The organism is Stenotrophomonas sp. ESTM1D_MKCIP4_1, assembly GCF_003086895.1.
Taxonomy (GTDB): Bacteria; Pseudomonadota; Gammaproteobacteria; order Xanthomonadales; family Xanthomonadaceae; genus Stenotrophomonas.
The window spans coordinates 396572-453972 of record NZ_CP026004.1 but is presented as its reverse complement, the minus strand read 5'-3'; the positions used below and the strand labels follow the sequence as shown (position 1 = coordinate 453972).

The window sequence follows — 57401 nt, the reverse complement described above, 5'->3', positions numbered from 1 at the left end:
GCTTCGCACCTGATCGAGTTCCTGCAGCACGAGGTGAAGAAGGGCCGCCTGCCGCCGAACCTGCTGCCGCTGCAGTCGGGCGTGGGCAACATTCCCAATGCGGTGCTGGCCGGCCTGGCCAAGAGCGGTTTCCGCGATCTGGCCGCGTTCACCGAGGTGATCCAGGACGGCATGCTGGACCTGCTGCGTGACGGCGTGCTGAGCTATGCCTCGTGCACCGGCTTCGCGCTGAGCCCGCAGGCCAACGAGACGTTCAAGGAACGCATCGATTTCTACCGCGAGCGCATCATCATGCGCACGCAGGAAATCTCCAACCACCCGGAACTGGTGCGCCGCCTGGGCTGCATCGGCATGAACGGCATGATCGAAGTGGACCTCTACGGCAACGTCAATTCGACGCACGTGATGGGCACCCGCATCATGAACGGCATCGGCGGTTCGGGTGACTTCGCCCGCAACGGTTTCCTGTCGGCGTTCCTGAGCCCGTCCACGGCAAAGAACGGCACCATTTCGGCGATCGTGCCGATGGCCAGCCACGTCGATCACACCGAACACGACGTGTCGGTGATCGTGACCGAACAGGGCCTGGCCGATCTGCGCGGACTGACCCCGCGCAAGCGCGCGCAGGTGCTGATCGACAACTGCGCGCACCCGGATTTCCGCCCGCAGCTGCAGGATTACTTCGACCGCGCCAGCCGCGAGAGCTACGGCAAGCATACCCCGCACCTGCTGCCGGAAGCGTTGTCGTGGCACCAGCGTTGGCTGGATACCGGCACGATGAAGGCGTGATGGCGTTCGGGGTCAGAGCCCTTTTCTGCCGAAAAGGGATCTGACCCCGGATACGGAAAGGGATCTGACCCCAGGTAGAGCCGGCCGCTGGCCGGCTGTCGGAAAAGCCGGCCAGCGGCCGGCGCTACCTTCAAACCGTGCGCAGCGCTGCCAGCGATTCAGCCTGCAGCAGCTCGTAGATCTCGAACTCATCGTTCACCGCCACGCCCATCGCCTGCTCGAACGCTTCGCGGTTGGCGTGCGCGGCATACGCGCGCTGTTCTTCGCCGCCCAGGTTGGACTGGAAAATACCGGCCGCGCTGACCGGCAGGAAATCTTCGTAGACGATGGGATCGGCCGTGGCCAGACCCGTGGCCACCAGCACTTCGGCCGGCAGATCGGCCACGCGTTCCGGTGCGGCGCGGCCGGCGTCGGTCAGCTGGTAGCGGTAATAGCCCAGCCCTTCCTGACGCAGCGTGTCGTGGTCATCGGGGAAGCTGGCGAACACCGCCTGCAGGCGCTGGCCGTAATCCCCACCGGTGCTGCCGGCGCCACCGGCGTCGCGTGCCTGCGCCAGCAGCTGGTCGTACAGCGCGCGGCCCTTCGGGGTGAGGGCCAGGCCACGCTGCTCGATTTCGCCAAAGCGCGCGGTGTGCGTACCGGCAGCGCCACCTTCGCCACCCGGGAAATGCACCGCCTCTTCCAGCGCCTTGAAGCTGGTCTGCCGCAGCAGGATCGGGCAGGCGCGGCGCGGCGGGCCTTCGATGACCGCCTTTGCCGCCATGCCGTGTTCGATCATGGCCGCCTGTGCGGCGTCGATATCCAGCGTGCGCGGGGTGAGGTGGTTGATGTGCGGGCCGCGGAAGCTGACCACGTCGGCCACCAGCCGGTGCGCATCGTGCAGCGCGTGGTAGGTGGGCAGGTCAACAGTGGCATCGCCGTGCCAGCGGAAGGTTTCCAGCGCTTCGGCAACGAAGCGCTCGGCATCGGCCTGCGACAGGCCACCATCACGCTCGGCCTGGTCGATGAGTGCCAGTGCGCCCTCGGTGAAGATGCGGCGGCGCTCGAGGATGCGTGCGGACTCGGCACGCAGGGTCTCGTCTTCGATCAGCTCCAGGCGCAGCAGCGAGGTGAACACGCGGAACGGGTTCTGCGCCAGGGCCGCGCCGGTAAGCGGACGGAATGCCGTGGAGTGCACCGGCACGCCGGCCACCGACAGATCGTAGTAGGCCACCGGGAACATGCCCATCACCGCGAACAGGCGGCGCAGCGTGGCCAGTTCCTGCGCGGTGCCCACGCGGATCGCGCCGTGCCGCTCTTCGTCCAGGCGCGCGCGTTCGTCGTTGCGCTGCAGCTGCGCGGCCAGCGCCGGGTCCTGGTCCAGCACCTGCGCGTTGATCCGCTCCACCAGTTCCACCAGGGTGCCGTACAGCGGCACTTCGGTGCGGTACATGCGGGACATGGCCTGGGCGAACAGGCGGCGGATCACATCAGGCGAAACGAAAGAGGCGCTCATCAGTCACTCGAATGCGGGAACGGGGAACGGCGAGAACCCTATTGTCGCCGGAGTGCGCGATGGCGGCGATACGCACAGCAACATGCCGCTAGTGCCGGCCGCTGGCCGGCAACGCAGCGGGAGCCGGCCAGCGGCCGGCACTACCGGTTGAGCTGGCGCTTCAGGGTGGCATCCAGGGTGATCGGCCGGTCCCAGTGCTCGAAGCTGGCCACGACGGCGTGGCGCACGGCGCGGAGGTGCAGATTGTCCGGCTTCACCGGCATGCGCGTGACCACCGCCTCCCAACCCCCGTCGGGGTTCTGGCTGAAGGCGCGCACGCTGTCACGGCAGGTCTGGCCGCTGGCCTTGGCCCAGAAGCAGGCGAAGTAGATATCGCCGGCCTGCCAGCCATGGGTGGTGAACAGCGCGCTGATGTACGCGCGCGGCACGTCGGCATAGCGCGATACCTCATCGAGGAAGGCATCGGGGTAGCGTTCGGCGTAGTGGTTGATGTCCTGCAGCTGGGCATCCAGCCAACGGTCACCGGTTTCCACGGTATAGGCCGCCGAACGCTCGGCAGTCTGCTGGGCCAGCACGGTGGCGGGCGACAGCAGCAGGAGCGACAGCAGCAGGGTCGGGACACGGTTCATGCCCCGATTCTGCCGCAGCCGCCCGGCCCTGTCAGGCCGTGGCAGCCGCCTTGGCCTCGATGGCAGCCAGCGCGGCCGGCCAATCCCAGGCGGTATCGGCGGTGACCATGCGCGGCTCGTCGTCGGCCACGCCATGCTGGGTTTCATGCGCCCAGGTCACGGCGTACGGGGTATGCACGCCCCAACCGCCCAGCGTCACCACCGGTTCGATGTCCGAACGCAGCGAGTTGCCCACCATCACGAACTGCTGCATCGGCAGGTCGAACTCGGCCAGCACGCGGGCGTAGGTCTCCGGGTCCTTTTCCGAGACGATCTCGATGCGTGGGAACAATTCGCGCAGGTTGGCCACATTGATCTTGGCTTCCTGGTGGAACAGATCGCCCTTGGTGATCAGTACCACCGGGTAGTGCTCGGCGATGGCGGCCACCGATTCGCGCACGCCGTCGATCAGGTCGACCGGGTGGCGCAGGGTGTCATGGCCGATGTCCAGCATGCGCTGGATGTCCTTGGCGTCGATGCGCTGGCCGGTGATGTCGATGGCGGCTTCGATCATCGACAGGACCATGCCCTTCACGCCGTAGCCGAACACGGCCAGGTTGCGCTGCTGCACTTCCAGCAGGTGGCGGGCGGTCTGGGTGTCGTGCACATCGACATAGCGCGACAGCAGGTCCAGGTAATCCTGCTCGGCCTTGCGGTAGTAGTCCTCGCTCTTCCACAGCGTGTCGTCACCGTCAAAACCGACCAGGCCGATGGCGCGCGAGCGCGCAGGCGTGGAGGCGTTCATGCGACAAGGATACAGGGGCGACGCGGGCAACAAAAACCCGGGCGGCCACAGCCGCCCGGGTCCCCATGCACCGGTTTTTCCCGAATCAGGCGGCGATCAGTTGCCGCCGGCCGTGCCCGCGCCCGCCCCCGCCTGCTGGGCGGCCACGAAGGCCTTGTACTCGTCGGCGGTCAGTTCGCCGTCCTTGTTGGTGTCGGCCTGGTCGAACACCTGGGCCAGGCCCGCGTTCACCTGCGCCTCGGACTTGCTGATGGTGCCGTTGCCATCGGTATCGATGCTGGCCCAGGTCTGGCCGCCGCCACTGGCCTGCGCCGATGCAGCCGCCGCCGCATTGGAGGCCTGGTCAGCCGCCTGGCCCGCCTGGGCCGCCGACTGCTGTGCCTGCGCCGCCTGATTCTGTGCCTGGGCTGCCTGCTGCTGGGCGGTCTGGGCCATGGCCGGGACGGCCAGCACACTACCGGCGGCAACGATCAGGGCGAGCAGGGGCTTGCGGTTGCGAATAGTCATCAGGTGGATCTCCTTTGGGTGGTGTAGCGCGGCGTGTTGTCTCCGCACGGCACCTACCCTGCCACCGCGTTTCTGAATCGATTTTGCCCCGCGACCGGGGTGCACACGCCCCATTAACCACTGCCTGCCATGCATGCGTTAGCACGGTGGTTAGGGCCAGGTGAGCGACTCATAAGACGAGCATTCAGCGCAGCGGGATTTAACCTGCACGCAACGAAAAACCTGCGTCAATCGACGTTCTGTGCGGATGACCGCGCACTGAACAAGACCCATCCCAAGGCAACACCGGCAAGCGCACCGGCAATTTCCAGGACCACGCGGCTGCCCAGTTCGTTGGGGTCGTGGATGGTGGAGAGGAAGATGCGCGCATACAACGGCGACTCCAGCCGCACGATGCCCATGTAGAACAGCTTCCACATGTCGATGCCGGCGGAGATCGCCACCGAGAACACACAGGCCCAGCCGATGGCATGGCCCATGGACCAGCGCAGCGCGCGGCACAGGTGATGCCAGAGGAAGTACACCAGCAGCCCGACCAGCAGGGCGATGGCACCGGCTTCGAGCGAGCCGAGCAGGCCGAAGTGCAGGGGAAGGTTCATGCGGGTGGGCAGTTGGGAGGCGGTAGTGAGTGTAAGGGTATCGGCAGGGCTTGCAGCCCTGCACCTGCGGTAGTGCCGGCCGCTGGCCGGCAACGGCAACGGCAACGGCAACGGCAACGTCAAAAGCCTGCGTTCCGTGGGATGGCGGGGCACTGTGGGTTTGCGGGGACGCCGTAAATACGTCCGTGTAGGCTTGGTCGCCGCATCCATGCGGCTCACACCCCGCAAACCCACAGCGCCCCGCCTTCGACAGTTTCCCGGCGGCCAGTAGATCCACGCCATGCGTGGATGAAATCTGTCAGATATCGAATGAATTCATCCGTGCCGACCAACGGTCGGCACCCACCAGAGCAGAACGCCGTTCCGACAGATCGCGGAAAACTGACGAAGGCGGGGTGGGCAGGACGCCCAACCCCGGTCTTGCCGTGTGCGCAGGACAGCGCACACGAGCAAGCCGCGACCAAGCCTACATGGACGTATTTACGGCGTCCCCCTCAACCGGACCCACCTCGCCATCGCTCGGATAGCTAGCTTTTGAAGTTGACGTTGCATTGAGCAGGTGCAGGGCTGCAAGCCCTGCAGAAAGCATCACCTCACGGGGAAATCGTAGGCGGTGCCCGCATCCGGTTCGGGCTGCAGGGTGTAATGCCACCACTCCTGTGGGTAGTTGGCAAAGCCGCGCCGTGCCATCGCCTGCAGCAACCGCTGCCGGTTTCCGCGCTGTTCCGCGGTCAGCCCCGCCGCGTCGGTATGCGCACGCACGCCGAAGAAATCGAAATCGGTGCCCATGTCCAGCACCACGCACGCGCCTGCGCGGCAGTCCAGCAGCCCCAGGTCCACCGTCGCGCCACGGCTGTGGCCCGAGCGTTCGGCGATATAGCCATCAGCCAGCAGTTGCGGCTTGTGCAGATGCGGATACTGCAGCGCCTTGCGCGACTGCTCGTGCGGATCCTGCACCCAGGCCATGAACGCCTGCACCGAACGCACCGGCCGGTAGCAATCGAAGATCCGCAGTGCATATCCGGCAGCGCGCAGGTCGTGTTCCACCTGGGCCAGCGCGGTCGCGGCCGGCGCCAGCAGATAGCACGACGGCGCGTCGTACCCCGGCACACGGGCGCCGGTGAAGTTGTTGCGGCCGGCGTAGCGGATGTCCAGTTCGATGTGCGGGGCCAGCGTGCGGATCTCCACCAGGCCGGCACTGGCCGCATCGGTGGCCGGCGAGATGCGCGGGGGTTCAGCGGACTGCGCGCTGCCCGCCAGGGCAATCGCCAGTACGAGTGAACTGCAGGTCCTGGAAGTCATAGCTGAAGTCGATGTCCGGATCGATGGCGCGCAGCTGCAGCGTGGGCGGTGCGCCATCACTGGGCTGCAGCCATGCCTGCGCGGATGTTTCCAGCGTATCCCAGTGCAGACGCCAACGCTGCCCCTGCTGCATCACCGTCGCTGCCAGTTTCGGCGAGCGGAGCACCTCGAACCGCAGCGTACCTGCAACCGGGCACAGCGTGGCCTCTCCCAGCCAGGGATCGCGGTAGCGCCCCTGTTGCGGCTTCAGTGCGCTGGCACCTGCGGGCTCGATCGGATCCAGATACTCGTCAACATGCCCGATCACATCGGTGCGGCGTCGCTCTTCGGCCAGTGCCTGCAGATAGCCGACGGCGGTCTGGCCCTCGGCCGCGGCAGTGATGCGCTTCAACGTCGATTGCATCAGCACCGTGCGTGCATCCTCGCCCTCGCCGTTCATCAGCATCACCACGCCCACCTTGCGGTCGGGCAGCAGGGCCAGCGAGGAGTACATGCCCGACAGCGTGCCGGTGTGTGCCACTTTCCATTGCCCATCCATGTCCGACACACGCCAGCCGAGGCCATAGCCGTAGAAATGCGCGTTGTCCCAGCGCTGCTGGCGCCCACCCAGCGGCATCGGCATGTGCAGGGTCCACAACGTGTGTCGCTGGTCGCTGCCCAGCCAGCCCGGCACCAACGCTGGATCCAGGAGCACCTGCATCCAGCGGGTCATGTCGCGCAGCGAACAGCGGATGCCGCCCGCAGCCATCGAGGTCAGATCGGGGCTGGTCGCACCATCGGCGTTGACCACCACGTTGCGACCCTCGCGCCAGGCATGCGGCTGGGCCACGTTGCCCACGCGCTTCACCGACCACGCGCCCACCTGGCAGCGATTCATGCCCAGCGGCACGAACACCTGTTCGCGCATCAACTGGTCGTAGGGCTTGCCACCGGCTGCGGCCGCGACTTCGCCGGCCACTACGTACATCAGGTTGTCGTAGGCATAGCCGCTGCGGAAGCTGGTGACCGGCTTCAGGTGGGCCAGCCCGGCAATGATGTCGGCGCGGGTGAAGGCGTTGGGCTCGGGCCACAGCATCAGATCGCCGGCCCCCAGGCCGAGGCCGCTGTTGTGGATGAGCAGATCACGCACCTGCATGTGCTCGCCCACCCACGGGTCGTACATGGTGAAGCCGGGCAGGTGCTTCCGCACCGGGTCATCCCAACGCAGCCGGCCCTGCTCCACCAGACGTGACAGCAGTGCGGCGGTCATGGCCTTGCTGTTGGAAGCGATCTTGAACAGCGTGTCCTCGTCGATGCGGCCGCCATCACCGCGTGTGCCGCCGGCGTGCTGGTAGACCACCTTCCCGTGTTCGACCACGGCCATGGCCAGCCCGGGCAGGTGCTCGTGCTGGATCACGGCGGCGACATCGGCATCGATGGCGGCGGTGGCGTCTGATGCCGCAGCCACGGAGGGGAGGACCAGCAATGCCGCGATGCACACGTAATGTCGGCAACGCCGGACGGCGCCATGCCCGTAGAGTCGAGCTTGCTCGACTGAGCGAGGTTCAACAACCCGCGAAATGCAGTCGAGCAAGCTCGGCTCTACGGGGCGACGGGCGCCCCGCGAAAGGCAGTCGAGCAAGCTCGACTCTACCGGGCTGCCGGTCAGAAGTTCCACGTCACGACCAGCTGCGTGTAACGCGGTGCCTGCCAGCGCGTACCGGTGGCGAAGGTAGCTTCGCGGTACTGGCCCGGCTGTGCTTCATAGCGCTGGTGCACGTTGATGGTCTTCTGGTTGTTGGTCAGGTTGTACACCGACAGCCGCGCACTCAGATCAATGCCGTCCACCGGCAGGCGCCAGGTCACGTTGGCGCCCATCGTCCAGGTCCACGGCAGGCGACCAAACGCACCGCGCGGGCTGTACTCGAACTGGCGCTGATCGTACGGCCCGGAGCAGTTGGCCACGCACAGCCAGCCGGTGCCACCGCCACTGCCTTCGCTGGAGGTGCTGCCGCCGGCAATGGTGTCGTTGGGCCACATCACGCCATAGGCGGTGATCGGGCCGCCGGACTGTACCTGCAGGGTGGTGCCGAACGACCACTGCTTGTTCAGCGCATAGGCCGCGCGCAGCTTGAACTGGTGGCGGAAGTCATTGAACAGCACGCCGTAGCGTTCGTTGGTGGCCGGATGATCCCAGTACTGCACCATGCCGGTGTCACCGTAGTTGGTATCGGAATTCACCGGGCCCTCGAAGTTGCCATCACTCCGGGACCACAGGTAGGAGGCGTTGAACAGCCACTTCTCGTCCCACGCGCGGTCGACCTGCAGTTCCAGGCCCTTGTAGGTGCGCTTGGGCTTGGAATAGCCGATCACCTCGCCACTGCCCCCCTTGCGGTAGCCGCTGTTGGCGGTATCGATGGTGATCCAGCCTTCCTGCGCGCAGCCGATGCTGGAATCGCCCCAGATGGTCAGCGACTCGCCCGGGTTGCCGATCGGCCACAGCGTGCTCGGCGTCGGGCCACACGGGGTGTAGTTGATGCGGATGTCATCCAGCGCGCGGGTCATGCGCCGGTAGGTGGCATTGACACCCCACGACCAGGCGGCATTGATCATGCTCTGGAAGCCGAGGATGTATTCGTCCTGGTAGACCGCCTTGAGATCGCGGTCCACGCTCTGGCGCAGGTCGGCGCCACCGGTATTCATGCGGGCGTCGGTCGGCCCGATCTGAGCACCGATGATCGGTGCCATGTAGGCCGCACCGGTCGGCGAGGCCTTCTGCTCCCAGCCTTCCAGCACGTAGTAGCTGTATTCGTCGGTGAGGCCACCGGCAAAGTTGACGTTGATGTTGTTGGTGACCGGCAGGTAGTAGCGGCCGGCATTGCCGAACAGCTTGGTGCTGCCATCGCCGCGCATGTCCCACGAGAAGCCGACGCGCGGGGCGAACAGATCGTCCATCTTGATGAAGGCGTCGCCCTGCGCGGTGCGGTTCTCGAAGCGGTCCCAGCGGATGCCGAGGTTGAGCATCAGGTTGGGGGTGATGTTCCAGATGTCTTCCAGATAGAAGGCGTTGGCCTCGGTCTCGAACGTGCCGCCGGACTGGCGGTTGCGTGCGCGCAGCATCTCGGTGACGCCAGCCGGCACGTAGGCATTGGCGCCGTCCCACACTTCATCGCCGGGCCGCGCCACGTAGGCGGTGTAGCTCAGCGCGGTCGGCCCGGGGTAGCGGGTCGACTGGTCGGTGGTCATCAGTTCGCGGTCCAGGCCGAAGCGCAGCAGGTGGTCACCCAGCTGCCACTCGAAATCCAGGCGCGCCACATCGCGGGTGTCGTCACGCTCGGCCACGGCGGTGCCGGTGGGGTGGCAGCCGGCACGCAGGCCCTGCAGCTTGTACAGGCGGGTGCCGTAGGTGCTGTCGGTGAACACCGGGCTGCAGGCCTGGTCGAGCGAGGAATTGGTGAACGCACGCTGGTTGTTCTGGCCGACCATGGCACGGGCGGTGAAGTTCTGGCCGAAGTGGCCGGTGTACGTGGCCGACCAGTTCCTGCCGCCGGTCTCGGTGACCGAGTCGCCGCCCCAGGCGCCGATCTGGTCTTCGTCCCAGTCATACCCGTAGGACGCATTGGTGACATCGCCCTCATCGGAGAATGCCAGCAGGGCCAGGCTGTGGTTGTCGTTGATGTTCCAATCCAGCTTGGTGCCCCAGAAGCCGTTGCCGGAATCATTCTTGAACCAGGTACTGCCGTCGGACGAGGTGTTGTGGCCCTTGTCGCTGCGGTCCTCGTACATGGCAAACAGGAACAGTTTGTCCTTGATGATCGGGCCGGAGCCCCAGACGTTGGTCTTGAGGAAGGAGTTGTTGTCGCGGCTGCCGTAGGAGTGCGCGGTGCCATCGCGATGGAAGTGGTCACGCCCGCTGGCGCGCCAGGCGCTGGGTTCGGCGGTCACTTCAACGCCGCCCTGGAATTCATTGCTGCCCGAGCGGGTCACCGCGTTGATGACGCCGCCAGTGGAGCGGCCGAATTCCACCGAATAGCCACCGGTCTTGACCTGGAATTCGTTGAAGAAGGCGAACGGTGCGGTGCTGAAGCCGCGCCGGGTGTACATGTCCGTGACGTTGAGGCCATTGATGAACACCGCGTTCTCGGCCACCGACGAACCGGCGAAGGACAGGCCGCCGAAGGACGAATTGCCACCCACCACGCCCGGCGCCATCAGCGCCACGGCGGAAAGATCCTGCGCCACCGGCAACCGCGAGATTTCCTGCCGGTTGATGTTGAACGACGTCTCGGTGGAATAGACATCCACGCGATTGATGACGCGGGTGCCGGTCACCTGCAGCGCATCCAGGTTGGTCACGCCGCCGGCGCTGGCCAGGTTGACCGTGGTGGTGCCGCCCACCGCCACACTGACGGCGACCTGTTCACCCAGTTTCTGCCCCTCGCGGCTGAGCTGCAGCTGGTAGTCACCCACCGGCAGCTGGCCGAGGCGGTAGCTGCCATCGGCGGCAACGGTGACGGTACGGGTCAGCCCGGTGCTGCTGCTGACCACGGTGACCTGGTCACCGGCAGTTGCCCGGCCGGCCACCGCGCCGCTCACGTTCTGGCCCATCGCGGTGCTGGGCAGCATCACGCCCAGACACGCCCCGAGGGCGACGCACAACGCCGCCCGCTTGATGCTGTATGCCTTCATCCCCTGCTCTCTCCTGCAAGAATTGAATGGTGTGGATATGGATGGATCGCGCTAGCGTTGCCCGGCCGGCAGTACCTGCCACTGGAAGTCGTAGTTCCATTGGTCGAAGTACAGGTTGCCGCCCGCCCACTCGGCCTCGCCGCGCTGCGAGTCGACCGTTTCCGAGCGGTAATGCTGTTTGGCTGGCACGAAGGGCTGGCCGAAATCATCGTTGAAGGCGATGCGGTAGCCATCGAGGCCACCCAGGTAGAAGTCGCGCAGCGCGGGGGCATCGCTGGCCAGCGCGCCAGTGGTCACATCCATCGGCAGCCAGCCATACGGCGCCAGATAGACCGCACCCCAATCGTGCAGGTTGTTGTAGCCGCTGCCATCGTCGGAAAACACCATGCCCGACTGCCAGCGCGCGGGAATGCCGTTCATGCGCAGCAGGGCGATCAGCAGCAGGGTCTGCTGCCCGCAGTCGGCGTGGCCGGCGCGCAGCGCGTAATCGCTGATGTTGCTGAGGGTGGAGTATTCGCGGGCGCCCGCCCATGGAATGCTATCGACCGCGGCGTACAGCCGGCGCAGCACTTCATGCGGGCGCGTCTCGCCCTGCAGCACCTGGTCGGAAAACAGCTTCAGCGCCGGCGTGAAGCGCACATGCGGCAGCTGCTCGGCGAGGAACGGCTGCAGCGCCGGGTCGGTCGGTGTCGGTTGCACCTTGGCCGGATCGATCGGCGTATGCCGCGCGAAGATCGTGGCGGCGTAGCGGATCTCGAAGCGGGTGGGCTGCCCGGCCACGGCCGTGGCTTCCATATAGGCGGTGCGCTGCAGGGTGCTGGCCGGGGCGACCCGCGCGGGGCCCGGCGCGCTGCCCAACCACTGCACGCGCTCCTGCTGGCCGGGAATCTCGCGTGGGTACGGAATCCACACGCGGAGGGTTTCGCCGGCAGGTACCGCGTCGGCTTTCACCGTGAGCGACTGGGTGAAGGCAAAGCGCTGCGGCAGCACCGAGGTGTGGCCCTCTGCTTCGGCAGCAGCGACCACGCGCGCATGGTGCGCGTTCAGCACTTCGTTCGGGCCCGGCGCAGGCATCGGTGCATCGGCGCGACGGCGGGCGCGCGCTTCTTCGCTGAGCAGGAACAGGTTGGACGGCGCACGCTTGAAGTACCAGCGCGTGCCGTCGATATCGAGGTGCTCGATCAGGCCGAGCTGGTCCCAGCGTGCAAACTCTGCATCGGTCAGATCGGGGATCCAGCGGCGGACGGCGGTTTTCGCTGCGGTCTCGTCCAGATTGAAATCCAGGCGGATGCGGCGCATGCGTTCGCGCTGGTAGTCCGCGGTGACGGGCAGGTCGCCGCGCTTCAGCAGGTCGTCCGCCTCCGCGAAGTGGCCACTGTCGACCAGATCGATCAATCGTGTCTCGCCGGCACCCTGCCCCCGCACGTCCTGCGCCGCCGCCGCCGACGCCCACAGCAGCAGCACGGCACACAGGCCGGCAGCGGCAGGCAGACGCGGTTTGCGAACGACGGGATCCACAGCGACACTTCCCCAGCGCGGGTGGTAATGGCTGTGTAACACGGGCCGTGAAGACGGTCAATAATTTATTCTTGCTTTCGCAGCCGAAAGGAATAAGTATTCCCAGAGGCATTCGAGGAGGGTGTGCAGCGCATGATCCAGGCTTCCCGCGAACCGCGCCGGCACTGGCCGCGCCGGTTGACCCTGGCGCTGTGCCTGCTGGCGGCGCCGGCCTTCGCACAGGTGGCACCAGCGCCCGATCCGGGTGCCCCCCTGCCCTATGTGATCGGCCTGCACGAGGCCTACCTGACCCCGCAGTACTGGGCCGCGCGGCTGGACAACGCCGATACCCCGATCCTCGACCGCACGCAGATCAACGCGCAGAACGCGCGCATGCGTGCACAGGACGCGCATATCCAGGACATCGCCGCCCTTCCCGCGCAGCTGACCGCTACGCAGGTGCGCGCCAGCATCAGCGCGCTGTCGACCTGGCCGGCACGGGTCCTGTACGACGACCAGGGCCAGCCCATCGCGGCGGCGCTGCGTGCTTCGATCGAGGCCAACCTGGGCATGCAGGCGGTGGCCGCACAGGTGGCGCCGCAGTATGGCCTGGTGGTCAAGCGTGCGGCACTGCGCACCTTCCCCACCCGCCATCGCGTTTTCAGCAGCACCGGCGATACCGATATCGACCGCTTCCAGGAATCGGCGCTGTTCCCCGGTGACAAGGTGGCCGTGGTCCATCGCAGCGCGGACGGCCGTTGGCTGTTCGTGCACAGCGAGCGCTACAGCGCGTGGATCGAGGCCGGGTCCGTGGCGACCGGTGACAAGGCCACGGTGCTCGGTTATGGCGCGCAGGGCCCCTACCGCGTCGTGACCGGCGCGGTGGCGCATACCGCGTTCACCCCGGAAGAACCCCGCGTGTCGCGCCTGCAGCTGGACATGGGGGTGCGCCTGCCGGTGCTGGCCGACTGGCCCGCTGCCACGCCGGTCAATGGCCAGCAGGGCCATGCCGCCTGGGTGGTGCAGCTGCCGGTGCGCGAGGCCGATGGCCGGTTGAAGCTGGTGCCGGCGCTGCTGCCGCGTTCGCAGGACACCGCAGGCGACTACCTGCCGTTGACCCCGCGCCTGCTGCTGCAGCAGGCTTTCAAGTTCCTCGGCGAGCGCTACGGCTGGGGCCACGACTACGACACCCGCGACTGCAGCGGTTTCGTCTCCGAGATCTACCGCAGCTTCGGCGTACTGCTGCCGCGCAATACCAGTGCGCAGGCGGTCAGCCCGGCGCTGGACCGGTTGCCGTTCACCGACAAGGCGGGCAAGGCCGCGCGCGACCGTGCCGTGACCGCGCTGCAGGTGGGCGACCTCGTCTACATTCCCGGCCACGTGATGATGGCCATCGGCCACGTCGACGGCCGCACCTGGGTCATCCACGATACGGCGGGTGGCAGCTGGTTCGGCGCCGACGGTACGCGCGTGCAGGCCCACCTCAATGGTGTCTCGGTCACCCCGCTGGAGCCGATGATGGCCAGCGATACTGTCCGCTACATCGACCGCATCACCAACATCCAGCGCCTGCGGGCCAAGACTGCCGAATGAAGATCACTGCCATCGAACTGGGCATGCTGCGCGTGCCGCTGAAGACGCCGTTCAAGACCGCCCTGCGCACGGTGGAAACCGTGGAGGACGTGGTTGTGCTGATCCGCACCGACACCGGCAATACCGGCTACGGTGAAGCGCCGGCCACGGCGGTCATCACCGGCGATACGCACGGCTCGATCATCGAAGCGGTGCGCCACTTCATCGCCCCGCGCCTGATCGGCCAGGAGGTGGTCAATCTCAACCACCTGTGCACGCTGGTGCAGACCGCTATGGAGCGCAACACCAGTGCCAAGGCGGCGGTGGAGATCGCGCTGTACGACCTGTGGGCGCAGCTGCACGGCGCGCCGCTGTACCAGATGCTGGGCGGTGGCGATCCGGTCATCACCACCGACATCACCATCAGCGTGGACTACATCGACAAGATGGTGGCCGATTCACTGTCGGCCATCGAGCGTGGCTTCGAGTCGCTGAAGATCAAGGTGGGCAAGGACATCGGCCTGGACATCGAACGGGTGAAGGCGATCCACGCCGCCGTGCAGGGCCGTGCCCTGCTGCGCCTGGACGCCAACCAGGGCTGGACCGCCAAGCAGGCGGTGCATGCCATGCGCACACTGGAAGATGCCGGCGTGGTGCTGGAACTGCTGGAGCAGCCGGTGAAGGCGGCCGATATCACCGGCCTGAAGTACGTCACCGACCGGGTCAACACGCCGGTGATGGCCGACGAAAGCGTGTTCAGTCCCAGCCAGGTGATGGACCTGATCCAGCAGCGCGCGGCCGACATCATCAACATCAAGCTGATGAAGACCGGCGGCCTGTCCAATGCCATCCGCATCGCCGACATCGCCGGCATCTATGGCGTGCCGTGCATGATCGGCTGCATGATCGAATCGAGCATCAGCGTGGCCGCCGCGGTGCACCTTGCCGTGGCCAAGAGTGATGTGATCACCAAGGTCGATCTGGACGGCCCCTCGCTGGGCCAGTTCGATCCGGTCAGCGGCGGCGTGCATTTCAACGAATCGGAGATCAGCATCAGCGACGTACCGGGGCTGGGCATCACCGAAGTGCGCGGGCTGGAGATGCTGGGTTGATTTGCGCCTTGCGGCTGGCTTGGTCCTCAACTGATCCTGGGTCGCGCGTTACTTTTCTTTGCGCGCAAAGAAAAGTAACCAGAAGAAACGCTCCGCCATCCGCAAGCCGACGTGCTGCGCACGCCGGTACCCTGCACTCCTCGGCCCGCTACAAGTCGGACTCTACGTCAACAGCACCCGCCATCCCCAGTAGATCCACGCCATGCGTGGATGCACCTGCTCTTGCTTCTGCCCCACCCCGTAACCCCTTCGCGGCTGGCACGCGCGCGATCTGTCCGGGGTCGGGCGGGTGGGGCTTGCGGGGGTGTCCGCCGCATGGGCCCGAGGCATGCCTCGGGCGGGTTGGGCAGGACGCCCAACCCCGGTCTTGCCGTTTGCGCAGGACAGCGCAAACGAGCAAGCGCGGCCAAGCCTACACGGACGTACTTGCGGCGTCCCCCGCAATCCCCACCCGCCCGACCCACCCCATAATTCGCTTTACGCGGCCAACCGCAACGCCTTTGCAGACCCTCGGACGCCCCGCATGCCGCCCCTGCTGAAAATCCGAACCGAGCGCGGGCAGATGTCGGCCATCGAACGTCGCATCGCCGATTTCATCCTCGACAACGCCCACCTGCTGCGCGATTACTCTTCGCAGCAGCTGGCCAGCGCGTTGGGCATCAGCCAATCCAGCGTGGTGAAGTTCAGCCAGAAGCTGGGCTTCAAGGGCTACCCGGACCTGAAGTACTCCATCGGCCAGGATGTGGCGCGTGCCGGTGCCGACCCGCAGCAGGCGCCCACCGAACCGGACAACGGCGATCACTACCTGCGCCTGGGCGAGGCCCTGCGCCGCAGCAAGGCCCAGGCCGAGGAAGAAACCCGCCAGGCCAACCCGCGCGAAACCATCGAACGGATCGTGCAGCTGCTGGACCGCGCACCGAAGCTGTTCGTGTATGGCCTGGGCGATGACGGCCTGTTCGCACGCGAGTTCGCCATGCGGCTGTCCCTGCTCGGCCTGCTGGTGGTACCGCACACCGACCCCGTGCTGCTGCTGGCCAACCTCTCAGCCGCGCGCCCGCGCGATGCACTGCTGGTGTTCTCCGAATTCGGCAATCTGCCGCAGCTCTCGCAGCTGTCGCGGCAGTTCCAGAACATGGGCGGCAAGGTGGTGTCGATCACCCGCCACACCGCCAACCCGCTGCGCGCGCATGCCGATGCATCGCTGGCGGTATGCGCTTACGACCGCACGCCACAGGTGGCGCAGCTGCTGTACCGTAGTGCCATGCATTCCCTGCTCGACTTCCTGTTCGTGCTGCTCTGCCACGCCAACCCGGATCGCCAGCGGCAGCTTGCGGTGAACCTGGAACGCATTGACCACCTGCTCGATTCCTGACCGGAGCGCCTGCTGATGAAGCCGCTGTCCCGCCTTGTCACCGCCGCGCTGCTGCTTGCCGCATCGCTGTCCCTGCATGCGGCGCCGCTGGATGGCGCGCGGCAATTGATCGTGGTTACCAGCGCAGGCTGGGACAGCCCGCAGGGCCAGCTGCAGGCCTTCGTGCGCGATGGCAAGGGCTGGCGCGCACAGGGCACGCCGTTCCCGGTGGCGCTTGGCCGCAGCGGCAGTGCCTGGGGGCTGGGCCTGCACCCGGCGCAGGGCGATGGCCCGCAGAAGCACGAAGGCGATGGCCGCAGTCCGGCCGGTGTGTTCGCCCTGGGCAGTGCGTTCGGCTATGCCGGCACGCGCCCCGGTACCGCGATGGCCTACCAGCCCATGCTCGACAGCAGTTACTGCATGGACGTGCCCGCGTCGCCGTACTACAACCGTATCGCCGATGCGGCCAGGGTAGGCCGCGATGCCGTGCAGGGTTCCACCGAGCCGATGCGGCTGGACCTGCACAACGCAGGCGACGTGCGTTACCAGGAAGGCTTCGTGATCGCGCACAACCCACAGAACCAGCCCGGCAAGGGCAGCTGCATCTTCGCCCACCTGTGGCGCCAGCCGGGTGAGGCTACGGCCGGCTGCACGGCGATGCCGCTTGCACGCATGCAGGCGCTGCTCGACTGGCTGCGCCCGCAGGACACGCCGCGCTTCGTACTGCTGCCGCGCGCCGAATACGCGCGCCTGCAGGCGCAGTGGCAGCTGCCCGCACTGAGCGGGGACGCCCCGTGAGCGCACAGGACGAGCCGCAGCTGCAGCGCGCGGTCAGCCGCTGGCAGATCGTCGGCCTCTCGATCAATGACGTGATCGGCAGCGGCATCTACCTGTTGCCCGCCGCCACCGTCGCCCTGCTCGGCCCCTTCAGCCTGTGGGGCGTGGTCGCCGCCGGCATCGTCGTGGCCCTGCTGGTGCTGTGTTACGCGCAGGCCGCCAGCTACTTCGATGAACCTGGCGGCAGCTATCTTTACGCGCGTGAGGCCTTCGGCCGCTTCGCCGGTTTCGAGATCGGCTGGATGATCTGGCTGACCCGCATCAGCTCGGCCGCCGCGCTCAGCAATGCGCTGGCCGATGCCGTCGCGCGCTTCTGGCCCTGGGCCGGCGCCGGCATGGGCCGCATCGCGGTGATCGTGGTGTCGCTGGGCTTCCTGACCGGGGTCAACATGATCGGTGTGCGCTCTGCGGCGCGCACCGGCATCGTGCTGGTCATCGGCAAGATGCTGCCGCTGCTGCTGTTCGTGGCCATCGGCGCGTTCTACATCGACCCGCAGCTGGCCTTCTCCGGCCAACGCCCGGACCCGCACGACCTGCAGCGCATGGGCGAAGCCGCGCTGCTGCTGCTGTACGCCTACGCCGGTTTCGAGAACATCCCGGCCGCCGCTGGCGAGTACCGCAACCCGCGCCGTGACATTCCGTTCGCGCTGATCACCATGATCATCACCGTCACCGTCATCTACGGCGCGGTGCAGCTGGTGGCGCAGGGCACGCTGGCCGGGCTGGCAAGCTCGGCCACGCCGCTGGCCGACGCCGCCGCCGGGTTCGGTGGCGAAGCGCTGGCCCTGATCCTCACCGTGGGCGCGACCATCTCCATCCTCGGCACCAACAGCAACACGATGATGATGGGCCCTCGCTTCCTGTTCGCCCTGGCGCGTGATGGCTACGGGCCGAAGGTGCTGGCCCAGGTGCACCCGCGCTTTCGCACCCCGGCCGCCGCGATCCTCTGCCAGGGGTTGATCGCGCTGGGGCTGGCGTTGTCCGGTTCGTTCGTGCAGTTGGCCCTGCTGTCGATGACCACGCGCCTGTTCGCTTACATCGGCACGGCGGCGGCGGTACTGGTGCTGGCCAAGCGCTTCGCTGACCGCCCGGGCGCATTGAAGCTGCCCGGCGGCCCGCTCATTCCGGTGCTGGCGCTGCTGCTGTGCGTGGCGCTGTTTGCCAGTGCCAGCTGGCAGAACATCGCCGCCGCACTGGTCGCCTTGGCCATCGGTGCGGTGATCTACAAGCTTCCGCGCAAGGGCGACGCGACCTGATCTTCACGCAACCGGCCCGGGCGGTTAACCGCTGCACGGGCACGATCAGGCTTCGTCCACCACGGAGCCTGATCGATGAGCCCTGATTACCAGATTCCCGGCCGCGTGCCGGATGACAGCACCCCGCGCGAGACGATTTCGGACTACTGGCGTGACCGCTACAGCGCCGAACCGTACTACGACGCCAGCCTGTTGTTTGATGACTACGAACCCGCCTACCAGGTCGGGCACGCGGCACGCTTCCACGAAACCCGCGCCGACCAGGTGATCCGCGCCTACGAGGAAGTGGAGCGTGAACTGGAATCGCGCTGGGCCAGCGATCGTGGCCGCAGCCGGCTGGAGTGGGAACAGGCCCGCGCGGCGGTGCGCCGTGGATGGGATGAAGCGAACACGGTGGACCCGCGCCTGGGTCGCCTGGGCTGAACCGTCCCGCCGCTGTAGAGCCGAGCCCACGCTCGGCTGCTCAGGCGGTCGTAGCGTCGAGCTTGCTCGACGGATCGTGGCAGCATCCACGCATGGCGTGGATCTACACGGGGCAAAGCCGCTGTCAGTCCTGTTCCGGCAGCGGCGGCATCGCCGGCTTGCGCGCAGGCTGCCCGCCGTTGGCGGCGATCAGGTCGCGGGTGTTCTTCTGTACCGCCACCGCACCAAACAGCGACAGCGCGAAGGCCATGCCATAGAAGCCTTTTTCGCTCAGCGCCAGCGTTGCGTTCCACAGCCCGACCAGCAGCAACAGCAGCGCGGACAGCAGGGCGAACCAGCACAGCGCGTAGTAGAGCCCGCTGACCGGGATGTCTTCCACGCGGTCACGTACGCTTTTCTGCAGCGATACGGCCGCGAACAGGCCAAACAGCAGCAGCGTCAGGTAGTAGCCCTTCTCGTTCAGGGCCATTTCGGCATTGAACAGGCCGATCAGGTAGGCCACCGCGCCCAGCAGCAGAGCCACCCAGGAGGCGGCGATGAACGCGGGCGAGGGCTTGGAAATGTGGGTCGGTTGCATTGCAGATCCTTGCAGGCAACGGGCACGCATTGCCCGGGGTGGTCACACCCTAGACCATCGGCCACGCGCCGCACAGGGGGTGGCAGGACCTTTGGACCACGCCCCGTGCAACCGCCGTGGTGTACAACGGGGTTTGGCCATCCGCATCCCCACCCTGGAGATACCCATGACCCGCCTTGCACACCGTACGCCCCTGCTGCTCGCCATGGGTCTGCTGCCCATCCTCGCCGCCACCGCCTGCAGCGCCGCCGGGCCGGATACGACAGCGGCTGCGCAGGCCGCGCCTGCGGCCGCCAGCGCTGACCAGCGCCCGTTCACCGCCACCGAGGTCAGCCGCTTCGACCAGCCGTGGGCGATGACCTTCCTGCCCGACGGCAGCCTGCTGGTCACCGAAAAGCGCGGCAAGCTGCAGCACCTGGACCTGGCCAGCGGCCAGAAGCACGAGATCACCGGCGTGCCGAAGGTTGCCTATGGCGGCCAGGGCGGCTTCGGTGACGTCATCCTGCACCCCGACTTCGCCCGCAACAACGTGGTCTATGTCAGCTACGCCGAAGAAGGCACGCTCGACACCCGCGGTGCCGCCGTGGCGCGCGCGACGCTCGCCCTGAACGCCGACGGCAGCGGTGCGCTGAACGACCTGAAGGTGATCTGGCGGCAGACGCCCAAGGTCAGCGGCCAGGGCCATTACGGCCACCGTCTGGCGTTCGGCCCCGATGGCAAGCTGTGGATCAGCTCCAGCGAACGGCAGAAATTCGACCCGGCCCAGGACATGAGCGGCAACCTCGGCAAGATCATCCGTCTCAATGACGATGGCAGCGTGCCGGCGGACAATCCGTTCGCCTCGCAGGGCGGTGTCGCGGCGCAGGTCTGGTCGCTGGGCCACCGCAACGTGCTGGGCATCGCCTTTGATGCCAACGGCAAGCTGTGGGCGCAGGAAATGGGCCCGGCCGGTGGCGACGAGCTGAACCTGATCCAGCGCGGCGCCAACTACGGCTACCCGATCGTTTCCAACGGCGATCATTACGACGGCCGCCCCATTCCCGACCATGACACCCGTCCGGAATTCGCCGCACCGAAGGTGACCTGGAACCCGGTGATCTCGCCGGCCGGCCTGATGTTCTACAGCGGCGCCCTGTTCCCGCAGTGGAAGGGCAGCGCCTTCATCGGCGGCCTGTCATCCACCTCGCTGGTGCGGGTGGCCTTCGACGGCGAGAACGCCCGCGAAGCCGAGCGCTTCAACATGGGCGAGCGCATCCGCGAAGTGGAACAGGGCCCCGACGGCGCACTGTGGCTGCTGGAAGACGGCAGCAAGGCCCGCCTGCTGAAGCTGACGCCGAAAGCCTGATGTCGTGGTAGCGCCGGCCGCTGGTCGGCATCGTCCCTGCCCAACGGCCCCGCATCACGCGGGGCCGTTCGCGTTTACTGGATGGTGCCGACCTTCACTTCGGTGCGGGCGCAGGCCTTGTCCAGGCATTCGCCGGTCAGCCACACCTGGCCATCGCCGATCATCACACCCTGCTGGTTGACGAACACCTTGTCGAATTCCTGTTCGGACATCGCCTTGACCACGGCCGGGGTGATGATCTTCTCGTAGTTGCGCTGGAACTCGCCCGGCCCGGTGATCTTCTTTCCCCCGGCAACGTTCAGCGGGAAGCGCACTTCCTCCACCACGGCAGCGCGGTCACCGCCGACCACCGCCGTCTTGAAGGCGTTGAACACGTTTTCGTACTGCGCGGCATCGCCCAGCACGCTGTCGATGCGTGCACGCGCATCGCCTTCATCGGCGACGGCGGGTGCAGGGGTCTCGCTGGCGTGTTCGGCAGCCGCCTGCGGTGCTGCGGTGGGGTAAGGTGTGGTGCTTGCTGCGGCTTCGGCCGGCGTGGCGCCGGTCATCGGCGGCGGCGCATCCGCTGCAGGTTCGGCCGGCGGTGCCGGCTGCGAACAGGCCGCCAGCAGCAGGGCCGGAATCAGGAAAGCAATCGTGCGCATGCGCGGACTCCATCGAATGAATGCCTCGATGGTAGCGCCGGGCCATGCCCGGCGTGTTTGCCATGGGTGAGGACGCCGGGCATGGGCCGGCGCCTCACTGCCAGTTGATCCACGCCATGCGTGGATGCTCCACCGTTGGTTCCGGCCAGTGCGGTCAGGCCTTCAGCAGCTCGAACTGCGCCGCTTCACCGGCCGCCGACGAAGCACACACCCACACGTCGAACTGGCCCGGCTCGGCACGCAGCACGCCGTCGCGGCCAGTGAAGGCCAGCTGTTCGCGGCGCAGGGTGAAGCTCACTTCGGTCGATTCGCCCGGCTGCAGGGCAACCTTGCGGAAGTCCTTCAGCTCGCGCACCGGCCGCACGCGGCTGGCCACACGATCGTGGATGTACAGCTGCACCACTTCCTCACCAGCCACGGCGCTGGTGTTGGTCAGCGTGGTGGTGAGGGTGAGGGTGTCGTCCCAGCCCAACTGGGCCGTGCTCAACTGCGGCACACCGTAGGCGAAGGTGGCGTAGCCGATGCCGTGGCCGAACGGGTACAGCGGCTCATTCGGAATCTCGCGCCAGCGTGCCTTGAACTCCGACATGGTCGGCAGTTCCGGGCGGCCGGTGCGCGGGTGGTTGTAGAAGTACGGCTGCTGGCCGGACACCTGCGGGAAGCTGACCGGCAGGCGGCCGGACGGGCTGTAGTCGCCAAACAGCACATCGGCCACGGCATGGCCGGTCTGCGTCCCCAGGTACCAGGTGACCGCCACGGCATGTGCGTTGCGCACGGCCCCCTGCAGGGCCAGCGCGCGGCCATTGCGCAGCAGCACCACCAGCGGCTTGCCGGTCATCGCCACGGCCTCGGCCAGCGCCTGCTGTGCCGGCGGCAGGGTGATCTCCACGCGCGACTGTGCTTCGCCGCTGTAACGCTGCGGCTCGCCCAGCGCCAGCACCACCACGTCGGCGCGCAACGCTGCCGCCACGGCCGCTTCGGTACCGCCGGCAATGGCGGTTTCCAGCTCGCAGCCGGGCACGATCTCCAGCAGCGCTTCATCGCCGATGGCCGCGCGCACGCCGGTTTCCAGGTCCACATAACGCTGCTTGTCGCCGAACAGGGTCCAGCAGCCTTCGATGTTCTCGCGGTCCTGCACGAACGGGCCGATCAGGGCGATCTTCTGCCCGGTCTTCTGCAGCGGCAGCACGTTGTCGCGGTTGTTCAGCAGCACGATGGAACGGCGCGCAGCGTCGCGCGAGAGTTCGTCATGGGCGGCGATATGCGAGGTATCCGCTTCACGCGCCGGGTCCAGCGAACGGTAGGGGTCATCGAACAGGCCGATGGTTTCCTTCAGCCACAGGATGCGGCGCACGCCTTCATCCAGCACCGCCATCGGCACCTCGCCGCTCTCCACCAGGCCCGGCAGGTGCTCGGCGTAGAAGCCGCTCTGCATGCTCAGGTCCAGGCCGGCGGTGAACGCCTTGGCGGTGGCATCACGATCGTCGGCGGCATAGCCGTGGGCGACCAGTTCCATGTCGGCGGTGTAATCGGAAATGACCACGCCCGGGAACTTCCATTCGCCGCGCAGGATGTCGGTCAGCAGCTCGGCGTTGGCACTGGCCGGCACGCCGTTGATGTCGTTGAAGGAGGACATCACGGTGATCGCGCCCGCGTCGAAGGCGGCCTTGAACGGCGGCAGGTGCACGTCGCGCAGGGTCTGCGGCGAGATGTCCACCATGTTGTATTCCATGCCGGCCATCACCGCGCCATAGGCGGCGAAGTGCTTGGGCGTGGCCAGCAGCGAGTCGGCCGCGCGCAGGTCGCCGCCCTGGAAACCCCGCACGCGGGCGGCGGCGAAGGCACAGCCCAGCACCACGTCCTCACCGGCACCTTCGGCGCCACGGCCCCAGCGCTGGTCGCGGGCGATGTCCACGGCCGGCGCGTAGGTCCAGTGCAGGCCGGCAGCCGTCGCCTCGACGGCGGTGGCACGCGCGGTGCGCTCGGCCAGGTCAGGCTCGAAGCTGGCCGCCTCGCCCAACGGAATCGGGAACACGGTGCGCATGCCGTGGATGACGTCGGCCGCCAGGATCACCGGGATGCCCAAGCGGCTCTCTTCGGTGGCGACCTGCTGGATGCGACGGCCCAGCTCTGCGCCCACACCGTTGAACAGCGAGCCGACCTTGCCCTCGCGCACCTGCTGCAGCACCTGGTCGGCGTTGCGCACGTTGGCTTCCGGATTCACGTCCGGCGCGAACGGGCGGACCATGTCCGCGAAGACACCCAGCTGGCCGACCTTTTCCTCGACGGTCATCTGGGCAATGAGGGATTCGATGCGATCGGAGGCCACCAGCGGTCCTTATGAAAACGTTTACAAGCCCGGCATTCTAGCGTTCCCGAGCCATTTGGCGAGAGGTTTCGTCATTCAGTTTCGTGCGCCCGCCCACAGTCCGGGCGGTCCATACGGGGGCGGACGCGAGGATGGAGCTTACTCCGAGCTGGCCAGCGAGCGCTGCCCCGCCATCAACATCGCGTCGCTGGACGCCTGGAATACCCGCAGGCCAAAGACCGGCAGGATCGCCAGCAGATGGTCGAAGATGTCCGACTGCACCCCTTCATAGACCGCCCAGGCCGTGCTGCGGGTGAAGCAGTAGATCTCCAGCGGCAGGCCCTCGGTGGTGGGCTGCATCTGCCGTACCAGCAGGGTCATGTCGGTATGGATGCCCGGATGGTTGCGGAGGTAGCGCTCCACATAGGCCCGGAAGGTGCCCAGGTTGGTCACCCGGCGGCTGTTCACGTCAGACACGCCCTGCTCGCGCAGGCGGCCGTTCCACTGGTCCAGTTCCTGCGTCTTCTCGCGCAGGTAGTCACCCAGCACGGCGAACTGGCCCAGGCGCTGCAAGGCGTCGGCGTCCAGGAAGCCCACGCTGTGCTGGTCCAGGTACAGCGCGCGCTTGATGCGGCGGCCACCGGCCTCCTGCATGCCCCGCCAGTTCTTGAACGACTCGGTCACCAGCTTCTTGGTGGGAATGGTGGTGATGGTCTTGTCGAAGTTCTGCACGGTGACGGTGTGCAGAGCGATATCGATGACATCGCCATCGGCGTTCTGGCTGGGCATTTCGATCCAGTCGCCGATGCGCACGCGGCCATCGCCGCTGATCTGCACGCTGGCCACCAGCGACAGGATGGTGTCCTGGAAGATCAGCATCAGCACCGCCGTGGCCGCGCCGAGGCCGGTCACCAGCGGGCCGATCTTCACTCCCAGCAAGGTGGCGACGATGGACAGGCCGGCGGCCACGAACACCACGATCTTGACCACCTGCAGGTAGCCCTTGATCGGCTTGTTGCGCGCATCGGGCTTGCGCTCGTACAGGCTGTTGGCCGCGTCCAGCGCATGCGAGAACGCCAGCGACACGGTCAGCACCGCCCACACGATGCACAGCCTGGTGATGACGTGGACCAGGCTGGGCGGCAGGTCGGGAATCAAGGTGATGCCCGAGGCGATCACCTGGCTGGGTACCACGTTGGACAGGCGGGCGATCACCCGCATCAGGTGGCTGCCGCGCCCGGATTCGGCGCCCGGCAGGCGCTGCAGCAGGCGCCGCAGGCCGCGCACCAGGATGCGCTTGGTGACCCAGTTGGCCAGGCCGGCGGCGATCAGCAGCGCCGCGATCATCAACGCCAGGTAGGCGCCGGGATAGGGTTCCAGTGTCATCTGCAGCTGTTCCAGCCACTGTACCGCCACCACCGCATCCACCATCCTTTCGCTCCTTCTTCAGTCGTGTTGGGTTGCCGGCCAGCGGCCGGCACTACCGTGTTTGCCGGCCGACGGCCGGGGTGTCAGTCGCGCGAGCGTTCGATGATCACGCCCACTGCGCGCGCGCCGCGCACGGCGCCGGGCTTGCTCAGCTTCAGGCGCAGCCACTTCACGTCGAACTCGTCCAGCACGATCTGCGCGCAGCGCTCGGCCAGGGTCTCGACCAGACCGAACTCCGATTCGCGCACGAACTGTTCCAGGCGCTTGCTCACCGCCTTGTAGTTCAGGGTGTGGGAAATGTCGTCGGATGCTGCAGGGCGACGGTTGTCGAAGCCCATTTCCAGGTCGAACACCAGGTCCTGCCGGATCCGCCGTTCCCAGTCGTAGATGCCGATCAGGGCGTCGATCGTCAGCCCTTCGATGAAAACCTTGTCCATTGCGGTTACCAGCCTGAAATCAGGCGACCATGGTAACGGCACGGCAGTGAGCCTGCCCGGAACGGGCAATGGCATGGGCGCGGCGCGCGGGTGGGGCGGAAAAACAAAGGGCCCTGCTAGCGGGGCCCTTTGGTACCTCTCAACGTCCTCGGGGGGAGCTGGAAACCAGCCGCGAGTCCCGAAGCACACGTTGCAAATGATGAAGAACCGACTTCGCGTAGTCCAGAGGCATTCGCGACAGATCAGGAGAACTCCGAATGCCCGTGAGAATTGCGCTGTCCCACCGTATGGATTTACCTGATATCACCGGCTCAGCGCGCGGCGCAAGCTGTTGATCCACCATGCGGTTCTTCCTCAAATGAAAGAGCAACGGATTCTGCAGGCAGCACTCTCCCGGCTCCGCTGGGCGACCTACAAACGTATTGCACACCGGCATTCTCTGGATGCCGCTGCGCTCTACGTCTGGAACATGCAGATGTGCGGCGCGCTGCTTTCGCCGCTACACGTCTGCGAGATCGTGATCCGAAACGCGGTCGCCGCTGCCTTGGCACATGCCTACGGTCCCCGCTGGCCTTGGCACCCAGCACTGCTGCAGCGGATGCCTGCCGATGGCGCGCTGTCGGGGCTGCAGGATCTACTTGATCGATCAAGCCAGCCCATGAACACTCCGGAGATCATCGCCAGTCTCAGGTTTGCGTTCTGGCAGCAATTGTTTACACGGCGCTTTGAGGGGCCCATCTGGGCGAGGGGGCTGAAGATAGCTCTGCCCAACGCTCCAAAGAACACGGTCGGCATCATCCGTACCACCATCCAATGCCGACCTCGACCGTATCCGCCACCTGCGCAACCGCATTGCGCACCACGAACCCCTCCTGGAACGCGATCTTGGTGCCGATCTGGCCGCGATCGGGCGGCTGATCCATGCGCGCTGCCCGCACACCCTGGGGTGGCTGCAGCGCCATGAGCGGGCGACGACCGTACTGGCGGCGTCGCCATTGGCAGGGCGTCCGTAACTCGTCCGTCGGGCATGGCCCGGCTCTACCAAAACGCGGAGAGCAGCCGAGCATGGCTCGGCTCTACAACCAGGCGTTCAGACCGCCGGCAACGTCGCCATGTCCCAGCGCGGGGTCACTTCCACCTTCGGCGGATTGTGCTGGCCGGCCTGGAGGCGCAGCGCGCCGGCAAAGGCGATCATCGCGCCGTTGTCGGTACACAGCGACGGACGCGGGAAGCAGGCCCGGCCGCCCAGGCGTTCGGCCATCTGCTGCAGACGGGCGCGCAGGCGCGTGTTCGCACCCACGCCTCCCGCCACCACGATCACATTGGTGCCCGCCGCTTCCAGCGCGCGCTCACACTTGATGGACAAGGTTTCCACCACCGCATCTTCAAAGCCGCGGGCGATGTCGGCGCGGGTCTGCTCGCTCTGGTCGCTGTCGCGCCAGGCCATCAGGACCTGGGTCTTCAGGCCGGAGAAGCTGAAATCCAGCCCCGGCCGGTCGGTCATCGGCCGCGCGAAGCGGTAGGCGCCCGGCGTGCCCTGTTCGGCCAGCTTGGCCAGCTGCGGGCCACCCGGGTACGGCAGGCCCATCAGCTTGGCGGTCTTGTCGAAGGCCTCGCCGGCCGCATCATCCAGGGTCTCGCCCAGCAGGCGGTACTGGCCGATGGCGTCCACCGCCACCAGCTGGGTATGGCCGCCGGACACCAGCAGGGCCACGAACGGGGCCTCCGGCGGGTCGTCTTCCATCAACGGCGCCAGCAGGTGGCCTTCCATATGGTGTACACCCACCGCCGGCACCTCCAGCGCCCAGGCCAGCGACCGGGCCACGCCCGCGCCCACCAGCAGGGCGCCGACCAGGCCGGGGCCGGCCGTATAGGCCACCCCGTCGATGTCACCGACGCCCAGGCCCGCCTCGGCCAGGGTCTGGCGCACCAGCGGCAGCAGCTTGCGGACGTGGTCGCGGCTGGCCAGCTCAGGCACTACACCGCCGTACTCGGCGTGCAGGGCGATCTGGCTGTAGACCGCATGGGCGCGCAGGGCCGCGCTGCCGGCCAGGTCGGTGTCATACACCGCCACGCCGGTCTCATCACAGGAAGATTCGATGCCAAGGACTCGCATGCCTGCTATTATGACGCCCCTGCCGCCCCCTCGGGGGACGTGCAGATCTCTCTGCTTTCGATCCCCGGCCCGCATTCAGGGTTGGACGCTTGCAGTTTGTTGATTCGCCGCTATAATGTGCGGCTCGCCGGGCGTGACCCGGTTCTACTGTGTCCCGGAGATTCCATGCCCAGCGTCAAAGTCCGCGAGAACGAGCCCTTCGAGTTTGCTCTTCGCCGCTTCAAGCGCACTTGCGAAAAGGCCGGTGTGCTGGCCGAAACCCGCAAGCGCGAGTTCTACGAAAAGCCGACCCAGGAGCGCAAGCGCAAGGCCGCCGCTGCTGTGAAGCGTCAGCTGCGCCGCTCGTCGCGCGACGTCACCAAGCGTCAGCGCCTGTACTGATCGGACGCATCTTCATTGCGACGGGCTTGCCTGTCGCAGTGGAGCCGAAGCCGGCACGCGCAAGCGTCGCCGGCTTTTTGCGTTTCCGGGTTCGGGCATCCGCCCCTGCCCCACCACCACCCCGAGGTTCCTCATGAGCATGAAGCAGCAGCTCACCGACGACATGAAGGCCGCCATGAAGGCGGGCGAGAAGCACAAGCTGGGCGTGATCCGCCTGATCAATGCCGCCATCAAGCAGAAGGAAGTGGACGAGCGTGTCGAGCTGGATGACACCGCCGTCATCGCCGTGCTGGACAAGATGGTCAAGCAGCGCAAGGACTCGGTCAGCCAGTACGAAGCGGCCAACCGTGAAGACCTGGCCGAGATCGAGCGCGCCGAGATCGTGGTGATCGAAGCCTACCTGCCGGCGAAGATGGGCGAGGCCGAGATCGTGGCCGCCATCCAGGCCGCCATCGCCGAGACCGGCGCCACCGGCCCGGCCGACATGGGCAAGCTGATGGGCGCCCTGAAGCCCAAGCTGGCCGGCCAGGCCGACATGGGCCTGGTGTCCAAGCTGGTCAAGCAGCAGCTGTCGTAAGCCAGCACGCGGGGTCGGATCCCTTTCGCCACGCGAAAGGGATCCGACCCCATCGTTTCACCACGCCTTCGACCCTCGGCTGCTACAACAGGCCCATGGTTGAACCCGCGTCCCCTGTCCCCGTGAATCTACGCAAATACGTCCAGCGCCTGCAGGACAGCTTCCCGATGGCCGTCGGCAAGCGCTTCGTCGAGATCGACGTGCTTACCCAGGCCGCCTCGGTCTCCTTCTACGCCCTGCTCTCGATGGCACCGCTGCTGGTGCTGCTGCTGTGGCTGACCGCCTCGCTGTATCCCCCCGCACAGCAGGCCCTGGTCGAACAGATCAGCGCCGCCGCTGGCAGCAGTGCGGCCACGGTGGCCGAAACCGTGCTGAAGAATGCCGACAACCAGCCCGACGTCGGTTCGCTGGCCGGGCTGTGGAGCACCCTGCTGCTGTTCATCGGTGCCACCGCAGTGTTCGCCCAGCTGCAGAACGCCCTGAACCTCATCTTCCGCACCAGTGGCGAGCGCCTGGACGGCATCAAAGCCTGGCTGCGCAAGCGCGTGTTCTCCTTCGGCGTGGTGCTGGCACTGGGTTTCCTGCTCATCCTGTCGATGACCGCCACCACCATGCTGCAGGTGGCCTTCGCCCAGCTGCCGTCCATCCTGCCGGCCATCGGCTATCTCACCAGCCTGCTGCTGTACGCGGTCGGCTTCGCTTTCATGTACCACTACCTGCCGGACCGCCGCGTGGCGTGGCGCCAGGCCTTCATCGGCGGCGTCATTACCTCGGCGCTGTTCGCACTGGGCCGCTATGGCATCGGCGTCTACATCGCCACCGTTGCCCCCGGCAGCGCATACGGCTCGATGGGCGCGCTGGTCATCTCGCTGGTGTGGATCTACTACGCCACCGTGGTGTTCTTCGTCGGTGCGCTGATGACCGCCGTGATCGACGAGCGCCTGCGTGCACGCACCCATCTGGCCGCAGCAGGCATCGACCCGGCAGAGGCCGGTCCGGTCCCCGCCAGGGAGTAAACTAAGCGGACTGATCGTTCCGCCTCGCGTGGCCACTGGCCGCGCCCCTGCCCTGTTGCCCATGGCCCGTATCCCCGACGCTTTCATCGACGACCTGCTGGCCCGCTCCGACATCGTCGAGGTGGTGGGCAGCCGCGTGCCGCTGAAGCGACAGGGCAAGGAATATGCCGCGCGTTGCCCGTTCCATGACGAGCGCTCGGCCTCGTTCACGGTCTCGCCCACCAAGCAGTTCTATCACTGCTTCGGCTGCGGCGCGCACGGCACCGCCATCAGCTTCCTGATGAACTACGACCGCCTCGAATTCCTCGATGCGGTGGATGAACTGGCCAAGCGCGCCGGCATGGAAGTGCCGCGCAGCGAGAACCCGCGCAACGCCCAGCAGCAGGACGACAGCCGCGAGCTGTACTCGGCGCTGGATGCAGCAACGAAGTTCTTCCAGAAGAATCTGGAAGGCAGCGAGAAGGCCCGCACCTACCTGGACGGCCGCGGCGTGGACGAGGAAAACCGCGCGCGCTTCCAGATCGGTTACGCGCCCGATGGCTACAGCGGCCTGCGCGATGCGCTGGGCAAGGACGAGCGGCGCATGAAGCTGCTCGACCGCGCCGGCCTGTTCTCCAAGAACGACCGCGGCCACGTCTACGACAAGTTCCGCGACCGGGTGATGTTCCCGATCTTCGACCGTCGTGGCCGTGTCATCGCCTTCGGCGGCCGCGTGTTCGAGAAGGACGACGGCCCCAAGTACCTCAATTCGCCGGAAACCGCGCTCTTCCACAAGGGCCGCGAACTGTACGGCCTGTGGCAGGTGCGCCAGGCCAACCAGAAGATCGAGCGCCTCATCGTGGTCGAGGGCTACATGGACGTGGTCTCGCTGTTCCAGTTCGGGGTCACCCAAGCGGTGGCCACGCTGGGGACGGCCACCACGCCGGACCATGCCGAGCTGCTGTTCCGCAATGCGCCGGACGTGTTCTTCTGCTTCGACGGCGACGCCGCCGGCCGCCGTGCCGGCTGGAAGGCGCTGGAATCGGTGCTGCCGCGCATGAAGGACGGCCGCCAGGCCTTCTTCCTGTTCCTGCCCGATGGCGAAGACCCGGACACCATCGTGCGCAAGGAAGGCGCGGAGGTCTTCAACGACCGCCTGAAGCAGGCCACGCCGCTGTCGCAGTTCTTCTTCGATGAACTGACCCGCGAGATCAACCTCGGCACGCTGGACGGCAAGGCGCGCCTGGCCGAGCGGGCCAAGCCGATGCTGGCGCAGATTCCCGATGGCGCCTTCGGCGACCTGATGAAGCAGCAGCTGGCGCAGCTGACCGGCCTCGGTGGTGGCAATGCCGCAGCCGCACGCGCACCGATGCCGCAGCGCGCACCGGCCCGGCAGATCCAGCCCATCGCCAAGCGCAGCCTGGTGCGCGGCGCTATTGCCGTGCTGCTGCAGCAGCCCTCGCTGGCGATGAGCCTGGGTGGCAAGCACCACTTCCAGGGCCTGCGCCTGCCCGGCGTGGAACTGCTGCTGGAGCTGCTGGGCCTGGTCGAACAGCGCCCGGACATCAGCACCGGCGCCCTGCTGGAACATTTCGACGGCCGCGAAGAGCAGGCCTCGCTGCATACGCTGGCCGCGCAGACCCTGCCCGGCGACGAGGCGATGTGGACCCAGGAGCTGCATGACGCGGTGGCCCAGCTGGAGAAACAACTGCTGGTGCAACGTCTGGACGAGCTGTTGGCAAAGCAGCGCCAGCAGGGCCTGGACGATACTGACAAGTACGAACTGCGCGAACTGCTGAAGGCCCGCGCCACCCTGCGGTTGTAGGGTGCACTGACGGCATGGACGCGCGGCCCCCTTCATTCACTGATCCCCTGCACCAAGGAGCCTGCCCACCATGACCCGCTGGTGGTCGCGCCTGCGACCGGACAACTTCACCCTCGCCCTGCTGTGCACCGTCGGCCTGGCCTCGCTGCTGCCGATGAAGGGCGCCGCCGCCATCGTGCTGGACGATGTCACCACCGTGGCCATCGCCGCGCTGTTCTTCCTGCATGGCGCGCGGCTGCCGCGCGAGTCGATCATCGGCGGCATGCTGCACTGGCGGCTGCACCTGACCATCCTTGCCTGCACCTTCATCCTGTTCCCGCTGCTCGGCCTGCTGTTCAAGCCGCTGTCGGGCTGGCTGCTGACGCCGGAGCTGTACCTGGGCGTGCTGTTCCTGTGCACCCTGCCCTCCACCGTGCAGTCGTCCATCGCCTTCACGTCGATGGCGCGTGGCAATGTGCCAGCCGCGGTGTGCAGTGCCTCGCTGTCGAGCATCCTCGGCGTGTTCCTCACCCCTCTGCTGCTGACCGCGCTGGCCGGCACCTCCGGCGGCGTGCACGACCCGCTGCATGCCATCGGCGGCATCATGCTGCAGCTGCTGGTGCCGTTCGTTGCCGGCCACCTGCTGCGGCCGTGGATTGCCGGCTGGGTCGAAAGGCAGCGTGCGCTGCTGCGCTACACCGACCAGGCCACCATCCTGCTGGTGGTGTATTCGGCGTTCGGTGAAGCCGTGACCGAAGGGCTGTGGAGCAAGACACCGCTGCTGTCCCTGTTCGCTGTGGCCGTGGTGGCCGCTGTGCTGCTGGGTATTGCCATGCCACTCATCACCTTCCTCGCCCGCCGCCTGCACTTCAACCGCGAAGACGAGATCGCCATCGTGTTCTGCGGCTCGAAGAAGAGCCTGGCCACGGGCGTGCCGATCGCCAAGGTGTTGTTCGCCGGGGGCAGCCTGGGCGCCATCGTGCTGCCGGTGATGATCTACCACCAGATCCAGCTCATCGTCTGCGGTGTGATCGCGCAGCGGTATGCGAAACGCGCGCCCTGAGTGGGCGCGCGGGTTGTTGCAGGGAACGCCCATCCACGCATGGCGTGGATCTACTGTAGAGCCGAGCCCATGCTCGGCTGATCGCCGCCGCTAATCCTTTATGGCCGCTGCGATGTCGTGCAACGTCCGGGCATTACGCTCCACGTCGCTTCCCGGCTCCCCCGTGGCAATCAGACTGTAGGTCTTGCTGACTCCCGTCCAGGCAAGCTCCACGCGGGTACGGCCGGCACTGTCCACCGCCCGCCCCAGGTGAGCGGGCTTGCCGTTCACCAAGGTGTTCTGCGCTTCCGCGATGACCTCGATCTGCGTGCCTGCGGCGACGAAGTTGTTCTCACTGAACTCCACGGTGCCGACGCCTTGTAGCCGGTAATAGCGGCTCAGGCCCGAGGACTTTCCACCATCCAACGCGCCGCTGGGCTCCATACCGATCAGCTGGGCGGGGCCCAAGAGGCTGCCTTCCAGCCTGCTGGGGGGCTGCGGCAGGCGCTGGCGCAGTTCCGGCGCCGAACGATGACGGCGCGGCAACGCTGCCAGCATTTCGTCCTGGGTTGGGATGCTCCCTTCCGCAACCTGCACGACACCCTTGGATCGCTCGATATCAGCGCGAAGCTGCTGCTTCACTTCGTCGGGGGCATCCAGGTCTGCCAATCGCACGACGCGGAAACTGCCCGCTGGCGGCCTGCCGCCCTGCGTAGCGACCTGCATGCCGCGCTGCTGCAGCCACTGCCCGACCGAGTCGGGGTCTTCCTTACGTGCAGATGCTTGTGCATTCACCGCGATCACCACGAAGGCACCGCACAGCAGAAGGAAAGGCATCGCGACCACCTTGCTCCACAGAAATGCGAGTCATCTCGCCAGTCCTCTGTATGCGCTTTGGATCGCCCCACCGGGCGGGCCAGTGCGAATATGTGACCCATCGCTCGCGGCAAGTCGGCTGCACGGCAAATCCCTACAGCGTGGCAGCTTGATTGCCTGGCGCAGTGTCGCCCCCAGCGAGTAGAACCCGACGTTGAACACACCGGGTTCGGCGGGAACGCCATCCAAGCATGGCGTGGATCTACTGCCCTTCCAACGTGCCGACGCTCAGCTCCGGCATCCACACCCACAGGTCGTATTGCCGTTTGGCATGGGTGTCGACCCGTGGGCCGCGCGCCACCTGTTCGGGAATTGACCATGCCCTGCAGGAGCCCGCGCATCCCCATGCTTCGCCACGCAACGCTTCCAATCGCACGCTGTAGATATCCAGATCACGCAGCCCCGACGCCATCGGCCGCATCTGCATCTCCGGTGGCATGCCCTCCGGCCGCTGCAGCATGGCGTGCACGTTACCCGTCAGCACGACCATGCGTGCGCCCTCGGGCAGGCGCCGGTACAGCCGGCGCAGCTCGGCCGCCACGCGGTCGTCGCGGGCCTGATTGCCGCCGTCATTGTGGTTGACGTCATAGCCGACAATCGTGATGTCACGCCCCTGCGCCTTCAGCGCGCGCAGGGCTTCGATCATCGCGAGCATGTCGCGGCTGCGGCGGCCATCGTGCTGATCGTCCCGCACGGTCCAGTAGGCGCGGTCCTGCAGGTGCCTGCGTGCCACCGCTCCGCCATCGGAATCCAGATAGTCGCGCAGCGTGGGGTTTTCAGCACGCGGCAGTTCCAGCGCCAGAATCAGCGGCGTGCCATCCCGGCTGTAGTCGTCCACCAGCTGGCGCACCAGCAGCGGCGTCTCGCGGGTGCCGTGGAACTCGCCCAGCACCAGCATGCGATGGTCAGCCGCGTGCTGGCGGATCTGCGCAGCGGTGTCGTCGGCATGCGCCGTGAGGGTCATGCCCAGCGCCATGATCAGCGCGGTGGTCCAGCGAAAGATCGAATGCATCCCTGCTCCTTCCTATCCTTGGGGTCAGGAACAGCAATGGCGACACCTCAACCGCCGTTCAAGGCGATTCGCGTCATGCGGGGATGCCCTCGCGGGCGGATGGGGGTCAGAGCCCCTTCGGGGATCCGACCCCGACGCCTTACATCCAGGGCAGGATCCAGTGGTCCACCAGCAGGAACGCGAACAGCGCCATCAGGTACACGATGGAGTAGTGGAACATCTTCATCGAGAACAGTTCATCCGGCGGGTTCAGCATGCGCCAGGCGTACCACAGGAAAACGGCGTTCAGCACGATTGCGCCGCCCAGGTAGAACGGCCCGCTCATGCCCACCAGGTAGGGCACCACGCACACCAGCGCCAGCACCACCGAATACACCATGATCTGCTTGCGCGTGTGCACCACGCCATGGGTCACCGGCAGCATCGGGATCTTCGCCTTGGCGTAGTCCTCGCGGCGGAAGATCGCCAGCGCCCAGAAGTGCGGCGGGGTCCAGATGAAGATGATCAGCACCAGCAGCGACGAATACGCCCAGTCCGACGGGCCCTGCATGCCGGTGATCGCCGCCCAGCCCAGCATCGGCGGCATCGCGCCGGCCAGGCCACCGATGACGATGTTCTGCGAGGTCGCGCGCTTCAGGTACACGGTGTAGATCACCGCATAGCCGATCAGCGAGGCGAAGGTCAGCACCGCAGTGATCCAGTTCACCCACAGCAGCAGGATCGCCATCGACAGCACGATCAGCACGCCGGCAAACACCAGCACCTGCCACGGCTTCACCTTGCCCACCACCAGCGGGCGCCACGAGGTACGCGCCATCTGCGCGTCGATGTGCGCATCCAGCAACTGGTTGATGGCAGCGGCAGCCGAAGCGGCCAGCCAGATGCCGAGGAAGCCGAGGGCACCGGCACGCACCTGCTCCCAGCTGGGCACGCCCGGAATGGCCAGGACCATGCCGACCAGGGCGGTGAAAACGATCAGGGCCACGACCTTGGGCTTGGTCAGGTCCCAGTACTGGCGGTAGTTGGAAAACATGGGATCAGTCCGGGGCACGCAGGCGGGCCAGCAGGCTGACCAGTACGAACAACAGGGCAACGGCCACGCCGTTGTGGGCCACGGCCACTTCCAGCGGCAGGGCCAGCTTCACGTTCAGGATGCCCAGGGTGACCTGCAGCACCAGCAGCGCCAGCAGCGCGCTGGCCCAGCCACGCATGCTGGGCAGCCGGAACAGGCGCAGGCCCAGCCACAGCAGGTAGGCCGCCACCACGATGGCGAACAGGCGGTGCGCCATCTGGATGGCGATGCGCGATGCGCCGTCCAGCACGCCCCCTTCGTAATCCACCCCGATGCCGCGCCACAGGGTGAAGCCCTCGGCGAAGTTGTGCTGCGGCCACCACTGGTTGGCGCAGCGCGGGAAGTTGTCCAGCGAAGCACTGCCGCCGCCACAGGCCAGCGCGGCGTAGTTGGCGCTGACCCAGCCGCCCAGGGCAATCTGGGTGACCAGCACGGCCACGCCGATGCGCAGCAGCCATTTCAGCTTGGGCGCTTCGGCCAGCGTGATCGGCAGGTGGGTCGCACGCCAGGCCATCCACACCAGCAGCGCGAACATCAGCATGCCGCCCAGCAGATGGCCCATCACCACGATGGGCTTGAGCAGCAGCGTCACCGTCCACATGCCCAGCAGTGCCTGGAAGATCACCACCGCCAGGGTCAGCAACGCCGCGCGTGCCAGATCGATGTTGCTCCAGCGCAGTGCGGCAATCAGCAGGATCGCCTCGCCGATGAGGGCCAGGGCACTGGCCGTGCCATGCCAGCCCATCATGTACAGCGGTATGCCGGCGGCCACCAGGACGCAGGCGGTCACCACCGCCGTGCTTCCGAAGCGTCGCCTGCGCGTGGCCAGCAGGGCCAGGGTGAGGATCTCGATGCCCAGCGCGCCCGCCAGGAAGCGATGCACCTGTTCGCGCCAGGCCTTGTGGGTTTCCAGCGGACGGATCTCGGCGGCCGGGTGGCCGATGGTCTCTTCCACGTGCTGCGGCCAGGTCGCCTGGCCATAGCAGGTCGGCCAGTCCGGGCAGCTCAGGCCGGCATCGGACAGGCGGACGAAGGCGCCGAACATGATCGTACTGGCGGTCATGATCATGGCGAACCACGCCAGGCGGTGGAAGTTGCGATGCAGCGCCGGACGCGCGGAAAGGCTCATCAAACAGGACTCACTTCAGTTTCAGCAACGTGGCCATGTCCTTGCGCAGGCCCCCCAGGTCGGAACCGGGGGCATGGCGCATGATCACGAAGCCGTTCGGATCGATCACGTAGACCGGCAGTCCCGCCGGATCATCGACGCCCGGCAGAGCCGCGCGCAGGGCTGGCGACGGGGCCAGCGGCCGCAGCGCGGGCAGCGAGGCGATCGACGCCGGTGGCGTACCCAGCCACAGAATCTCGACATTATCCGCGTTATGGCCGAACAGCTGCCACACCTTGCCCAGTCCCTGCGACAAAGTGACGCACGATGCGTCGCAGACACCGGCCGGGGCCACGAGCAGTCGCCAGGTCCGCGCCTCGGGGTTCCACGGGTAGGCCTGGCCGTTCGCCAGGGTGGGCGCCTGCTGGCGCAGATCGACCGGCGGCTGCAGCAACTGCCCCGCATTGCGGTGCCCGGTGGGCTGCCAGCCGGTGAAGCGCAGCACGGCGGCCAGCGCCATCGCCCCGAAGAACACGGCGAACAGCAGCACCAGGGTCCGGCGGCCGGAACCGCGCGCCTGCGGGGACGTAGCAGTGTTCATGGGAGCATTTTCTCATGGTTGGGTAAGGGATGCCGGTAGTGCCGGCCGCTGGCCGGCCTCCAGGAAACTGGGGAATGCCGGCCAGCGCCCGGCACTACCGGGCATGGGCGCGCCGCCGACGCCATTCCAGCACCAGCGCCACCACCAGCACGGTCAGCGCCAGGCCGAACCACTGCACGGCGTAGCCCAGGTGGCGCTGCGGTGGCAGCGTGTTGGGCAGCAGGTCCAGGTCACGCTCGTCGCCGAACGGCAGGGCGGGGTCCAGGCGCAGCACGCGGTCGGGCAGCGTCGGCAGGCCCAGCGCGCGTGCCAGGCCCTCGGCCGGCAGGCGGCTGGCCAGCCAGCGCCCGGACTGGCCGGTGCTGGAAAACGCCTGCCCCAGCGCCAGGCCTGCGGCAGGCGGCGGCGCCAGCAGGCCACGTACCGCCACAGGAGACGGTGGCGCGGGGATCTCCGGCAACGTGCGATCCGGCGGCAGCGCGCGCCAGCCGAGGTCCACCAGCAGCACGCTGCCGGCATCACTCTGGAAGGGGCGATAGATCTTCACCCCGGCGCGGCCCTGCCGGGTCTGGTTGTCCAGCAACACCACGCCGGGCAGGAAGCGGCCATGGTCGGCCACCCCATGCAGCGCTCCAGGTGCCGCCAGCGCCTGCGCCAGCGGCAGGGCCTGCGCCAACGCCGGCCCCTGCGCGTCGAGCATCGCCTGCTTGGCGTGCATGCGCTGCAACTGCCAGAACCCCAGGGCGGTAAACGCTGCCATCGCCAGCACCGCCATCAGCCAGCCGACCACGCGTGTGTGCTGGCGCATCATGACAAGTCCGCGCAAACGCGGTCAGATAGGCGCATCCACCCCGTCCTCGAGCCGCGCATGAGTGATTCGCTGAAGACCCTGCTGGTAATCGCGTTTCTGATCGTCATCGTCTGGAATCTGGGCGCCGGCCTGTATTACCTGCTGGTCGACCGCGGCCAGACCAAGCGCACGGTCAACGCACTGACGCGCCGCATCGCGGTGTCGGTGGCCCTGATCGTACTGGTGATCGTGAGCATCTACATGGGCTGGATAAAACCGCACGGCATCGGCGGCTGACGCCGTCGCCGGCAGCGTCAAAGCACGTAGACGAACATGAAGAGCATCAGCCACACCACGTCGACGAAGTGCCAGTACCACGCGGCGGCTTCAAAGGCGAAATGGTTGTCGCGGGTGAAGTGGCCCTTGGCCGAGCGCAGCCACATCACGATCAGCATGATCGTGCCCAGCAGCACGTGCGCGCCGTGGAAGCCGGTCAGCATGAAGAACGTCGAACCGTAAATGCCCGAACCCAGGGTCAGGTTCAGCTCCTTGTAGGCGTGGATGTATTCCTCCGCCTGCAGGGTGAGGAAGCCCAGGCCGAGCAGCACGGTCACGCCCAGCCAGACCAGCAGCTGGCGGCGCTTGCCGGCCTTCAACGCATGGTGGGCGATGGTCAGGGTCACGCCGGAGGTCAACAGGATCAGCGTATTGATCAGCGGCAGGCCCCAGGCCGGGATGGTCTGGAACGCACCGCCGATGGCCGCCGGCCCGTTGGTCGGCCAGCCCGCCGAATAGCCCTGCCACAACAGTTCATTGGTCATCACCCCGCGGCCTTCGCCGCTGAGCCAGGACAGGCCGAGGTTGCGGGTATAGAACAGCGCGCCGAAGAAGGCACCGAAGAACATCACTTCGGAGAAGATGAACCACACCATGCCCATCCGGAACGAGCCGTCGACCTGGCGGTTGTAGTGGCCGGCCTGCGATTCGCGTACCACGTCGCTGAACCACCAGAACAGGGTCAGCACCAGCATCGCGATGCCGATGTAGAAGGTCCAGCGCCCCCAGCCTGCATCGTTGAGCCAGCTGGCCACGCCGACCATGGTCACCATCATCGCGATGGACCCCACGAACGGCCACCGGCTCTGGGCCGGGACGAAGTACACGTTGGCGTCGGTCGGTGTCTGGGCCATGTCGGTATCCGGGTCAGGGAGCGGCGTGCGCGCCTTCCGACGTGGCGGCAGGTGCCAGCCGATCGGACAGCGCATCGTTGCGGTAGAAGGTGTAGGACAGGGTGATCGTCTTGATCTCCGGCGGCAGGTCGGGATCGACGATGAAGCGCACCGGCATGTCGCGCTTTTCGCCGGCCTGCAGCGTCTGCGCGGTGAAACAGAAGCATTCGGTCTTGCTGAAGAAACCCGATGCACGCGCGGGCGCCACCGAAGGCACGGCGCTGCCGACCACGGCGTTGGTGCTGTCGTTGCGTGCGAAGTACAAGGCCTCGTTGAGCTCGCCGGGCACGACGTCCATGGTCAGCTGTTCGGGGTGGAAGGACCACGGCAGCCGCGAATTGACGCCGCCATCGAACTCCACGCGCACCGTACGCTTGCCAGCCGCGGCGCCGGTACTGGCCTCGCTGCCGGGGCCGCGCTCCAGGCGCACACCGAAGACCTTTTCGCAGGCGATGCGGTACAGCGGCACCAGCGAGAACGTCAGCAGGAACACCGCCACCGCCACGCCGATCAGGCGCGGCAGCCCGGCACTGCGTGACGGAGCGGTGGCCGGCGCTTCGCTCATCGGCCGATCACCCCGCTGAGGATGAAGCCGACGTAGACCAGTACGGCGATGGCGCCGACCCACATGGCGGTGCGCTTTGCGCGCTGGCGCTGCTCCTGGTAGAGCCGACCGTTGGTCGGCTGCGCTTCGCCAGTCGACCAACGGTCGACTCTACCCATGGCGTCAGCCGAGCATGGCTCGGCTCTACATGGGGCAAGCGGGCTCTCGTTATGCATGGCCCGCCTCAATGGGTGATGTCGTCATGGGCCAGATCCCCCGGGCGGATGGTCGGCGGCGTGGTGAACGTATGTGCCGGTGCCGGCGACGGCAGCGTCCATTCCAGGCCACGCGCGCCTTCCCAGCTGCGGGCTTCGGCCTTCTCACCGTTGCGCAGCGAGGACAGCAGGATCGCGGCCATCATGAAGGGCGTGGCGAACATGCCGAACGCACCGATCGAGCTGATCAGGTTCCAGTCGGCGAAGGCCACGCTGTAATCGGGGATGCGCCTCGGCATGCCGGCCAGGCCGAGGAAGTGCTGCGGGAAGAACAGCAGGTTCACGAACACGATGGACCACCAGAAGTGCACCTTGGCCCACTTCTCGCTGTACATGCGCCCGGTCCACTTCGGCCACCAGTAGTACACCGCCGCGATCAGCGCGAACACCGCACCGGTCACCAGCACATAGTGGAAATGGGCCACCACGAAGTAGGTGTCGTGGTACTGGAAGTCGGCCGCCACGATGGCCAGCATCAGGCCGGAGAAACCACCGATGGTAAACAGGATGACGAAGGCCACCGACCACAGCATCGGCGCCTCGAAGGTGAGCGAGCCGCGCCACATGGTGCTGACCCAGTTGAACACCTTCACGCCGGTCGGGATCGAGATCAGCATGGTGGCGAACATGAAGTAGATCTCGCCGCCCAGCGGCATGCCCACGGTGAACATGTGGTGGGCCCAGACGATGAACGACAGGAAGGCGATGGCTGCGGTGGCGTACACCATCGCCTGGTACCCGAACAGCGGCTTGCGGCTGAAGGTCGGGATGATCTCGCTGACCACGCCGAAGGCGGGCAGGATCATGATGTAGACCTCCGGATGCCCGAAGAACCAGAAGATGTGCTGGTACATCACCGGGTCACCGCCACCGGCGGCATTGAAGAAGCTGGTGCCGAAGAACTTGTCGGTCAGCAGCATGGTCACCGCGCCGGCCAGCACAGGCATCACCGCAATCAGCAGGAAGGCAGTGATCAGCCAGGCCCAGCAGAAGATCGGCATCTTCAGCAGGTCGATGCCCGGCGCACGCATGTTGAGCACGGTGGCGATGATGTTGATCGCGCCCATGATCGAGCTGATGCCGGCCACGTGGATGGCGAACACGCTGAAGGCCACGTTGTAGCCACCCTGCAGCGACAGCGGCGGATACAGCGTCCAGCCACCGGCCGGTGCGCCGCCTGGCAGGAACAGGGTCAGCAGCAGCAGGCTGAAGGCCACCGGCAGCAGCCAGAACGACCAGTTGTTCATGCGCGGCAGGGCCATGTCCGGCGCGCCGATCTGCAGCGGGATCATCCAGTTGGCCAGGCCGACGAAGGCCGGCATCACGCCACCGAAGATCATCACCAGTGCATGCACGGTGGTCATCTGGTTGAAGAATTCGGGTTTGACGAACTGCAGGCCCGGCTGTGCCAGCTCGGCCCGGATCACCACGCTCATCGCCGCACCGATGATGAACATGATGAAGCTGAAACCCAGGTACAGGGTGCCGATGTCCTTGTGGTTGGTCGAGAAGAACCAACGCTCGAAGAAGCTCTGGTGGTGGTGGTGATCGTCGTGCCCAACTGCCGAGTGCGCCATCGCAAAACACCTCTCAGAATCGGTTGTCGCCACGGCCGCGAACGGCCGCGGGCTTTACATCACGCGCCGCTGGCTGCGGTGGCAGGGGGAGCAGCTTCGGCCGCCGCAGGGGCCACCGGCGCGGCCGGGGTGTCGCCTGCCGGCGTGGCCGGTTCAGCCGGTTCAGCCGGTTCAGCCGGCGCTGCAGGTGCGGCCGGCGGTGCCGGCTTGCGCTGGGCCAGCCACCGCTTGAAGTCTTCCTTGGACACCGCTTCGACCACGATCGGCATGAACCCATGGTCCTTGCCGCATAGTTCGGCGCACTGCCCGCGGTACACGCCGGGCTGCTCGATGCTGGTCCAGGCTTCGTTGATGAAACCGGGGATGGCGTCCTGCTTCCAGCCCAGCGCCGGCACCCACCACGCGTGGATCACATCATCGGAGGTGATGACGAAGCGCACCTTGGTGTCCACCGGCAGCACCAGGCGGTTGTCCACGTCCAGCAGGTAATGCGGGTGGCTCTCACGAGTGGGCACCACGCCGCTCTGCCGCACGCGGTCCGATTCACGGTCCAGGCGGCTGGTGAAGGTGACGTTCTCGCCGAGGTACTCGTACTTCCACATCCACTGGTAGCCGGTGATCTTCACCGTCATCTCGGCATCGCGGGTGTCGTACATCTTGATCAGGTTGGCCGTGGCCGGCCATGCCATCACGACCAGGATGATTACCGGGATCACCGTCCAGATCACTTCGGCCTTGGTGTTGTGGCTGAAAGTGGCCGCGACGGCGCCCTTGGATTTGCGGAACTTGAAGATGGCGTAGGCCATCGCCCCGAACACGATGACGCCGATCACCGTGCAGATGATCAACGACAGGTTGTTCGACTCCCAGGCCAGGCGCGAGGTCTGGGTGACCCCCTTGCCCATGTTCAGCTGCCACGGCTTGGGATCGGCGGCCTGCGCCCATGCCCCTGCCGGAACCAGTCCCCCGGCCACCAGGCTGGCGACCGCTGCAACGCACTTCGTGCCCCACCTGCTGCTTTGCTTCATTGCCTAGACCCTTAGCGTCGTCGGTTGCCGCCATCGCTGGCGGCGAGCAAGCCTTCAAGCATTTCAGCGAGCGTCTGGCGTTCGGCCGGCGCGAGGAAACTCCCCACCTCCACCTGCCGGCCGCTGGATGCCAGCCGGACCCTCTCGTCGTCGGTGAGCAGGCGCACCCAATGCGGGTGGGCCCGGAACACCGGCGATCCACCGGGTACGGGGATGACCTCCACGTACGCCGGCACGACCCGGATCTCCTCCTGCCGTTCACCGCTGCGCCACAAAGCGCGAAGAGCGGCTGCCAGCAACAGGCTGTACAGCAGCGCGAACAGGGGGGCGAATGCATTGCCAGCCACCCACCCGAGGGCGGAGACCAGCCACATCGCACCCGACAACACGGTGAACAACAGGACGAACTGCCGGGCATCGAGCGCCCGTGGGGGACGCAGCCGCAGCTGCGTACCTGACCCATCCGGAGCTGGAAGCACCTCGATCATGTCGCAACCGCGTTCCTGCCGCGGGAAACGTCTCGATGGTAGCCCTGCCCTCTCACCGGTAGCAAGGGTCCATTCACAGTTTTTGCCATGTTGCAATACAGCATGAGCCCGGCGGCGCGAATGACGAATTCGGCACAAATACGCCGGCACTGGCTGAACACGCTGAATCCACCACCGCTAGGGGCTATCAGCCCTATACAAAGGTGTCTGCGGGGCACTTCCGAAGTGCGCAAAAATGATTAAAATCGCCAAGTTTTCCACTGGCCGGATCGGCATGAACGCACCCTCCTCCTCCCCTGCCGCCCACGACGCCGCGCGTCCGGGCGCGCTGCTGTCGCCGGAACTGCCGGCGTCCCCCAACCCGTTCCGCCAGGCCATCACCGATGCCTGGTTGAAGGACGAGGCCAGCCACGTGCGTGAGCTGCTGGCGCAGGCGCGCCTGCCCGCCGAGGAACAGGCCCGGGTGCAGGCACTGGCGGCCGATCTGGTCGGCCGCGTGCGCGTACGCGCCAAGGACCAAGGCGCGATTGAAGCCTTCATGCGCCAGTACGATCTGGGCAGTGAGGAAGGCGTGCTGCTGATGTGTGTGGCCGAGGCCCTGCTGCGTATTCCGGACCAGGACACGGCCGACAAGCTGATCCGCGACAAGCTGGCCGATGCCGACTGGGAAAAGCACCTGGGCGGCAGTGATTCGGTGCTGGTCAACGCCTCCACCTGGGGCCTGATGCTGACCGGCAAGCTGGTGCAGATGAACGACGCCACCCGCGCCGATGCCCCCAGCGCGTTCAAGCGCCTGGTCGGCCGCGTCGGTGAGCCGGTGGTGCGCCTGGCCGTGCGCCAGGCGATGAAGATCATGGGCCACCAGTTCGTGATGGGCCGCACCATCAGCGAAGCGCTGGCGCGCTCGCACAAGGGCGACAACGCCAGCTACCGCTACTCCTTCGACATGCTGGGCGAAGGCGCGCTGACCATGAAGGACGCGCTGCGCTACCTGGAAGACTACCGTCGTGCGATCCACGCCATCGGCGGTGACCACAAGGCACGCGGCGGCCGTCCCGACGGCGACGTCAACAATGCACCGGGCATTTCCATCAAGCTGTCGGCGCTGTACCCGCGCTACGAACATGCCAAGCGCGAGCGCGTGCTGAAGGACCTGGTGCCGGGCGTGCTGGAACTGGCGCAGCTGGCCAAGAGCTACGGCATCGGCTGCACGGTCGACGCCGAGGAATCCGACCGCCTGGAACTGTCGCTGGACATCATCGAGCAGGTGTTCTCCGATGCTTCGCTGGCCGGCTGGGATGGCTTCGGCGTGGTCGTGCAGGCGTACCAGAAGCGTACCCCGTACACCATCGACCACCTGGCCGACATGGCGCGCCGCGCCGGTCGCCGCCTGCAGGTGCGCCTGGTCAAGGGCGCCTACTGGGATGCCGAGATCAAGCGTGCGCAGATCGAAGGCTACCCGGGCTACCCGGTGTTCACCCGCAAGCAGAACACCGACGTCTCCTACCTGGCCTGCGCCAAGCGTCTGTTCACCCATGCCGACGCGATCTACCCGATGTTCGCCACGCACAACGCGCACACCATCGCCGCGGTGCGCAGCATCGCCAACGGCGGCGTGTACGAGCACCAGAAGCTGCACGGCATGGGCGACGACCTGTACGCCGAAGTGGTGCCGGCCGACCGCCTGGGCCTGCCGTGCCGCGTGTACGCGCCGGTCGGTTCGCATGAAGACCTGCTGCCGTACCTGGTGCGCCGCCTGCTGGAAAACGGCGCCAATTCCAGCTTCGTCAACCGCATCACCGACGAACGCGTGCCGATCGCCGACCTGATCCGCGATCCGGTCGAGATGGTCGCCTCGTTCGCCTCGATCCCCCACCCGAAGATCCCGCTGCCGGTTGACCTGCTGCGCAGCCAGAACCACGACAGGAAGAACTCCATGGGCGCCAACCTCGCCAACGACAACGAACTGCGCGCCCTGGCCGAGCAGATCAACGCTGCAGTGCCCGCGTCTGGCAAGAGCGCATGGCAGGCCGCCCCGCTGGTGCCGGGTACCAACCCGGCCGGCGCCGCGCTGCCGGTGACCAACCCGGCCGACACCCGCGAAGTGGTCGGCCAGTGGCTGGCCGCCGATGCCGCCACCGTGCAGAAGGCCCTGGCCAACGCCGTGGCCGCACAGCCGGCCTGGAACCGCACCCCGGCCGCCAGCCGCGCCGCCATCCTCGAGCACGCCGCCGACCAGCTGGAAGCGCGCATGCCGGAGTTCATGGCGCTGTGCGTGAAGGAAGCCGGCAAGAGCCTGCCCGACAGCATCGCCGAAGTGCGCGAAGCGGTGGATTTCCTGCGCTACTACGCCAAGCAGGCGCGCGAGCAGTTCAGCCACGCCGAGAAGCTGCCGAGCCCGACCGGTGAATCCAACGAACTGCAGCTGCACGGCCGCGGCGTGTTCGTCTGCATCAGCCCGTGGAACTTCCCGCTGGCGATCTTCCTGGGCCAGGTGGCCGCTGCCCTGGCCGCCGGCAACAGCGTCATCGCCAAGCCGGCCGAGCAGACCAACCTGATCGGCTACTACGCGGTGAAGCTGCTGCACGACGCCGGCGTGCCGGCCGAGGTGGTGCAGTTCCTGCCGGGCGACGGCGCGACCGTCGGCGCCGCGCTGACCGCCGATGCGCGCGTGGCCGGCGTGGCCTTCACCGGCTCCACCGACACCGCCCGCGCGATCAACCGCGCGATGGCCGCGCGTGATGCCGCCATCGGTGTGCTGATCGCCGAGACCGGCGGCCAGAACGCCTTCATTGCCGACTCCTCGGCGCTGCCGGAACAGCTGGTCAAGGACGCGATCGGTTCGGCCTTCACCTCCGCCGGCCAGCGCTGCTCGGCCGCGCGCGTCCTGTTCGTGCAGGACGACATCGCCGACAAGGTGATGACCATGCTGGCCGGTGCGATGAAGGAACTGAAGGTCGGCAACCCCGGCCTGCTGTCCACCGACGTCGGCCCGGTGATCGACGCCGATGCCCTGCAGATCCTGCAGGACCACGCCGAGCGCATGGACCGCGAAGCGCGCCTGATCGCTGCCGCCGAGCTGTCGGCTGAAGCGGCCAACGGCACCTTCTTCGCACCGCGTGCGTATGAACTGAAGGACCTGGCCCAGCTGCAGAAGGAAGTGTTCGGCCCGGTGCTGCACGTGATCCGCTGGAAGGGCGACCAGCTGGGTGCGGTGATCGACCAGATCAACGCCACCGGCTACGGCCTGACCCTGGGCGTGCATTCGCGCATCGACGAGACCGTCGACCGCATCGCCAATGGCGTCCACGTCGGCAACGTCTACGTCAACCGCAACCAGATCGGTGCGGTGGTGGGCGTGCAGCCGTTCGGCGGCCAGGGCCTGTCCGGCACCGGCCCGAAAGCCGGTGGCCCGCACTACCTGCTGCGCTTCGCCACGGAAAAGACGGTGACGGTGAACACCACTGCCGCCGGTGGCAACGCCTCGCTGCTGACCCTGGGCGACTAAAGACACCCCTCCCCTTCCACGGGTGTCATGGATGCACAAAAAACCCCGCGAAAGCGGGGTTTTTTGTGCCATCACGCGACCACGCTGAACCGGTTGTCCGCGCGTTTGGCCAGCTCGGCCTGCACCCGCGCGATGCGCGTTTCCAGATCACCTTCCAGCAGCACGTACGGCAGCCCCCGCGCCTGCAGTTGCTCCAGGTACCACGCGTGCTGCCGTGCACGGAATGCCTCGCCCACCCGCGTGCCATCCTGGTCGAACGCAATGTCCGGTGCACACAGGAACAGCAGGTCATACGGCCGCGTTGCCGCCTGCAGCAGCGCGTCGGGCGCGGTACCGAACATCCAGTTGCTGTAACCCAGTGTCACCAGCGGCGTGGTATCGCAGAACAGCCAGCGCTGCGCGGTCAGCGCGGCGGCATCCTCGCGCCGGGGCTGTTCTTCTGCAATGCGCAGCAGGTCGTGCGCCTGCAGCTCACCGCCCTGCGCTTCCCACAACGCGCGTCCGTACTCAGGCACCCACTGCGTGCCCATGCGCTCGGCCAGCCCGCGTGCCAGTGTCGTCTTGCCGGTGGACTCGCCACCGATGAACGCCACGCGTTGCACATAGGCCGCATACACCTGCGGCGAAAGGCTGCGGCGATGCGCATGCGGGTCCGCGCGCAGCTGGGTACCACTGGCCTGGCCGGCATCCAGGCTGCGCTCCAGCCGCTGGTGCTGTACCGGTGCATTGAAGTGCGCAGCCAGCGCCGCGGCGAAACCATCGCCGTAGTCTTCGCCGGTGAAAACCGCCTGCACCGGCCCACCGAACAGGCGGATGCACAGCCAGGCAGTGAAATCACGCTGCGCGTGTTCGCTGTCGGTGTCGCGTGGCAACGCGTGCGGTGGCAGGCCCTGCTGTTCGCAGAGTGCGGCCAGGCGTGCATCATCAAGCACCGCCACCGTCGCCTGCGGAAAGCGCGTACGCAGCCAGCGTTCGCGGCGTGCGGCGCCGTAGCCGGCAAAGCCCGGCTGCGACCAGCCGATCACCAGCAGCTGCTGGCAACGCGTGGCGGCGAAGTCGATCAGGCGTTCATGGCCGCAGTGCAGCGGGCAGAACTTGCCCACCACCAGGCCACGCTCGACGCGCTCAGGCCGTGGCATCGGCCGCCGTGGCCTCGGCACGCATCAAGCTCCGCCAGTGGCGCAGCGCCACCAGCGCATTGATCCAGAAGCCGATGTAGAGGATCGAGGTGAGATGCAGGCCGCGGCTGTAGTACAGCGGCACGGCGATGGTGTTGACCAGCAGCCACACCCACCAGGATTCCAGCTTGCGCCGCATCATCAGGATCTGCGCGATCACGCTCAGCACCAGCACCCCCGAATCGATGTAGGGCGCATAGGCGTTGGTCAGGCGGGTCAGCATCCAGCCATAGGCGAAGGTCGCCACCACCGCCAGCGGCAACAACCACGCCCAGGCACGCGCTCGTACCGAGGTGATCGGCAGCGGCGCGCCATGGTCGCCGCGCAGCCATTGCCACCAGCCCAGCACGCTGATGGCAATGAAGAAGAACTGCAGCACCATGTCCGCGTACAGGTGCGAGCGCTCGAACACCGCCGCAAACAGGGTGCAACCGACGATGCCCAGCCACCAGGTGTGTACGTTGTTGCGACCGGCCAGCAGGATCGAGCCGGCAACGGCGATATTGGCAGCCAGCTCCAGCTGGAAGTTCGGATCGGTCAGGTTCATGGCGCCATTGTCGTTGATCTGCGTACGCACTGGGGTCAGAGCCCACCACACCACGGTAGATCCACGCCATGCGTGGATGGCCTCGCCCCGTCCGGTAGATCCACGCCATGCGTGGATGGCCTCGCCCCGTCCGGTAGATCCACGCCATGCGTGGATGGCGCTCCCACAAAAAGAAAGCCCCGCTTGCGCGGGGCCTCCTCATGCTGCGTCAGGCCAGGGCCTGGATCAGAACTTGTACTGCATCGAAGCGGCCAGCACGTCGCCGGACACCTTGTACTTGCCGGTCACGGTGTTGCCGGTGGCCGAAGTCGAGGTGATGTTCGGATCCTTGGTGAACAGGTGGGTGTAACCCACGCTGTACTCCATCTTCTCCGAAGCGGCGTAGGTCAGGCCCAGCGACAGCCACTTGCGGGTGGTGTCCGGCACGCGCACGTCGCGGTGGGCGTCGGTGGTCGGGGTCTGGTCATACGCCACACCGCCACGCAGGGTCAGCTGGTCGTTCAGACGGTACTCGGTACCGATCGAAGCGAAGGTGGTGTCGCGGTAGTTGAACGGCAGCACGCTGTCCGGCTGGTTGGAGTCATAGTCGACGGTGACCTGGTCGAACTTGCTCCACGCGGTGCGCGTGACGTCGGCCATGATCTTCCACTGGTCATTCACGCGGTGGCTGAAGCTCACCGTGGCGCTGGCCGGCAGGGTGATGGTGGCGCGACCGTTGCTGTCGATGAAGGTGCCCGGTGCAGCGCTGGCCAGGAACGCGGCCGCCGCCGGGGTCATGGTGAAGTCGGCCTTGCCGTCGGTGATCTTGTGTTCGACTTCCGAGCGGTAGCTGAAGGCGATGTTGGTGCCTTCCACCGGGCTGACGGTCATGCCCAGGGTGTAACCCACGGACACTTCGTCACCCTTGATGCGCAGGTAGCCATCGGCCGAACCCGGCGAGAAGCCGAGCTGGGCGGCCTGGATGGCGGCCTGGCGGGCAGCGGCAGCGGCCTGGGCAGCGGTGCCACCGGCAGCCAGCACGGCGGCCGAAGCGCGCTGCTGGGCGCTGGCGTTGATGGCGGTGCCGGCATCGACGGCGCTGGTCAGGTCGACGTTCAGGCGCTCGGCGAACACGCCGACACCGAACGACAGGTACGGATTGACGTCATAGGAGAACGCGACGCCCAGGTCGATCGCCTTCAGGTCGGTCTTGACGCCGTTGTAGCGGCCGACCCAATCAGTGTCGTATTCGGTCTTGAAGCCGAACGGCACGGTCAGCGATGCACCGAAGTGCATGTTGTCCTTTTCACCGAACGGCACGTGGAAGTAAGCCGCCGGGACCGGCGCGATCATGCCGGCGTCGCCGCCGTTGCCGCCCGAGATCGGGGCGCCGTTGCCGTACTGGCCTTCGCCGCGGAACTTGGCGCCGAAGCTGATGGCGCTGACGTCACCCTGGAACTGGGTGCCGTCGAGCAGGCGCATCGAGGCCGGGTTGGTGGCCACTACCGAGGCATCACCCTCGGCGGAGGTGGAGCCGGCGAATGCGCGGCCCAGGCCCTTGGCGCTGTTTTCCTTCAGCTGGAAGGCAGCGGCATTGGCATCGGCAGCGGCCAGCGCACCGGCAACGCCGACGGCCAGCAAGGTCAGTCGGGCAATGGTGGAAGCAGTTTGCATCGTGTTGTCTCTCCGGTAAGCGGTGATGGTGCTCTAAGTGCGCCTGCGCCTACCGGACCCGCAAAGGTCCGCCAGAACGCGCCGGATTCCCCTCCCGACATACGACGCCGTATGCGAGTATTACCCAGAGCCGTTAATGAAACAATAACAGCAGCGGCCGTCGTCCCGTTGCGAAAACTGAACAGGCGCCTCGTCCCGGCAAAGCCCCGGCACGCTAGGCTAGGGCCCATGTTCGTGTCTCTCCCCTCCCGCAAGAAGGCCACGCTGCGCTGGGCCACACCCGTGCTGTTTGCGGCACTGTGGCTGGCCTTCCTGTGGTCGATCTCGCGCCCGGGCGACGCCCGCAACAGCCTCTGGCTGGACTGGGGCGCCCTGTCCACCGGGCTGACCCACCCGCTGGACTGGTGGGCGACCCTGCAGGACGGCAGCGTGCTGCGCCTGTTCACCGCCCTGTTCCTGCACGCCGACTGGTCGCACCTGCTGGGCAACCTGGTGTTCCTGCTGATCTTCGGCCTGCCCGCCGAGCGGGTGCTGGGCCCCTGGCGCCTGATGCTGCTGTTCCTGGTGGGCGGCGCGGTGTCAAACCTGGTGGCGATCTACACCATGGGCAGCCCGGACCAGATCATCATCGGCGCCAGCGGCGCGGTGTCGGCCATGATCGGCGCCTACCTCGCCCTGTTCCCGGCCGCCCGCCTGGGCGTGGTCATCCCGCTGGGCCTGTTCCTGGAATTCGTCCGCGCTCCGGCCTACCTGCTGATCGGCGTGTGGGCGGCACTGCAGGTGGTGTTTGCCCACATCGGCCCGAGCTTCGGCATGGTGGCCTGGTGGGCGCACATCGGCGGCTTCGTGTTCGGTCTGCTGTATGGCGTGTACGTCCGCGCGGCCATCGCGCGCAAGCTGCGCAAGCGCCACGGGTTCTGAGCACCGGGTAGTGCCGGCTGCTGGCCGGCTCCTTGCCCACCGCATCGCCGGGCAGAGCCCGGCGTTACCTTCAGGGCTTGGCCGGCGTTTCGGCGGGCTTTGCTTCCGGCTTTGCTGCCTTCGCTGCCTTTTCCGCATCGGCCTTGACTGCTTCCGCCGCCAGCCGTGCAGCCACCGAACCCGGGTTCTTCAGTTCGGCCAGGGCATCGTTGATGGGCGCGTCTCCCGGCAGCACCGCACCGGCGTGGTAGCCCTCGGTGCCTTCGTCGTCTCCGCGCAGGTGGCCGGGCAGCGTCGCTTCGCTGTAATCGCTCAGGCTGGCCGGCAGCGCTTCGTCTTCCGGCGTCGGCGCAGGCTTCAGTTCCACATCGGGCACGATGCCCGTGGCCTGGATCGACTTGCCACTGGGCGTGTAATAGCGCGCCGTGGTCAGCTTCACCGAATCGCCATTGTCCAGCGGCAGCACGGTCTGCACCGATCCCTTGCCGAAGGTGCGGCTGCCAACCACGCGTGCGCGCTTGTTGTCGCGCAGCGCACCGGCCAGCACTTCCGACGCGCTGGCCGAACCGGCGTCGGCCAGCACCACCACCGGTGCGCCCTTCAGCAGGTCGCCCGGGGTCGCATCAAACCGTGCGTCGCTGATGCTGATGCGGCCGCGCGTGCTGACGATGTTGCCCTTGTCCAGCAGGTCATCGGCCACCTGCACCGCAGCGGTCAGCAGGCCACCGGGGTTGCTGCGCAGGTCGAGCACCAGCCCCTTCAGCTGGCCACCGGCCTGCTTCTGCAGCTGCTGCACGTGCTTCTGGAAATCCGAACCGGTATCGGCCTGGAAGGTGCTCAGGCGGATGTAGCCGTAGCCTGGTTCAAGCATGCGGCTCTTCACGCTGGTCACGCGGATGGTCTGACGGGTCAGGCTGACATCGAACGGCTTGGGCTTGCCCTCGCGCACGATGGTCAGCACCACCTTGCTGCCGGCCGGGCCACGCAACGGTTCGCTGGCATCGATGGCGCTGATCGGCTTGCCGTCGATGGCAATGATCAGGTCGCCGGCGAGAATGCCGGCCTTGGCCGCCGGCGTGTCGTCGATCGGCGAGATGACCTTCATGCTGGCGTTGTCCGGCTGCTGCTGCAGCTCCACGCCAATGCCCTCGTAAGCGCCGTTGGCCTGTTCGTCGAAGGCTTCGGCATCTTCCTTGTTGAAGTAGGTGCTGTGCGGATCCAGGTCCAGCAGCAGGCCACGCACGGCCGACTGCATCAGCTTGTTGTCATCGACCGGATCGACATAGGCCGCGCGGACGGCGTTGTAGACCGAGACGAAACGACGGATGTCTTCCAGCGGCACCTTCGAGGTCACCGCCTCCTCGTTGCTCGCTGCCTGGCCCGAGGTATCGGAGGCGGCCGGCGCGGTCTGCTGCGCCCAGGACAGCGCTGGCATCAGGGCCAGCAAGAGGGTGGCGGTACGGGCTGCGCGCATGGATCACTCCTGTCGACGGTGGCATCGTGCCCAAGGCACATGCCCCGATTATGCGCGAAGCGCAGCTAAATTCCCGTTGAATCCAGGCTGCCCACTGCGTCCTGGATTCAGCGCCGCTGCAGCCAGCTGTCCGGGTTGACCGGTTGCCCACCCCGTCGCAGCTCGAAGTACAGGGCGGTCACGCCCTGGCCGCCGGAATTGCCGACCTTGGCCACCGCATCGCCGCGACTGACACGAGCGCCGGCATCCTTCAGCAGGGTGTCATTGTGCGCGTACAGGCTCATGTAGCCGTTGCCGTGGTCGACGATCAGGATCATGCCGTAGCCGGTCATCCAGTCGGAGAACACCACCGTGCCGTCGGCCACGGCGGTGACGGTGCTGCCCGCCGGTGCACCGATCAACACACCGCTGCTGGTGCGCCCGTCAGGCAGCTTGGCGCCATAACGCGCCAGCAGGTTGCCGGACAACGGCCAGCCCAGCCCGCCGACCTTCGGCGCCGGGGCGGACGCCACGGCCGGCGGCACCTTGGTTGGCGGCGGTGGACGGCCTTCGGCCTTGGCCTGTCGTGCAGCCTTCTCCGCCGCAGCCTTTTCGGCGGCTGCCTTGCGCGCGGCGGCGCGGCGCTCGGCCTCGGCGCGGGCCGCAGCCGCGCGCAGGTTGGCCAGCAGCGTTTCCAGTGCCTTGGCATCCTGGCCGAGTGCCTGTTCCTTCTCGCTGCGATCCTTGAAGCGTTCTTCCAGCGACGCCACGGTCTGCGCGCGATCGCGGCGGTCGGACGCCAGCGTCGCCGCCTGCTGCTTCTGGTCACGCTGCGTGCCCTGCAGCGTCTGCCGGCGCTCGGCGATCTGCGCCTGCAGCGCCTCCAGTTCCTTCAGGTCACCGGTCAACGTGGCGATGCGCTGCGCGCGCTCGCGCTGCAGGTAACGATGGTAGGCCAGGGCGCGGTTGGCATCGGCCACCGTGTCCTGCGACAGCAGCAGCTTCAGCGGGGCGTGGTTGCCCAACTGGTAGGCCGCACGCAGCAGCCCGGCCAGTTCGCGGTTCTGCTGGGCCAGGTTGGCCTGCAGGGTCGTGCGACGCTGCTCGGCCTCGGCCAGCGCCTGGTTCTGCTCGCGCAGCGCCGATTCGGTCTGGGCCAGCGCACGGCCACTGCGCGCGACCTTTTCATCGGCCTCCCGCAGCTGGCGTGACGCCTGCCCGCGCTGCCCTTCGATCTGCCGGCGCTCCTGGGCCACCCCCTTCAGTTCGCTGCGCAGCTTCTGCAGCTTGCGCTCGGCCTCGCGGGTGGAGGCGGTCTGTGCACTGCCCGGCATGGGAAGGGCCAGCGCTACGGCCAGCCCCAGCAACAGGCAACGCCCGGCGCGGGCAGCGGCGGTGTGATGTCGGCGTGAGGGGAAGGCGTTGTCGCGCAAGGGCTTTCCAGTGACTTCAGGCAGTTGCAGGGGGTGCCGGGGAATGGTGACATCAACGCACGCGGCCTGCCAGCCGCACAACAACGAGGTCCCCGATGAAAACGCTCTCCATTACGCTGCTGTTGGGCGCCCTGCTGGCCGCCGGCCCGCTCGGTGCGCAGGACAACATCAGCAAGGTCAACGGCAGCATCAGCGCCGATCCAGGCCAGCGCTACGGCAAGCTGGACACCGTCAATGGCGGTATCCGCGTCGGTGAAGGCGTGGAGACCGGCAGCATCGACACCGTCAACGGCGGCGTCACCGTGGCCGACCGCGCCCGCACCGGCAGCATCGAGACCGTCAACGGCGGGGTGCGCCTGGGCCGGGAGGTCATCGCCGGCGGTGACGTCAGCACCGTCAACGGCAGCATCTTCAGCGACCATGGCAGCCAGATCGAGGGCGGCGTGGAAACGGTCAACGGTGGCATCGGCCTGGTCAACAGCCGTGTGCGCAAGGATGTGGAGACGGTCAACGGTGACATCACCGTCGGCATCGGCTCGCAGGTCGGCGGCGGTCTGCGCGTGCGCAAGCCGAACTTCAGCGTCTCGCTCACCGCCAGCCGCAAGCCGCGGGTGATCATCGGCCCGAACGCCGTGGTCGAAGGCCCACTGTTGTTTGAACGCGAGGTGGTGCTGTACGTGCACCGCAGCGCACGTGTCGGGCCGGTCACCGGCGCCGAGCCGATTCCGTTCGACACCGATACCGCGCCGGCGGACTGATCCCCGGCGCTGCAGTACGGGGAACGCTCCCCATCACCGGCCGCGCCCGGCGTGGCCATCCTTCGTGTATCCAGGAAACGACGATGCCCCGCAAACTCCTCCTGTGCCTGGCCGCCGCGGCCGCGCTCAGCGCCTGCAAAGGTGAAGACACCCCTCCTCCGGCACCTGCCGCCAGCGCTGATGCTGCAGCCACGCCGACCGCCCATGCGTTCGCGCCCGACATCAACGCGGCCGACTTCAGCGAGCTGGTCAAGACGCTGGCCTCGGACGAATTCGAGGGCCGCGCACCGGGCAGCAATGGCGAAGAGCTGACCGTCAACTACATCCGCGACCAGATGCAGCGCATCGGCCTGCAGCCGGGCAACGGTGACAGCTGGTTCCAGGACGTGCCGATGACCGAGACCACGGCCGACGAATCGACCGTGCTGAAGATCACCCAGGGCGGCAAGACCACCGAACTGAAGTTCGGCACGGACATGGTGGTGGGCACGCGTACCGGCCAGCCTGAAGTGAAGATCGATGCCAGCGACCTGGTGTTCGTCGGCTATGGCGTGGATGCGCCGGAGCAGAAGTGGAACGACTACGCCGGCCAGGACTGGAAGGGCAAGACGGTGGTCATGTTCGTCAACGATCCCGGCTTCCATGTCGACGACCAAGCGCTGTTCGACGGCAAGCGCATGACCTACTACGGCCGCTGGACCTACAAGTTCGAGGAAGCCGCACGCAAGGGTGCCGCCGCCGCGCTGATCGTGCATGACACGGCCGGTGCATCCTATGGCTGGGATGTGGTGAAGAACTCCTGGGCCGGCCCGCAGTACGACCTGCCGGCCAAGGATGACGCCGAACCGCGCCTGCCGGTGCAGGGCTGGCTGAGCGCCGACGCTGCCAAGGCGTTGTTTGCCGGCGCCGGGCTGGACCTGGCACAGGCCTACAAGGACGCCAGCAAGCGTGGCTTCAAGGCGGTACCGCTGAAGGCCACCGCCGCTATCGACCTGAAGAGCCAGATCTCGCAGAAGCAGTCGCGCAACGTGGTGGGCGTGCTGCCGGGCAGCACCCGTGCCGACGAAGCCGTGCTGTACATGGCCCACTGGGATCACTTGGGCAAGCATGAGGGCGAAACCGGCGACAATATCTACAACGGCGCTGTGGACAATGCGACCGGTGTGGCGGGCATTCTCGAAGTGGCAGACGCCATGGCCCACCAGGATCCGAAGCCGGAGCGTTCGGTGGTGTTCCTGGCGGTGACGCTGGAAGAATCCGGCCTGCTGGGATCCAAGTACTACGTGGCCCACCCGACCTTCCCGCTGGACAAGATTGCCGGCGTGATCAACATCGACGCGATGTCGGTGGCTGGCCTTGCCAAGGACGTGACGGTGACCGGTTTCGGCAGTTCCGAACTGGAAGACATCCTGAAGCCGCTGGCCGCCGCCCAGGATCGCACCCTGCACGGCGAGACGTCGGTGCAGAGCGGCTTCTACTTCCGTTCGGACCACTTCAACTTCGCCAAGGCCGGCGTACCGGCGCTGTATGCCGACGGTGGCGAGGACCTGCGCGACGGTGGCGTCGAGGCGGGCCGCAAGGCGGCTGCCGATTACGGCAACAACCGCTACCACGGGCCGAAGGACGAGTTTGATGCCTCGACCTGGAAGCTCGATGGCACCGTGGAGGACCTGCAGTTGATGTACGGCGTCGGCAAGGAGCTGGCAGGCGGCGACCGCTGGCCGAACTGGTACGAAGGCAATCCCTTCAAGGCTGCCCGCGACCAGATGATGAAGAGCAAGGCCCCGGCTGCAGCAAAGTAGAGTCGAGCTTGCTCGACTGAAGCGTCTTGAGGTCAAAGCGGCGCCCGTAAGGGCGCCGCTTTTTTGTGTGCAGTGGGGTGGCCCATCCACGCATGGCGTGAATCTACCGGGTTCGTCGTTGGTAGCTGCCAACCTTGGTTGGCACCGCGCAACGCGCGGCAACGCGCCCGGCGTGTTTATCCTCGCGCAAAGAAAAACCCCGCTGCGTGAGCAGCGGGGTTTTGGGTGTAAACCCTGGCGATGACCTACTCTCGCATGGCTTGAGCCACACTACCATCGGCGCAGCTGCGTTTCACTTCCGAGTTCGGGATGGGATCGGGTGGTTCCACAGCGCTAATTTCACCAGGGAGACGGTTGCAGCAGCGCTTTCAGCGCCAGCTCGCGATCTTGCCCTTGGGGCGGAAGGTACCCGGAAAAGCGGTGCCTTCACTTAATAAGAAAAAACCCCGCTGCGTGAGCAGCGGGGTTTTTGGGTATAAACCCTGGCGATGACCTACTCTCGCATGGCTTGAGCCACACTACCATCGGCGCAGCTGCGTTTCACTTCCGAGTTCGGGATGGGTGGACAATCATCCTTCCTGCAGGCGCCTTCACAAGATACCTGCGCATACTTTCAAAGATCAGGGGAAGTGGCCTCAGCGCCGTTCCCGTGTGCTGCGAAGTTTCCTTCGTAGCGAGCCGCCCATTATAGCCGGCTTTTCCGCTTCGTCAACACCTTTTTTCAAGGCCGTCTCACCGGGGTGGACGTTGTTGCCGATGCCGCTTCGTCGCTGGACCCGAGGGCCTTTCGTCGTTGCGAGCCGCCTATTATGGCAGGCCTTTCAGCTTTGTCAACAACTTGTTTGAGGAACTTGAAGCTCTTCGTGAAGTTGTTGCGGCAAGTCCAGGTCAAAACCAGGTGCCTGCAAAAAAAGGAAAACCCCGTTGCGCAAGCAACGGGGTTCTCGGGTGTAAACCCTGGCGATGACCTACTCTCGCATGGCTTGAGCCACACTACCATCGGCGCAGCTGCGTTTCACTTCCGAGTTCGGGATGGGATCGGGTGGTTCCACAGCGCTAATTTCACCAGGGAG

General features: G+C 66.7%; 51 protein-coding genes and 2 rRNA genes (1 of these 53 cut by a window edge). 18 read left to right on the top strand and 35 right to left on the bottom strand.

Annotated elements, in window-relative coordinates:
- Positions 1–789, top strand: the 3' portion of a protein-coding gene (locus C1924_RS02045) for an acetyl-CoA hydrolase/transferase family protein (protein ID WP_108763848.1). 726 nt of this gene lie to the left of the window's left edge; 789 of the gene's 1515 nt are visible here — the last part of the coding sequence; its start codon lies beyond the left edge, outside the window; its stop codon occupies positions 787–789.
- Between the two features lie 130 nt (positions 790–919).
- On the opposite strand, the gene C1924_RS02040 is transcribed toward C1924_RS02045, so the two are convergent.
- The 9 genes from C1924_RS02040 to C1924_RS02000 all read right to left on the bottom strand — a co-directional run bounded on the left by C1924_RS02040 (position 920) and on the right by C1924_RS02000 (position 12291).
- The gene (locus C1924_RS02040) at positions 920–2284 is read right to left on the bottom strand and encodes a VOC family protein (protein ID WP_108763847.1); all 1365 of its coding nucleotides are present in this window, start codon (positions 2282–2284) and stop codon (positions 920–922) included.
- 140 nt (positions 2285–2424) lie between these two features.
- Positions 2425–2913, bottom strand: a complete 489-nt coding sequence (locus C1924_RS02035) for a hypothetical protein (protein ID WP_108763846.1) — start codon at positions 2911–2913, stop codon at positions 2425–2427.
- Between the two features lie 31 nt (positions 2914–2944).
- Positions 2945–3697: an HAD family hydrolase gene (locus C1924_RS02030; protein WP_108763845.1), complete on the bottom strand. Its 753-nt coding sequence runs from the start codon at positions 3695–3697 to the stop codon at positions 2945–2947.
- Positions 3698–3793: 96 nt separating this feature from the next.
- Complete coding sequence (locus C1924_RS02025) at positions 3794–4204, bottom strand: EF-hand domain-containing protein (RefSeq protein ID WP_108763844.1); 411 nt, start codon at positions 4202–4204, stop codon at positions 3794–3796.
- A gap of 227 nt (positions 4205–4431) precedes the next feature.
- Positions 4432–4803: a hypothetical protein gene (locus C1924_RS02020; protein ID WP_108763843.1), complete on the bottom strand. Its 372-nt coding sequence runs from the start codon at positions 4801–4803 to the stop codon at positions 4432–4434.
- A gap of 588 nt (positions 4804–5391) precedes the next feature.
- Entirely contained in the window at positions 5392–6105 is a 714-nt protein-coding gene (locus C1924_RS02015; protein WP_108763842.1) for a M15 family metallopeptidase, read from the bottom strand.
- Complete coding sequence (locus tag C1924_RS02010; RefSeq protein WP_254051198.1) at positions 6038–7552, bottom strand: serine hydrolase domain-containing protein; 1515 nt, start codon at positions 7550–7552, stop codon at positions 6038–6040. The genes C1924_RS02015 and C1924_RS02010 overlap by 68 nt, the downstream gene beginning before the upstream one ends.
- A gap of 197 nt (positions 7553–7749) precedes the next feature.
- Positions 7750–10773 carry a TonB-dependent receptor gene (locus C1924_RS02005; RefSeq protein ID WP_108763841.1) on the bottom strand — a complete coding sequence of 1008 codons (3024 nt, stop codon included), beginning with the start codon at positions 10771–10773 and terminating at the stop codon, positions 7750–7752.
- 51 nt (positions 10774–10824) lie between these two features.
- Positions 10825–12291 (bottom strand): transglutaminase-like domain-containing protein, encoded by a 1467-nt coding sequence (locus C1924_RS02000; RefSeq protein ID WP_108763840.1) that lies wholly within the window; start codon positions 12289–12291, stop codon positions 10825–10827.
- 132 nt (positions 12292–12423) lie between these two features.
- Here C1924_RS02000 and C1924_RS01995 point away from each other — a divergent pair, with 132 nt between their 5' ends.
- The 6 genes from C1924_RS01995 (at position 12424) to C1924_RS01970 (ending at position 18821) form a co-directional block, all read left to right on the top strand.
- Positions 12424–13863 carry an SH3 domain-containing protein gene (locus C1924_RS01995; protein WP_108766937.1) on the top strand — a complete coding sequence of 480 codons (1440 nt, stop codon included), beginning with the start codon at positions 12424–12426 and terminating at the stop codon, positions 13861–13863.
- Positions 13860–14954 (top strand): dipeptide epimerase, encoded by a 1095-nt coding sequence (locus C1924_RS01990; protein WP_108763839.1) that lies wholly within the window; start codon positions 13860–13862, stop codon positions 14952–14954. The genes C1924_RS01995 and C1924_RS01990 overlap by 4 nt, the downstream gene beginning before the upstream one ends.
- Before the next feature lie 523 nt (positions 14955–15477).
- Complete coding sequence (locus tag C1924_RS01985; RefSeq protein ID WP_108763838.1) at positions 15478–16326, top strand: MurR/RpiR family transcriptional regulator; 849 nt, start codon at positions 15478–15480, stop codon at positions 16324–16326.
- Between the two features lie 15 nt (positions 16327–16341).
- A complete protein-coding gene (locus tag C1924_RS01980; protein ID WP_108763837.1) occupies positions 16342–17103 on the top strand; it encodes a L,D-transpeptidase family protein in 762 nt (253 codons plus the stop codon).
- Positions 17100–18398 (top strand): amino acid permease, encoded by a 1299-nt coding sequence (locus tag C1924_RS01975; RefSeq protein WP_108763836.1) that lies wholly within the window; start codon positions 17100–17102, stop codon positions 18396–18398. The genes C1924_RS01980 and C1924_RS01975 overlap by 4 nt, the downstream gene beginning before the upstream one ends.
- A gap of 75 nt (positions 18399–18473) precedes the next feature.
- Positions 18474–18821: a hypothetical protein gene (locus C1924_RS01970; protein ID WP_079220385.1), complete on the top strand. Its 348-nt coding sequence runs from the start codon at positions 18474–18476 to the stop codon at positions 18819–18821.
- A gap of 124 nt (positions 18822–18945) precedes the next feature.
- Here C1924_RS01970 and yiaA read toward each other — a convergent pair whose 3' ends face one another.
- Positions 18946–19398, bottom strand: coding sequence for an inner membrane protein YiaA (gene yiaA, locus C1924_RS01965; RefSeq protein WP_108763835.1), 453 nt, complete (start codon positions 19396–19398; stop codon positions 18946–18948).
- 166 nt (positions 19399–19564) lie between these two features.
- Here yiaA and C1924_RS01960 point away from each other — a divergent pair, with 166 nt between their 5' ends.
- Positions 19565–20743 carry a PQQ-dependent sugar dehydrogenase gene (locus C1924_RS01960; protein WP_108763834.1) on the top strand — a complete coding sequence of 393 codons (1179 nt, stop codon included), beginning with the start codon at positions 19565–19567 and terminating at the stop codon, positions 20741–20743.
- Between the two features lie 74 nt (positions 20744–20817).
- Here the strand turns inward: C1924_RS01960 and C1924_RS01955 are convergent, their stop codons facing one another.
- The 6 genes from C1924_RS01955 to tsaD form a co-directional block, all read right to left on the bottom strand.
- Positions 20818–21387 carry a hypothetical protein gene (locus C1924_RS01955; protein ID WP_108763833.1) on the bottom strand — a complete coding sequence of 190 codons (570 nt, stop codon included), beginning with the start codon at positions 21385–21387 and terminating at the stop codon, positions 20818–20820.
- Between the two features lie 154 nt (positions 21388–21541).
- Positions 21542–23716 (bottom strand): glycoside hydrolase family 3 N-terminal domain-containing protein, encoded by a 2175-nt coding sequence (locus C1924_RS01950; RefSeq protein ID WP_108763832.1) that lies wholly within the window; start codon positions 23714–23716, stop codon positions 21542–21544.
- 138 nt (positions 23717–23854) lie between these two features.
- Positions 23855–25126, bottom strand: coding sequence for a mechanosensitive ion channel domain-containing protein (locus tag C1924_RS01945; RefSeq protein WP_108763831.1), 1272 nt, complete (start codon positions 25124–25126; stop codon positions 23855–23857).
- A gap of 80 nt (positions 25127–25206) precedes the next feature.
- Positions 25207–25560 (bottom strand): dihydroneopterin aldolase, encoded by a 354-nt coding sequence (folB, locus tag C1924_RS01940; RefSeq protein ID WP_108763830.1) that lies wholly within the window; start codon positions 25558–25560, stop codon positions 25207–25209.
- Positions 25561–26354: 794 nt separating this feature from the next.
- Positions 26355–26483 (bottom strand): hypothetical protein, encoded by a 129-nt coding sequence (locus C1924_RS20690; protein ID WP_343125673.1) that lies wholly within the window; start codon positions 26481–26483, stop codon positions 26355–26357.
- Between the two features lie 167 nt (positions 26484–26650).
- Positions 26651–27676 carry a tRNA (adenosine(37)-N6)-threonylcarbamoyltransferase complex transferase subunit TsaD gene (gene tsaD, locus C1924_RS01930; RefSeq protein WP_108763829.1) on the bottom strand — a complete coding sequence of 342 codons (1026 nt, stop codon included), beginning with the start codon at positions 27674–27676 and terminating at the stop codon, positions 26651–26653.
- Positions 27677–27841: 165 nt separating this feature from the next.
- Between tsaD and rpsU the strand changes: the two genes are divergently transcribed.
- From rpsU to C1924_RS01905, 5 genes are all read left to right on the top strand, one after another.
- Positions 27842–28057: a 30S ribosomal protein S21 gene (gene rpsU / locus C1924_RS01925; RefSeq protein WP_002808376.1), complete on the top strand. Its 216-nt coding sequence runs from the start codon at positions 27842–27844 to the stop codon at positions 28055–28057.
- A gap of 133 nt (positions 28058–28190) precedes the next feature.
- Positions 28191–28634, top strand: coding sequence for a GatB/YqeY domain-containing protein (locus C1924_RS01920; RefSeq protein WP_108763828.1), 444 nt, complete (start codon positions 28191–28193; stop codon positions 28632–28634).
- 95 nt (positions 28635–28729) lie between these two features.
- Positions 28730–29650: a YihY/virulence factor BrkB family protein gene (locus C1924_RS01915; RefSeq protein ID WP_108763827.1), complete on the top strand. Its 921-nt coding sequence runs from the start codon at positions 28730–28732 to the stop codon at positions 29648–29650.
- 61 nt (positions 29651–29711) lie between these two features.
- Positions 29712–31454 carry a DNA primase gene (gene dnaG, locus C1924_RS01910; protein WP_108763826.1) on the top strand — a complete coding sequence of 581 codons (1743 nt, stop codon included), beginning with the start codon at positions 29712–29714 and terminating at the stop codon, positions 31452–31454.
- Between the two features lie 70 nt (positions 31455–31524).
- Positions 31525–32496, top strand: a complete 972-nt coding sequence (locus C1924_RS01905) for a bile acid:sodium symporter family protein (protein ID WP_108763825.1) — start codon at positions 31525–31527, stop codon at positions 32494–32496.
- Positions 32497–32586: 90 nt separating this feature from the next.
- Here C1924_RS01905 and C1924_RS01900 read toward each other — a convergent pair whose 3' ends face one another.
- The 6 genes from C1924_RS01900 to C1924_RS01875 form a co-directional block, all read right to left on the bottom strand.
- Entirely contained in the window at positions 32587–33312 is a 726-nt protein-coding gene (locus C1924_RS01900; RefSeq protein WP_108763824.1) for a hypothetical protein, read from the bottom strand.
- Between the two features lie 241 nt (positions 33313–33553).
- A complete protein-coding gene (locus C1924_RS01895) occupies positions 33554–34363 on the bottom strand; it encodes a calcium-binding protein (protein WP_108763823.1) in 810 nt (269 codons plus the stop codon).
- A 139-nt stretch (positions 34364–34502) separates the two neighbouring features.
- Entirely contained in the window at positions 34503–35396 is an 894-nt protein-coding gene (cyoE, locus tag C1924_RS01890; protein ID WP_108763822.1) for a heme o synthase, read from the bottom strand.
- A 4-nt stretch (positions 35397–35400) separates the two neighbouring features.
- The gene (locus C1924_RS01885) at positions 35401–36564 is read right to left on the bottom strand and encodes a COX15/CtaA family protein (RefSeq protein ID WP_108763821.1); all 1164 of its coding nucleotides are present in this window, start codon (positions 36562–36564) and stop codon (positions 35401–35403) included.
- 10 nt (positions 36565–36574) lie between these two features.
- Positions 36575–37144 carry a hypothetical protein gene (locus C1924_RS01880; RefSeq protein WP_108763820.1) on the bottom strand — a complete coding sequence of 190 codons (570 nt, stop codon included), beginning with the start codon at positions 37142–37144 and terminating at the stop codon, positions 36575–36577.
- A gap of 94 nt (positions 37145–37238) precedes the next feature.
- Positions 37239–37955 carry an SURF1 family protein gene (locus tag C1924_RS01875; RefSeq protein ID WP_108763819.1) on the bottom strand — a complete coding sequence of 239 codons (717 nt, stop codon included), beginning with the start codon at positions 37953–37955 and terminating at the stop codon, positions 37239–37241.
- Positions 37956–38012: 57 nt separating this feature from the next.
- Between C1924_RS01875 and C1924_RS01870 the strand changes: the two genes are divergently transcribed.
- Positions 38013–38231, top strand: a complete 219-nt coding sequence (locus tag C1924_RS01870) for a twin transmembrane helix small protein (protein ID WP_008264755.1) — start codon at positions 38013–38015, stop codon at positions 38229–38231.
- Positions 38232–38248: 17 nt separating this feature from the next.
- Here C1924_RS01870 and C1924_RS01865 read toward each other — a convergent pair whose 3' ends face one another.
- From C1924_RS01865 to C1924_RS01840, 6 genes are read right to left on the bottom strand one after another with little or no spacing between them, the layout of a single operon-like run.
- Positions 38249–39124 (bottom strand): cytochrome c oxidase subunit 3, encoded by an 876-nt coding sequence (locus C1924_RS01865; RefSeq protein WP_108763818.1) that lies wholly within the window; start codon positions 39122–39124, stop codon positions 38249–38251.
- 13 nt (positions 39125–39137) lie between these two features.
- Positions 39138–39728, bottom strand: a complete 591-nt coding sequence (locus tag C1924_RS01860; protein ID WP_108763817.1) for a cytochrome c oxidase assembly protein — start codon at positions 39726–39728, stop codon at positions 39138–39140.
- Complete coding sequence (locus C1924_RS01855) at positions 39725–39943, bottom strand: hypothetical protein (RefSeq protein WP_108763816.1); 219 nt, start codon at positions 39941–39943, stop codon at positions 39725–39727. The genes C1924_RS01860 and C1924_RS01855 overlap by 4 nt, the downstream gene beginning before the upstream one ends.
- 8 nt (positions 39944–39951) lie before the next feature.
- Entirely contained in the window at positions 39952–41559 is a 1608-nt protein-coding gene (ctaD, locus tag C1924_RS01850; protein WP_057497455.1) for a cytochrome c oxidase subunit I, read from the bottom strand.
- A gap of 59 nt (positions 41560–41618) precedes the next feature.
- Positions 41619–42587 carry a cytochrome c oxidase subunit II gene (coxB, locus tag C1924_RS01845; protein WP_108763815.1) on the bottom strand — a complete coding sequence of 323 codons (969 nt, stop codon included), beginning with the start codon at positions 42585–42587 and terminating at the stop codon, positions 41619–41621.
- A gap of 11 nt (positions 42588–42598) precedes the next feature.
- Positions 42599–43075 (bottom strand): DUF2244 domain-containing protein, encoded by a 477-nt coding sequence (locus C1924_RS01840; protein WP_108763814.1) that lies wholly within the window; start codon positions 43073–43075, stop codon positions 42599–42601.
- Positions 43076–43349: 274 nt separating this feature from the next.
- Between C1924_RS01840 and putA the strand changes: the two genes are divergently transcribed.
- On the top strand, positions 43350–46583 hold the full coding sequence (putA, locus tag C1924_RS01835) for a bifunctional proline dehydrogenase/L-glutamate gamma-semialdehyde dehydrogenase PutA (RefSeq protein ID WP_108763813.1): 3234 nt from the start codon (positions 43350–43352) through the stop codon (positions 46581–46583).
- 71 nt (positions 46584–46654) lie between these two features.
- Here the strand turns inward: putA and C1924_RS01830 are convergent, their stop codons facing one another.
- From C1924_RS01830 to C1924_RS01820, 3 genes are all read right to left on the bottom strand, one after another.
- A complete protein-coding gene (locus C1924_RS01830; RefSeq protein WP_108763812.1) occupies positions 46655–47722 on the bottom strand; it encodes an AAA family ATPase in 1068 nt (355 codons plus the stop codon).
- The gene (pnuC, locus tag C1924_RS01825; RefSeq protein WP_108766936.1) at positions 47709–48308 is read right to left on the bottom strand and encodes a nicotinamide riboside transporter PnuC; all 600 of its coding nucleotides are present in this window, start codon (positions 48306–48308) and stop codon (positions 47709–47711) included. The genes C1924_RS01830 and pnuC overlap by 14 nt, the downstream gene beginning before the upstream one ends.
- Before the next feature lie 225 nt (positions 48309–48533).
- Positions 48534–49961, bottom strand: coding sequence for an outer membrane protein transport protein (locus tag C1924_RS01820; RefSeq protein WP_108763811.1), 1428 nt, complete (start codon positions 49959–49961; stop codon positions 48534–48536).
- Between the two features lie 228 nt (positions 49962–50189).
- On the opposite strand from C1924_RS01820, the gene C1924_RS01815 reads away from it, so the two are divergent.
- Positions 50190–50882: a rhomboid family intramembrane serine protease gene (locus C1924_RS01815; protein ID WP_079225019.1), complete on the top strand. Its 693-nt coding sequence runs from the start codon at positions 50190–50192 to the stop codon at positions 50880–50882.
- Positions 50883–50952: 70 nt separating this feature from the next.
- Here the strand turns inward: C1924_RS01815 and C1924_RS01810 are convergent, their stop codons facing one another.
- On the bottom strand, positions 50953–52356 hold the full coding sequence (locus C1924_RS01810) for a S41 family peptidase (RefSeq protein WP_108763810.1): 1404 nt from the start codon (positions 52354–52356) through the stop codon (positions 50953–50955).
- Between the two features lie 107 nt (positions 52357–52463).
- Positions 52464–53768: a peptidoglycan DD-metalloendopeptidase family protein gene (locus tag C1924_RS01805; RefSeq protein ID WP_108763809.1), complete on the bottom strand. Its 1305-nt coding sequence runs from the start codon at positions 53766–53768 to the stop codon at positions 52464–52466.
- Positions 53769–53863: 95 nt separating this feature from the next.
- Here C1924_RS01805 and C1924_RS01800 point away from each other — a divergent pair, with 95 nt between their 5' ends.
- Together C1924_RS01800 and C1924_RS01795 are read left to right on the top strand one after the other, a co-directional pair.
- A complete protein-coding gene (locus C1924_RS01800; protein WP_108763808.1) occupies positions 53864–54526 on the top strand; it encodes a hypothetical protein in 663 nt (220 codons plus the stop codon).
- Positions 54527–54609: 83 nt separating this feature from the next.
- Positions 54610–56328, top strand: coding sequence for a M28 family metallopeptidase (locus C1924_RS01795; RefSeq protein ID WP_108763807.1), 1719 nt, complete (start codon positions 54610–54612; stop codon positions 56326–56328).
- Positions 56329–56560: 232 nt separating this feature from the next.
- Here the strand turns inward: C1924_RS01795 and rrf (C1924_RS01790) are convergent.
- Both rrf (C1924_RS01790) and rrf (C1924_RS01785) read right to left on the bottom strand, forming a co-directional pair.
- Positions 56561–56675, bottom strand: a 5S ribosomal RNA gene (gene rrf, locus C1924_RS01790).
- 608 nt (positions 56676–57283) lie between these two features.
- Positions 57284–57398: ribosomal RNA gene (gene rrf, locus C1924_RS01785) — 5S ribosomal RNA — on the bottom strand.
- Between the last annotated feature and the right edge of the window lie 3 nt (positions 57399–57401).

Coding starts and splice junctions, on each gene's coding strand:
- C1924_RS02040 (WP_108763847.1), bottom strand. CDS start 2,284: ATGAGCGCCTCTTTCGTTTCGCCTGATGTGATCCGCCGCCTGTTCGCC.
- C1924_RS02035 (WP_108763846.1), bottom strand. CDS start 2,913: ATGAACCGTGTCCCGACCCTGCTGCTGTCGCTCCTGCTGCTGTCGCCC.
- C1924_RS02030 (WP_108763845.1), bottom strand. CDS start 3,697: ATGAACGCCTCCACGCCTGCGCGCTCGCGCGCCATCGGCCTGGTCGGT.
- C1924_RS02025 (WP_108763844.1), bottom strand. CDS start 4,204: ATGACTATTCGCAACCGCAAGCCCCTGCTCGCCCTGATCGTTGCCGCC.
- C1924_RS02020 (WP_108763843.1), bottom strand. CDS start 4,803: ATGAACCTTCCCCTGCACTTCGGCCTGCTCGGCTCGCTCGAAGCCGGT.
- C1924_RS02015 (WP_108763842.1), bottom strand. CDS start 6,105: ATGACTTCCAGGACCTGCAGTTCACTCGTACTGGCGATTGCCCTGGCG.
- C1924_RS02005 (WP_108763841.1), bottom strand. CDS start 10,773: ATGAAGGCATACAGCATCAAGCGGGCGGCGTTGTGCGTCGCCCTCGGG.
- C1924_RS01995 (WP_108766937.1), top strand. CDS start 12,424: ATGATCCAGGCTTCCCGCGAACCGCGCCGGCACTGGCCGCGCCGGTTG.
- C1924_RS01990 (WP_108763839.1), top strand. CDS start 13,860: ATGAAGATCACTGCCATCGAACTGGGCATGCTGCGCGTGCCGCTGAAG.
- C1924_RS01985 (WP_108763838.1), top strand. CDS start 15,478: ATGCCGCCCCTGCTGAAAATCCGAACCGAGCGCGGGCAGATGTCGGCC.
- C1924_RS01980 (WP_108763837.1), top strand. CDS start 16,342: ATGAAGCCGCTGTCCCGCCTTGTCACCGCCGCGCTGCTGCTTGCCGCA.
- C1924_RS01970 (WP_079220385.1), top strand. CDS start 18,474: ATGAGCCCTGATTACCAGATTCCCGGCCGCGTGCCGGATGACAGCACC.
- yiaA (WP_108763835.1), bottom strand. CDS start 19,398: ATGCAACCGACCCACATTTCCAAGCCCTCGCCCGCGTTCATCGCCGCC.
- C1924_RS01960 (WP_108763834.1), top strand. CDS start 19,565: ATGACCCGCCTTGCACACCGTACGCCCCTGCTGCTCGCCATGGGTCTG.
- C1924_RS01955 (WP_108763833.1), bottom strand. CDS start 21,387: ATGCGCACGATTGCTTTCCTGATTCCGGCCCTGCTGCTGGCGGCCTGT.
- C1924_RS01945 (WP_108763831.1), bottom strand. CDS start 25,126: ATGGTGGATGCGGTGGTGGCGGTACAGTGGCTGGAACAGCTGCAGATG.
- folB (WP_108763830.1), bottom strand. CDS start 25,560: ATGGACAAGGTTTTCATCGAAGGGCTGACGATCGACGCCCTGATCGGC.
- C1924_RS20690 (WP_343125673.1), bottom strand. CDS start 26,483: ATGGATCAGCCGCCCGATCGCGGCCAGATCGGCACCAAGATCGCGTTC.
- tsaD (WP_108763829.1), bottom strand. CDS start 27,676: ATGCGAGTCCTTGGCATCGAATCTTCCTGTGATGAGACCGGCGTGGCG.
- rpsU (WP_002808376.1), top strand. CDS start 27,842: ATGCCCAGCGTCAAAGTCCGCGAGAACGAGCCCTTCGAGTTTGCTCTT.
- C1924_RS01920 (WP_108763828.1), top strand. CDS start 28,191: ATGAGCATGAAGCAGCAGCTCACCGACGACATGAAGGCCGCCATGAAG.
- C1924_RS01915 (WP_108763827.1), top strand. CDS start 28,730: ATGGTTGAACCCGCGTCCCCTGTCCCCGTGAATCTACGCAAATACGTC.
- dnaG (WP_108763826.1), top strand. CDS start 29,712: ATGGCCCGTATCCCCGACGCTTTCATCGACGACCTGCTGGCCCGCTCC.
- C1924_RS01905 (WP_108763825.1), top strand. CDS start 31,525: ATGACCCGCTGGTGGTCGCGCCTGCGACCGGACAACTTCACCCTCGCC.
- C1924_RS01900 (WP_108763824.1), bottom strand. CDS start 33,312: ATGCCTTTCCTTCTGCTGTGCGGTGCCTTCGTGGTGATCGCGGTGAAT.
- C1924_RS01895 (WP_108763823.1), bottom strand. CDS start 34,363: ATGCATTCGATCTTTCGCTGGACCACCGCGCTGATCATGGCGCTGGGC.
- cyoE (WP_108763822.1), bottom strand. CDS start 35,396: ATGTTTTCCAACTACCGCCAGTACTGGGACCTGACCAAGCCCAAGGTC.
- C1924_RS01885 (WP_108763821.1), bottom strand. CDS start 36,564: ATGAGCCTTTCCGCGCGTCCGGCGCTGCATCGCAACTTCCACCGCCTG.
- C1924_RS01880 (WP_108763820.1), bottom strand. CDS start 37,144: ATGAACACTGCTACGTCCCCGCAGGCGCGCGGTTCCGGCCGCCGGACC.
- C1924_RS01875 (WP_108763819.1), bottom strand. CDS start 37,955: ATGATGCGCCAGCACACACGCGTGGTCGGCTGGCTGATGGCGGTGCTG.
- C1924_RS01870 (WP_008264755.1), top strand. CDS start 38,013: ATGAGTGATTCGCTGAAGACCCTGCTGGTAATCGCGTTTCTGATCGTC.
- C1924_RS01865 (WP_108763818.1), bottom strand. CDS start 39,124: ATGGCCCAGACACCGACCGACGCCAACGTGTACTTCGTCCCGGCCCAG.
- C1924_RS01860 (WP_108763817.1), bottom strand. CDS start 39,728: ATGAGCGAAGCGCCGGCCACCGCTCCGTCACGCAGTGCCGGGCTGCCG.
- C1924_RS01855 (WP_108763816.1), bottom strand. CDS start 39,943: ATGCATAACGAGAGCCCGCTTGCCCCATGTAGAGCCGAGCCATGCTCG.
- ctaD (WP_057497455.1), bottom strand. CDS start 41,559: ATGGCGCACTCGGCAGTTGGGCACGACGATCACCACCACCACCAGAGC.
- coxB (WP_108763815.1), bottom strand. CDS start 42,587: ATGAAGCAAAGCAGCAGGTGGGGCACGAAGTGCGTTGCAGCGGTCGCC.
- C1924_RS01840 (WP_108763814.1), bottom strand. CDS start 43,075: ATGATCGAGGTGCTTCCAGCTCCGGATGGGTCAGGTACGCAGCTGCGG.
- putA (WP_108763813.1), top strand. CDS start 43,350: ATGAACGCACCCTCCTCCTCCCCTGCCGCCCACGACGCCGCGCGTCCG.
- C1924_RS01830 (WP_108763812.1), bottom strand. CDS start 47,722: ATGCCACGGCCTGAGCGCGTCGAGCGTGGCCTGGTGGTGGGCAAGTTC.
- pnuC (WP_108766936.1), bottom strand. CDS start 48,308: ATGAACCTGACCGATCCGAACTTCCAGCTGGAGCTGGCTGCCAATATC.
- C1924_RS01820 (WP_108763811.1), bottom strand. CDS start 49,961: ATGCAAACTGCTTCCACCATTGCCCGACTGACCTTGCTGGCCGTCGGC.
- C1924_RS01815 (WP_079225019.1), top strand. CDS start 50,190: ATGTTCGTGTCTCTCCCCTCCCGCAAGAAGGCCACGCTGCGCTGGGCC.
- C1924_RS01810 (WP_108763810.1), bottom strand. CDS start 52,356: ATGCGCGCAGCCCGTACCGCCACCCTCTTGCTGGCCCTGATGCCAGCG.
- C1924_RS01800 (WP_108763808.1), top strand. CDS start 53,864: ATGAAAACGCTCTCCATTACGCTGCTGTTGGGCGCCCTGCTGGCCGCC.
- C1924_RS01795 (WP_108763807.1), top strand. CDS start 54,610: ATGCCCCGCAAACTCCTCCTGTGCCTGGCCGCCGCGGCCGCGCTCAGC.